Origin of the sequence: Peribacillus sp. FSL H8-0477, assembly GCF_038002765.1 — a bacterium.
Taxonomy (GTDB): domain Bacteria; phylum Bacillota; class Bacilli; order Bacillales; family DSM-1321; genus Peribacillus.
Genome location: NZ_JBBODE010000001.1, coordinates 1,323,963 through 1,381,633 on the forward strand (window position 1 = coordinate 1,323,963; position 57,671 = coordinate 1,381,633).

General features: G+C 41.7%; 55 protein-coding genes, 1 other RNA gene and 2 other annotated features (2 of these 58 cut by a window edge). Of the genes, 4 read left to right on the forward strand and 52 right to left on the reverse strand.

Translation table 11 applies throughout. The annotated features are described in order from the left end of the window. The 9 genes from MHI18_RS06810 to MHI18_RS06850 form a co-directional block, all read right to left on the reverse strand. A protein-coding gene (locus tag MHI18_RS06810; protein ID WP_340846630.1) for a DUF6270 domain-containing protein crosses the window boundary here: on the reverse strand, window positions 1-1,334 show its 5' portion. 118 nt of this gene lie to the left of the window's left edge; 1,334 of the gene's 1,452 nt are visible here — the first part of the coding sequence; the start codon lies at window positions 1,332-1,334; its stop codon lies beyond the left edge, outside the window. Continuing rightward, on the reverse strand, window positions 1,288-3,228 hold the full coding sequence (locus MHI18_RS06815) for a DUF6270 domain-containing protein (protein ID WP_340846631.1): 1,941 nt from the start codon (window positions 3,226-3,228) through the stop codon (window positions 1,288-1,290). Before MHI18_RS06815 ends, MHI18_RS06810 begins: the two co-directional genes overlap by 47 nt. Next, on the reverse strand, window positions 3,225-5,270 hold the full coding sequence (locus tag MHI18_RS06820; RefSeq protein ID WP_340846632.1) for a CDP-glycerol glycerophosphotransferase family protein: 2,046 nt from the start codon (window positions 5,268-5,270) through the stop codon (window positions 3,225-3,227). The genes MHI18_RS06815 and MHI18_RS06820 overlap by 4 nt, the downstream gene beginning before the upstream one ends. A 98-nt stretch (window positions 5,271-5,368) precedes the next feature. Next, window positions 5,369-6,505, reverse strand: a complete 1,137-nt coding sequence (locus tag MHI18_RS06825; RefSeq protein WP_340846633.1) for a glycosyltransferase family 2 protein — start codon at window positions 6,503-6,505, stop codon at window positions 5,369-5,371. A gap of 31 nt (window positions 6,506-6,536) precedes the next feature. Beyond that, window positions 6,537-7,421, reverse strand: coding sequence for a UTP--glucose-1-phosphate uridylyltransferase GalU (gene galU, locus MHI18_RS06830; RefSeq protein WP_340846634.1), 885 nt, complete (start codon window positions 7,419-7,421; stop codon window positions 6,537-6,539). A 632-nt stretch (window positions 7,422-8,053) separates the two neighbouring features. Further along, a non-coding RNA gene (ssrS, locus tag MHI18_RS06835) (6S RNA) lies at window positions 8,054-8,236 on the reverse strand. Window positions 8,237-8,297: 61 nt separating this feature from the next. Then, entirely contained in the window at window positions 8,298-10,073 is a 1,776-nt protein-coding gene (gene aspS, locus MHI18_RS06840; protein ID WP_340846635.1) for an aspartate--tRNA ligase, read from the reverse strand. Window position 10,074: 1 nt separating this feature from the next. Further along, complete coding sequence (gene hisS, locus MHI18_RS06845) at window positions 10,075-11,367, reverse strand: histidine--tRNA ligase (protein WP_340846636.1); 1,293 nt, start codon at window positions 11,365-11,367, stop codon at window positions 10,075-10,077. Window positions 11,368-11,423: 56 nt separating this feature from the next. Next, window positions 11,424-11,661 (reverse strand) — a binding site (T-box leader). 65 nt (window positions 11,662-11,726) lie between these two features. Further along, a complete protein-coding gene (locus MHI18_RS06850; RefSeq protein WP_340846637.1) occupies window positions 11,727-11,906 on the reverse strand; it encodes a hypothetical protein in 180 nt (59 codons plus the stop codon). Window positions 11,907-12,024: 118 nt separating this feature from the next. On the opposite strand from MHI18_RS06850, the gene MHI18_RS06855 reads away from it, so the two are divergent. Further along, a complete protein-coding gene (locus MHI18_RS06855; RefSeq protein WP_340846638.1) occupies window positions 12,025-13,686 on the forward strand; it encodes an N-acetylmuramoyl-L-alanine amidase in 1,662 nt (553 codons plus the stop codon). A 185-nt stretch (window positions 13,687-13,871) separates the two neighbouring features. Here MHI18_RS06855 and dtd read toward each other — a convergent pair whose 3' ends face one another. From dtd to MHI18_RS06890, 7 genes are all read right to left on the reverse strand, one after another. Beyond that, window positions 13,872-14,321, reverse strand: a complete 450-nt coding sequence (gene dtd / locus MHI18_RS06860) for a D-aminoacyl-tRNA deacylase (protein ID WP_340846639.1) — start codon at window positions 14,319-14,321, stop codon at window positions 13,872-13,874. Window positions 14,322-14,337: 16 nt separating this feature from the next. Next, complete coding sequence (locus MHI18_RS06865) at window positions 14,338-16,530, reverse strand: RelA/SpoT family protein (RefSeq protein WP_340846640.1); 2,193 nt, start codon at window positions 16,528-16,530, stop codon at window positions 14,338-14,340. Between the two features lie 368 nt (window positions 16,531-16,898). Further along, window positions 16,899-17,411, reverse strand: coding sequence for an adenine phosphoribosyltransferase (locus tag MHI18_RS06870; RefSeq protein WP_340846641.1), 513 nt, complete (start codon window positions 17,409-17,411; stop codon window positions 16,899-16,901). Beyond that, window positions 17,402-19,771, reverse strand: a complete 2,370-nt coding sequence (gene recJ / locus MHI18_RS06875; RefSeq protein WP_340846642.1) for a single-stranded-DNA-specific exonuclease RecJ — start codon at window positions 19,769-19,771, stop codon at window positions 17,402-17,404. The genes MHI18_RS06870 and recJ overlap by 10 nt, the downstream gene beginning before the upstream one ends. 74 nt (window positions 19,772-19,845) lie before the next feature. Next, entirely contained in the window at window positions 19,846-20,118 is a 273-nt protein-coding gene (locus MHI18_RS06880; RefSeq protein ID WP_340846643.1) for a LapA family protein, read from the reverse strand. Between the two features lie 171 nt (window positions 20,119-20,289). After that, window positions 20,290-22,551: a protein translocase subunit SecDF gene (secDF, locus tag MHI18_RS06885; RefSeq protein ID WP_340846644.1), complete on the reverse strand. Its 2,262-nt coding sequence runs from the start codon at window positions 22,549-22,551 to the stop codon at window positions 20,290-20,292. 272 nt (window positions 22,552-22,823) lie between these two features. Beyond that, a complete protein-coding gene (locus MHI18_RS06890; protein ID WP_340846645.1) occupies window positions 22,824-23,108 on the reverse strand; it encodes a post-transcriptional regulator in 285 nt (94 codons plus the stop codon). 136 nt (window positions 23,109-23,244) lie between these two features. Here MHI18_RS06890 and spoVB point away from each other — a divergent pair, with 136 nt between their 5' ends. Further along, window positions 23,245-24,807, forward strand: coding sequence for a stage V sporulation protein B (spoVB, locus tag MHI18_RS06895; protein WP_340846646.1), 1,563 nt, complete (start codon window positions 23,245-23,247; stop codon window positions 24,805-24,807). Window position 24,808: 1 nt separating this feature from the next. Here the strand turns inward: spoVB and MHI18_RS06900 are convergent, their stop codons facing one another. Next, window positions 24,809-25,450, reverse strand: a complete 642-nt coding sequence (locus MHI18_RS06900; RefSeq protein WP_340846647.1) for a DUF421 domain-containing protein — start codon at window positions 25,448-25,450, stop codon at window positions 24,809-24,811. 145 nt (window positions 25,451-25,595) lie between these two features. Here MHI18_RS06900 and MHI18_RS06905 point away from each other — a divergent pair, with 145 nt between their 5' ends. Then, window positions 25,596-25,964: a TIGR04086 family membrane protein gene (locus MHI18_RS06905; protein ID WP_340846648.1), complete on the forward strand. Its 369-nt coding sequence runs from the start codon at window positions 25,596-25,598 to the stop codon at window positions 25,962-25,964. A gap of 156 nt (window positions 25,965-26,120) precedes the next feature. Here MHI18_RS06905 and yajC read toward each other — a convergent pair whose 3' ends face one another. The 9 genes from yajC to safA all read right to left on the reverse strand — a co-directional run bounded on the left by yajC (window position 26,121) and on the right by safA (window position 35,245). Beyond that, complete coding sequence (yajC, locus tag MHI18_RS06910; RefSeq protein WP_040373104.1) at window positions 26,121-26,402, reverse strand: preprotein translocase subunit YajC; 282 nt, start codon at window positions 26,400-26,402, stop codon at window positions 26,121-26,123. Window positions 26,403-26,437: 35 nt separating this feature from the next. Continuing rightward, a complete protein-coding gene (gene tgt, locus MHI18_RS06915; RefSeq protein WP_340846649.1) occupies window positions 26,438-27,577 on the reverse strand; it encodes a tRNA guanosine(34) transglycosylase Tgt in 1,140 nt (379 codons plus the stop codon). Between the two features lie 24 nt (window positions 27,578-27,601). Beyond that, window positions 27,602-28,630, reverse strand: a complete 1,029-nt coding sequence (queA, locus tag MHI18_RS06920; RefSeq protein ID WP_340846650.1) for a tRNA preQ1(34) S-adenosylmethionine ribosyltransferase-isomerase QueA — start codon at window positions 28,628-28,630, stop codon at window positions 27,602-27,604. A 76-nt stretch (window positions 28,631-28,706) separates the two neighbouring features. Next, window positions 28,707-29,708, reverse strand: a complete 1,002-nt coding sequence (ruvB, locus tag MHI18_RS06925) for a Holliday junction branch migration DNA helicase RuvB (RefSeq protein WP_340846651.1) — start codon at window positions 29,706-29,708, stop codon at window positions 28,707-28,709. Between the two features lie 13 nt (window positions 29,709-29,721). Then, window positions 29,722-30,336, reverse strand: a complete 615-nt coding sequence (gene ruvA / locus MHI18_RS06930; RefSeq protein WP_340846652.1) for a Holliday junction branch migration protein RuvA — start codon at window positions 30,334-30,336, stop codon at window positions 29,722-29,724. A gap of 114 nt (window positions 30,337-30,450) precedes the next feature. Further along, window positions 30,451-30,936: an intercompartmental signaling factor BofC gene (locus MHI18_RS06935; protein ID WP_340846653.1), complete on the reverse strand. Its 486-nt coding sequence runs from the start codon at window positions 30,934-30,936 to the stop codon at window positions 30,451-30,453. 700 nt (window positions 30,937-31,636) lie between these two features. Continuing rightward, complete coding sequence (locus tag MHI18_RS06940) at window positions 31,637-32,275, reverse strand: YhcN/YlaJ family sporulation lipoprotein (protein WP_340846654.1); 639 nt, start codon at window positions 32,273-32,275, stop codon at window positions 31,637-31,639. A gap of 92 nt (window positions 32,276-32,367) precedes the next feature. After that, on the reverse strand, window positions 32,368-33,402 hold the full coding sequence (locus tag MHI18_RS06945; RefSeq protein ID WP_340846655.1) for an aminoglycoside phosphotransferase family protein: 1,035 nt from the start codon (window positions 33,400-33,402) through the stop codon (window positions 32,368-32,370). Next, complete coding sequence (gene safA / locus MHI18_RS06950; protein ID WP_340846656.1) at window positions 33,323-35,245, reverse strand: SafA/ExsA family spore coat assembly protein; 1,923 nt, start codon at window positions 35,243-35,245, stop codon at window positions 33,323-33,325. Before safA ends, MHI18_RS06945 begins: the two co-directional genes overlap by 80 nt. A 478-nt stretch (window positions 35,246-35,723) precedes the next feature. Here safA and MHI18_RS06955 point away from each other — a divergent pair, with 478 nt between their 5' ends. Next, window positions 35,724-36,266: a transcription repressor NadR gene (locus tag MHI18_RS06955; protein ID WP_340846658.1), complete on the forward strand. Its 543-nt coding sequence runs from the start codon at window positions 35,724-35,726 to the stop codon at window positions 36,264-36,266. A gap of 46 nt (window positions 36,267-36,312) precedes the next feature. Here the strand turns inward: MHI18_RS06955 and pheA are convergent, their stop codons facing one another. The 26 genes from pheA to MHI18_RS07085 form a co-directional block, all read right to left on the reverse strand. Beyond that, a complete protein-coding gene (gene pheA / locus MHI18_RS06960) occupies window positions 36,313-37,185 on the reverse strand; it encodes a prephenate dehydratase (RefSeq protein WP_340846659.1) in 873 nt (290 codons plus the stop codon). Window positions 37,186-37,333: 148 nt separating this feature from the next. After that, window positions 37,334-37,783, reverse strand: coding sequence for an ACT domain-containing protein (locus MHI18_RS06965; RefSeq protein ID WP_340846660.1), 450 nt, complete (start codon window positions 37,781-37,783; stop codon window positions 37,334-37,336). 50 nt (window positions 37,784-37,833) lie between these two features. Continuing rightward, window positions 37,834-39,126 (reverse strand): GTPase ObgE, encoded by a 1,293-nt coding sequence (gene obgE / locus MHI18_RS06970; RefSeq protein ID WP_340846661.1) that lies wholly within the window; start codon window positions 39,124-39,126, stop codon window positions 37,834-37,836. Between the two features lie 59 nt (window positions 39,127-39,185). Continuing rightward, the gene (locus MHI18_RS06975; RefSeq protein WP_340846662.1) at window positions 39,186-39,722 is read right to left on the reverse strand and encodes a Spo0B C-terminal domain-containing protein; all 537 of its coding nucleotides are present in this window, start codon (window positions 39,720-39,722) and stop codon (window positions 39,186-39,188) included. A gap of 366 nt (window positions 39,723-40,088) precedes the next feature. Beyond that, window positions 40,089-40,379: a 50S ribosomal protein L27 gene (rpmA, locus tag MHI18_RS06980; RefSeq protein WP_040376206.1), complete on the reverse strand. Its 291-nt coding sequence runs from the start codon at window positions 40,377-40,379 to the stop codon at window positions 40,089-40,091. Window positions 40,380-40,391: 12 nt separating this feature from the next. Beyond that, window positions 40,392-40,724, reverse strand: coding sequence for a ribosomal-processing cysteine protease Prp (locus MHI18_RS06985; RefSeq protein WP_340846664.1), 333 nt, complete (start codon window positions 40,722-40,724; stop codon window positions 40,392-40,394). A gap of 8 nt (window positions 40,725-40,732) precedes the next feature. Then, window positions 40,733-41,041: a 50S ribosomal protein L21 gene (gene rplU / locus MHI18_RS06990; protein WP_201647640.1), complete on the reverse strand. Its 309-nt coding sequence runs from the start codon at window positions 41,039-41,041 to the stop codon at window positions 40,733-40,735. A 13-nt stretch (window positions 41,042-41,054) separates the two neighbouring features. After that, window positions 41,055-41,137: a sequence feature (ribosomal protein L21 leader region), on the reverse strand. Window positions 41,138-41,203: 66 nt separating this feature from the next. Beyond that, complete coding sequence (locus MHI18_RS06995) at window positions 41,204-42,688, reverse strand: Rne/Rng family ribonuclease (protein WP_340846665.1); 1,485 nt, start codon at window positions 42,686-42,688, stop codon at window positions 41,204-41,206. A gap of 81 nt (window positions 42,689-42,769) precedes the next feature. After that, complete coding sequence (locus MHI18_RS07000; protein WP_340846666.1) at window positions 42,770-43,636, reverse strand: M50 family metallopeptidase; 867 nt, start codon at window positions 43,634-43,636, stop codon at window positions 42,770-42,772. Beyond that, the gene (locus MHI18_RS07005; protein WP_340846667.1) at window positions 43,629-44,405 is read right to left on the reverse strand and encodes a peptidoglycan DD-metalloendopeptidase family protein; all 777 of its coding nucleotides are present in this window, start codon (window positions 44,403-44,405) and stop codon (window positions 43,629-43,631) included. The genes MHI18_RS07000 and MHI18_RS07005 overlap by 8 nt, the downstream gene beginning before the upstream one ends. 316 nt (window positions 44,406-44,721) lie before the next feature. Next, window positions 44,722-45,525: a septum site-determining protein MinD gene (minD, locus tag MHI18_RS07010; RefSeq protein ID WP_340846668.1), complete on the reverse strand. Its 804-nt coding sequence runs from the start codon at window positions 45,523-45,525 to the stop codon at window positions 44,722-44,724. Window positions 45,526-45,527: 2 nt separating this feature from the next. Next, window positions 45,528-46,211 (reverse strand): septum site-determining protein MinC, encoded by a 684-nt coding sequence (gene minC, locus MHI18_RS07015; protein WP_340846669.1) that lies wholly within the window; start codon window positions 46,209-46,211, stop codon window positions 45,528-45,530. Between the two features lie 86 nt (window positions 46,212-46,297). After that, window positions 46,298-46,816, reverse strand: coding sequence for a rod shape-determining protein MreD (gene mreD, locus MHI18_RS07020; RefSeq protein ID WP_340846671.1), 519 nt, complete (start codon window positions 46,814-46,816; stop codon window positions 46,298-46,300). After that, window positions 46,816-47,691, reverse strand: a complete 876-nt coding sequence (gene mreC, locus MHI18_RS07025; protein WP_340846672.1) for a rod shape-determining protein MreC — start codon at window positions 47,689-47,691, stop codon at window positions 46,816-46,818. Before mreC ends, mreD begins: the two co-directional genes overlap by 1 nt. Before the next feature lie 225 nt (window positions 47,692-47,916). Continuing rightward, window positions 47,917-48,939 (reverse strand): rod shape-determining protein, encoded by a 1,023-nt coding sequence (locus MHI18_RS07030; protein ID WP_340846673.1) that lies wholly within the window; start codon window positions 48,937-48,939, stop codon window positions 47,917-47,919. 152 nt (window positions 48,940-49,091) lie between these two features. Then, complete coding sequence (gene radC, locus MHI18_RS07035) at window positions 49,092-49,778, reverse strand: RadC family protein (RefSeq protein ID WP_040376216.1); 687 nt, start codon at window positions 49,776-49,778, stop codon at window positions 49,092-49,094. Window positions 49,779-49,824: 46 nt separating this feature from the next. Then, the gene (locus MHI18_RS07040) at window positions 49,825-50,397 is read right to left on the reverse strand and encodes a Maf family protein (protein ID WP_340846674.1); all 573 of its coding nucleotides are present in this window, start codon (window positions 50,395-50,397) and stop codon (window positions 49,825-49,827) included. A gap of 199 nt (window positions 50,398-50,596) precedes the next feature. Continuing rightward, window positions 50,597-51,583: a hypothetical protein gene (locus MHI18_RS07045; protein WP_340846675.1), complete on the reverse strand. Its 987-nt coding sequence runs from the start codon at window positions 51,581-51,583 to the stop codon at window positions 50,597-50,599. 100 nt (window positions 51,584-51,683) lie between these two features. After that, window positions 51,684-52,148: a type II secretion system protein gene (locus MHI18_RS07050; RefSeq protein ID WP_340846676.1), complete on the reverse strand. Its 465-nt coding sequence runs from the start codon at window positions 52,146-52,148 to the stop codon at window positions 51,684-51,686. Next, window positions 52,138-52,980 (reverse strand): GspMb/PilO family protein, encoded by an 843-nt coding sequence (locus MHI18_RS07055; protein WP_340846677.1) that lies wholly within the window; start codon window positions 52,978-52,980, stop codon window positions 52,138-52,140. The genes MHI18_RS07050 and MHI18_RS07055 overlap by 11 nt, the downstream gene beginning before the upstream one ends. Beyond that, window positions 52,977-53,651: a PilN domain-containing protein gene (locus tag MHI18_RS07060; protein ID WP_340846678.1), complete on the reverse strand. Its 675-nt coding sequence runs from the start codon at window positions 53,649-53,651 to the stop codon at window positions 52,977-52,979. Before MHI18_RS07060 ends, MHI18_RS07055 begins: the two co-directional genes overlap by 4 nt. Next, complete coding sequence (pilM, locus tag MHI18_RS07065; RefSeq protein WP_340846680.1) at window positions 53,651-54,649, reverse strand: type IV pilus biogenesis protein PilM; 999 nt, start codon at window positions 54,647-54,649, stop codon at window positions 53,651-53,653. Before pilM ends, MHI18_RS07060 begins: the two co-directional genes overlap by 1 nt. 25 nt (window positions 54,650-54,674) lie before the next feature. Next, on the reverse strand, window positions 54,675-55,424 hold the full coding sequence (locus MHI18_RS07070; RefSeq protein ID WP_340847606.1) for a prepilin peptidase: 750 nt from the start codon (window positions 55,422-55,424) through the stop codon (window positions 54,675-54,677). A gap of 32 nt (window positions 55,425-55,456) precedes the next feature. Continuing rightward, a complete protein-coding gene (locus tag MHI18_RS07075) occupies window positions 55,457-55,885 on the reverse strand; it encodes a type II secretion system protein (protein WP_340846682.1) in 429 nt (142 codons plus the stop codon). Between the two features lie 114 nt (window positions 55,886-55,999). Beyond that, window positions 56,000-57,211: a type II secretion system F family protein gene (locus MHI18_RS07080; protein ID WP_340846683.1), complete on the reverse strand. Its 1,212-nt coding sequence runs from the start codon at window positions 57,209-57,211 to the stop codon at window positions 56,000-56,002. Beyond that, window positions 57,212-57,671 carry the end of a type IV pilus twitching motility protein PilT gene (locus tag MHI18_RS07085; RefSeq protein ID WP_340846684.1) on the reverse strand. Its footprint extends 581 nt past the window's final position, so only the last 460 of its 1,041 coding nucleotides appear in the window; the start codon falls outside the window, past its right edge; its stop codon occupies window positions 57,212-57,214.

Below are 57,671 nucleotides of genomic sequence, written 5' to 3' on the forward strand. Positions count from 1 at the left end.
TCTTGGCTGACACTGATTGAAATGACCTCAAAGTTCTTCTCAACATATTGGTCAAACCGATCCCACCATTCATTCAATTGCTCCACCATTTCAGCATTTTCAAAGTACGCAACGCTGCCATCTTCTTTTAAATAGCGATCCGTAAATCGTGCCTTATGAAGGACCACTTTTGTGAAAGGCATCGTAATACTCAGTTTTTCAAATAGTTGATGAATGGCTTGTTTCCACCTATCAAAATAAGCTTCATCATCTTCAGCTAGTGTACAGATCGTTAAGTCATCTTGGTAAACATCCGTTTTATGAAGCACCCAGTGATTATTGGTAAGTGCCGAATCCCTAAGCAGGCACACCCCGAAATAGACATCGGAGAAAAAATCTAGAATGAGATAATCTGTGTCAGCTAAATCAGAGGTTGTGAAAAAATCCTTCCTGCATTCGGCTAACAGATTAGTTTGCTCCCAGGTTCCGAGTTGAGTGATTTCTTCCTTATTGATGACCAATGGATCTGCAACCGCACTGATAATGGATACCTGATTTTGCAGCCGAAGAAATTGAAAGTCCTGCTTGTATCCCGAATTGAAATGAGAATTAAAATTGTCTCGAGAAACGCATGAACCAATAACCGAAACCGTTTTTCTTGGTTTTTTCAGCTGCAGCATACCGTTATCGACGGTAACCTCTATTTCTCCATGTGTTTTGATAGTCCCAGTACTTTTTGCCATCAGCCATTTTTCGTCTTTCGTTACAGCTACCGTCAATGGCATCACGGTACAGCCCTCCTGGTCAAACGAGAAAGTCTCGATTGGCAGGACAAAATACGCGGTAGATTGATCGGTATAGGTTGGCTGTACCATTGTATCTCCTTGTACGAGAACACAATCATCCAGTTTCAGCCAAAGTCGGTCTCTCGTCGCATAAACATCTTTTACCTCTACTGCCTCAACAGCCGTATGATATCGTGCATAAAAGGCGAGCTGCTCATCTTTTGTCCAATAAGGCTTCCAGGTAAAACCCTGCCACTTTTCTTCAAGATAGTGCGTCTTTTCCGACAATGAGTTTCCTTTTTTAACCGGAATCTCTTTCTTTTCGGTGGATACCCGTAAATCCCATACTTCCTCTGGATGGAAGAGTGTACGGCCGACAAAATCATCGGCAGTCATGCTGACGATTCCCACATGTGTACCAAACACTTGCTTATGATTATAGATTTCTACATTTGCTTGGCGTTTGACTATTCGAAACGAAAGCTCCGTTCCGATTAACTCCTCAGGTATGTCCAGAAATAAATCAATGGCGTTTTTCAGATACTTGATGTTCTTGATCAAGACTTCCATATTCCACCCTGCTTCTGAATGTGACTTGTTTATGCAATACAACGGCATTTAACTGTTGAACAAACTCTTGATCAGAACTCCCTTGCGTTAAATCTAGTACATTGGTTTCTGGGAGTTTTGAAACGAAATAGGACTCAAGCATGGCTAGTACTGCATTATTCCGTTTAACCGTTTGTTCCTCACCATCGTTCACTCTCGCGGATGCTAGGATAATCCGTTCTGCTGGCATCACAGCCATCAGTGAGTTAATGAACGTATCCATCGCGTTCATCTTCATGTGCACGGAAGATTCCATTATACTTTCTTCATTGACCCCATAGCCTGATCTTACTAATGCACTACTCAAGGTAAGCATTTGTGCGTCCATAAGTTGAATGAAAGGACTAGCCACATCATTCACTAAATCGATGACTAGATAATCCGGTGCTGCTAGTTCCAAATCTGTAAAGAAAGTCTTTTCAAATTCTTGTTTCAGCATAGCTCGGTCACTTTTGGTAACCGATTTCAAATCTGTATCATCCATGCGGACAGGTTTCGCCGCCATAGTTGTCATAGAAGAAAGATTTTGCTGTAATACGACTTGATAAACAGCCTCAGTACGGTTCGTGAATAAAAATGGCTTGGTAATCAGTTGACTGCCGAAGAGAGCCACTTTTATTTTCTCTGTTGTCTGGTTAGCTGCTGTATAGAGGGCGATTCCACGGGCACCCGTCAAGTAGGGTTTAATTTTTTTTGAAGTGCTGCTTTCAGGGGATACATAATAGTTATAATTCTTACTTATATACCCATCAACCACTTTGACCGGATAATCTGCCACACTGTCATTGGCAGCTTGAAGCCTGATAAAAACATCCCAAATCCCGCCCTCATACGAATGATGAATTGGAAGGCTTTCTAACGGATACGCTCCGGCAAAAATTTCACCGCTTACCTCTAGTGATTTTGCTGTTTCAAAAGAATACTGCTCATTGCCCAGCTTGTCCCGCAGTTTAAGTACGACTTTACTCGCATGCGCTTGAACCGGTACCGGACCATTGTCAACTAAGCCTTCAATCGAAAATTGACCATTTGTTTTATTAAAAATAACATCGACAATCGATACAGCCATCTCTTCTTGCTTAATATACAGGGAAAGCAATTGTTCATTATTCTTATAGGGTTTAATCAGGTAAAAAGAATTTTTTTCACTGCGTGCATAGTTCGCTTTAAAATTCTTTGGTGTGGCTATTTTCTCAGTTCGTACTAACTTCCCGCTCTTATAAATCACATACAAATCATAAATGAGTCCATCCTCAAACTCTTTTAGGTCAACAGCAATCGGCAGTTCGAAGCCTACTTTCCTTTGGTTCACGTTGACAGGGTAACGAAGGGTAAACTCTTTCGTTAGATCATTCCTATCTTTGATACCAATTTCAACAGAAATAGCCGGGGAGAGTTCTTTAAACGTCATTTCGCCGCTCAGCATGCCTTTTTTGAAACTCATTTTCTCAGCTATGACAGGCAATTCAATGGTTTTGAAATATAAACCAACCGTGCCATGCGTCGTGAGATATGGCTTACATTCATATAGACCATTGTTGAAGGAATAGTAGTCGAACGATTGAGAATCGATGATACATTGATAGTCTTTCCTGCCGGATGTATAGATTAATTGACAAGCTCCCTCTATCCGCTCACCCGCAAAGAGTTCTTCAAAATCCACTTCAACCGACGCTATCCTTTTTGCTTTTGCCTTAAAGGGAATTGTCCATTTAACCGGCGGCAATAATCCAGGACGTTTTTTAAGTAAATAAAAGGAACTTTCCTCATTAACCTGTTCTGGAAGGTCGACCAAAAAGGTTACGCGTCCGGCTTCCTTTTGATAGCTAAAATTGGTACTAGTCAATGTCCTCATTTTCTTGCCCCTTTCAGGTCGTTAATCGCCTTGAATATTCGTGCACTGTTCTGTTGGTCTTTATGTGCAAAGAATGTATTTGATTTTGCTTGATACTCAGGACTAATTTTGAAATCTGCATTGATACTTTGCGTAATGGCTTCTACTAATCTAGCTTCATCATCAAAAACTTCTCCAAAATCATCATAGCTGATCTGTTGAACTGGACCATGATGGTTATCATACGGATCGAATTGGTACAGAAGAACCGACTTATCCATGTAAAGGAAATCAGCCATTACAGATGAATAATCGGTGACTAGCAGCGAGCTTTCCTTCAGCAGCTCGGACACAATGGCATCCTGCTTGGTCAAAAATTGAACATTTGGATGTTCAAACGCAAATTCTGGTAAGAACTTTTGCATTTGGCTGTGTACATAGAATTTCAGAACGATTTGTTTTTCCTCAAGAACCTTTAACAACTGCTCGTTCCGGACGAGTTGGTAATAACGGTTAAAATACAGTGATCTAAGAAACTGACTTTTGTTGAGATTAAAGATGGAGCGTCTCCAAGTCGGCATAATTAGAATTTGTTTTTTGACCGAAAGATTATGAAGATTATCAAAGCGGCTCAACCCTGTAACGACAACGTCTTGATCCTCATAGCCTAACGTCTGTTTAATGACTTCCTTCTCCGCTTCAGAACTGGCAATGAAAAGCTGTTGATTATATTGTGCTTTGCTCAGATAGGGAGCAATATTATGAATAATCACTCCATGCTGTAAGGTAATTTGCGGAGTCTTCTCATATACCGATGCAAATAGTTCCTTAAAGTCTGCAGATCCCTTTGGCAGGGAAAACTCATCAAATACCCAGGCACTGATATATTTTTTCGCAGTCAGCATGTACAGCCAATGCTTAAGGCTTGAGTGGATAATCACGTTGCCGAGTGTTTGAACCTTATCCATATGTGGTGAGTCCTTGTCGATTAGATAAAAGACTTTTTTATTCGGATGCTTTTCACGGCAATACTTGAAAAAAGCATACCCATTATCTTCAGCCTGATCAGGCCGTTCACTGACAAGCCAGGCATCTTGGCCAGCATAACGCAGTTTAACCGGCAGACTTAGCAGGCTGAGTCCTATTTTCATACATGTATTACGAATGTTTTTACAGATGTTTTTACCTTTACGCAAAGGAGCTGATACCTTCCAAGAGGTTGAGTCTGCAATTGGGTATCGTTTAACCTTTTTATTCAGCTTTTTGCTTCGGTTGAACCAGTACCGTTTTCCTCGCATTAATCGCAGGTAATAAATCCCCTCCGTGTAGTATTCAGCACGAATCATTTGAACAAACGGAATATATCCATCTAAGTCCATCTGCGTTAAGGTAGGATCATCAATATCAAGAAGAACTTCCCTAAACAGCCTAAGCACGTCTTCTTGCTCCGAATACGGGATCAGCTCTGCGAATGCTTTTGTATCAGCCAGTTTGAATAGCCTTTTAATCAATGCTCGTTTATATAAAACGAGGAACTTTCTTCGATCCGCACTGGTTTTTTCGAAGAGAAGATGGGTAATCAATTCCACTTCCTGCTGAACGGATTCTACATCCACTTTGTTTAGAAATTGATAACCGCTCTCGATGGTATTGAATGTAAGAGGTTCTTGAAATAAATCAAAATATAAGTCTGTCAGCATAGGACGATCAAGCGTGCCAATGTCAAAATAATCAAGCTTTGACAGTACCGACTTTTTAATCACTTTCAGTGCAGTAATGTTTTCATAACTTGCCAGGAATACATCTTCCCGTTTAAGAATACTGCCTTTTGCTTGTTTAGGGGTTAGTTGTAAGAAGTCAACATCACTTGAGAGGTTAGACAGGATGGGCGTAAGAAATCCTTCATCTATTTGGACATCTTGATCCACAAATAACAGATAATCCGCTTTGATATCCTCTAATGTAATCTGTTCAGAACTTAGGGTTATTGTCTGAACATCAGCAAATAGCTTACGTTTTGCTAACTCCTCACCTTTTGATAAAAATAGTACACACAGATTCATTAGTAATCTCCTTCTTTATATGCAGGGCGAAACTCCCCTGCTTTGAACTGAAAAAAGGAAAGGAAGATTCTTCTACAAAACCTTCCAATCCCTCTATTTTATCTATGAAGTAGGTTGTTCAGCTTTCTTAATGGTTTCGTCAACTTCCAAGAAATACTGGAAAGCATTTTATCCTGCGTATTTTTAATCTCAAGTAATTGCTTGCCTTCTAGGTACCACGTCTTACGAGAAATTTGAAGTTTAATATATTCGATGGCCAAATCATATTCACGCTTTGATATCAGGCTGACAACGGGATACTCAAACTTATAATATTTCTGAATAATATTCGGATTGTACCCCTCAATAACTGGAGTCATCTTTTCAAGAAGAAAGACCTTCTTTTCATAAGGAAGTGAATTAAATCCAGGATTTATCAATTTCCAAAACAGGGATCGAAGCGCATTGATCTGGAAGGTTTGGTATTGTTCTTTTGTTAACAAGGACTTTACGAGCATCGCTGCCTTACAGTCATTAAGCATCGTTGGCTCCATGTCTTGCTGAGTCATCGATGGATTCGTTTCATCATCCCGGGTCCTGTAAAGATAGATGGTTTCGGGAATGTAGCTGAACTTCTTCGCGAGTGTGAACAGCTGCATATCATAGTATTTATCTTCCCCATTCTTCATGCCTTCCACAAACTTCAGCTGATTTTTCTTCATGAAGTCGCTTCGGACGAGCTTCAAATACACGGCGGTTTTAACCTGAAGGAAAAAAGGCACTTCGTCAATCTTTACATTGAAGTAGCTTTTTTTCATCAAGTAATCTCGGAACGTGATATGAAACCATTGATGTCCAATTGGGTTGCTGTCATTAAAGCTGATCATCCGGCCCATCACGAAGTCTGATTCCCATTCCTCCGCAACACGATATAACTTTTCATACGCATCAAATGGAATATAATCATCCGGATCAAGGAAAATAGTATATTTACCCGTGGTGTGCTGCATGCCGACATTTCGAGGCGTACCAGGTGCACCTGAGTTTTTGGGAAGTGTCATTAATTTAACATTTTCATAATCCCGCTCATAACGTTCAAGAATTGCAAGCGTCCCATCCGTTGAACGATCATTGACTAAGATAATTTCGAGATTCGTAAATCCAATGGTTTGATTTAATAACGAGTTAAAGGCTTCATCAATATACTTTTCTACGTTGTAAATCGGCAGAATAACCGATATATAGGGCTGGCTCATGGTGCAGGTGTCCTCCTTGTCATGCATATTCTTAAGCGTAAACAGGCTCTTTCTTCAAAAGCTCTTCTAAGAACAGGCGGACATCTTCACCAATTTCTTCGTTTTGGAGCGCAAACTCTATAGTGGTCTTCACAAAGCCGAGCTTTTCCCCGACATCAAATCGTCTGCCTTCAAATTCATAAGCATATACTTTTTCGTGTTCGTTCAAAGCTTGAATAGCATCCGTAAGTTGAATCTCTCCACCGGTACCTGCTTCTTGTTTAGCCAGGTATGCAAAGATTTCTGGAGCCAGCACATATCTTCCCATAATCGCTAAATTCGATGGAGCCGTTCCTTGCTTAGGCTTTTCAACAAATTTAGTTACCTCATAGCTTCGTCCATTTTGAGTTGCTGGGTCAATGATTCCATAACGATCGGTCTCATCAGCTGGTACTTGTTTTACACCAATCACAGAAGAACCAACCTCGTCGTATTGATCCATCAGTTGACCAATCCCAGGTTTCTCACTCTGTACGATATCATCCCCAAGAAGGACGGCAAACGGCTCATCACCAATGAATGTCTGTGCACTTAACACAGCATGTCCAAGTCCTTTTGCTTCCTGTTGGCGAATGTAGTGGATGTTAGCTAGATTAGAAGAGAATTGTACTCTCTCAAGTAACTTGTCTTTTCCTTTTTTATCTAATTCCATTTCAAGCACAGGGGCACAATCAAAATGATCTTCAATTGCACGCTTATTCTTACCTGTGACAATAATGATATCCTCGATGCCGGCTGCGACCGCTTCTTCAACAATATATTGAATCGTAGGCTTATCTACGATTGGCAGCATTTCTTTTGGCATGGCCTTTGTCGCGGGTAAAAATCTCGTACCGAGTCCAGCCGCGGGTATGATTGCTTTTTTTACTTTTTTCAAATGTCATTCCTCCAACGATTCTCTATTATATGTATGGTCTATTTTCGACCCTTATTATTATTCCTAAATACTAAGAACAGGTTTATTCACTATAATTTTTCAAGATAAATTCAAGTATAAACTCTAGCTGAACCTAAAAAAAACAGACTATATCTCTGTTTATTTTCAAATAACTAGAAACTAATATTTCCCACGAGCCAAATTCACTACGGACCACAAAACATTATTTTGATATATAAATTTACCTATTGAATTAGTAATTATTGCAACCTTGTGATTGAATGGAAAGCTGGTAAACCCTTAGTAAACAGCAAATCAAGCGCTTACTCAGTAATGATCTTTCAAACGATGCATGAAGGGAATAAAGTAGGAGAAATGTGTTCAGGACAATTGGTATTATCCTTAAATATTGGGGATATGTAAGTTAAAAGAGCCTAGGTATATCAGCCTTTTTGCCAACAAAAATTATACACATTGAGGAGTTTTAAAGAGAATTGCTTAAAGTTGAGCAGGAAAGGCAACGATATTTGGCTATGTTTGGTTTTTCGGTGATTCATTTGGCATGACGAGGCATACAACACATAAAAAAACCCTGCATTCCCATGCAGGGTTCTGACTGTCAATACTTTTGTAAAAGTCCCAATTGTGCCGTTTTGCCTTCGTTTTGAACCCGCTCTCCGCAGGTGGGTGCTCGGTTCTCGGCTTTTGTAAGTCCTCTCGAAGGAGGCTTTTACGCGGCCTTGAAACATTGGCTCCCGTAACTATAAGTGTTCGGTCAAAACTTATAGGTTAAAGAACGAACACATCAGGACTTTTACTGTTACAAGTAGTTTATCATATTGCACTCCACTCTTTCAAGAGTGAGATACTAGTAAATTAATCTTGTTTTTTCGTCAAAACTGACAAACTTAAGTCTCTTAACTGGGCCTTACTTACCTGACTTGGTGCGTCTGTAAGCGGGTCGCTTGCACTTGCTGTTTTCGGGAAGGCAATGGTGTCACGTAGATTTGTACGGCCGGCAAGCAGCATAACAAGTCTATCTAACCCAAGCGCAATTCCACCATGCGGCGGTGTACCGTATTCAAAGGCATCCATCAAGAAGCCAAACTGGTCTGCTGCTTCTTCTTTTGTGAATCCAAGTACTTCGAACATTTTTTCTTGAATCGGACGTTCAAAGATACGTAATGATCCTCCGCCAAGCTCGTACCCATTAAGAACCAAATCATACGCTTGTGCGCGGACATTAGCTGGGTCAGTTGACAACATTTCGATATCTTCACGGAAAGGCATTGTGAATGGATGATGTGCTGCAGAATAGGTTCCCGCTTCGTCATCATAATCGAACAACGGCCAATCTGTTACCCAAAGGAAATTGAATTTGCTTTCGTCAATAAGGTTGCGTTCTTTACCAAGCTTGATACGAAGCGCACCAAGAGCATCGGCAACAATACTTTTCTTATCAGCCACAAATACAATAATATCGCCTACTTCAGCATCAACGATTTGTGCCATTTGTTTTTGATTTTCTTCTGTGAAGAATTTAGCAATTGGACCTTTCATGCCGTCTTCTTCAATCTTCAGCCAAGCAAGACCTTTTGCACCATAAATGGCAGCAAATGCACCTAATCCATCCATATCTTTACGAGAATAATCAGCTGCAGCACCTTTGATGTTCAATGCTTTTACTTGTCCGCCTTTTGCTACTGCTCCAGAAAAGACTTTGAAATCACAGCCTTGAGAGAACTCAGTAAGGTCGATTAACTCTAAACCGAAACGAGTGTCTGGCTTATCTGAACCAAAACGGCCCATTGCTTCATCATACTTCATACGCGGCAGTGGAAGTGTAATATCGATTCCCTTCACTTCACGCATAACTTTTGCCATCATTTCTTCTGTCATCGCAATGATATCATCTTGACTCATGAAGCTTGTTTCAATATCAATTTGCGTGAATTCTGGCTGTCTGTCAGCACGTAAATCTTCATCACGGAAACAACGAGCGATTTGGTAATAGCGTTCAATACCTGAAACCATCAGCATTTGCTTGAATAACTGCGGTGATTGCGGCAATGCATAAAATTCACCTTCATGCACACGGCTAGGTACTAGATAGTCACGTGCGCCTTCTGGCGTGCTCTTTGTTAAAATTGGCGTTTCAACATCAAGGAATCCAGCACCGTCAAGGTATTCACGAACTGCTTTTGTTGTTTGGTGACGCATCTTCAATGTTTCAAACATCATCGGACGACGAAGATCTAAATAACGGTATTTCAAACGAATATCCTCAGATACCTCTGTACGGTCTTCAATGGCAAAAGGAGGTGTTTTTGCTTCGTTTAAAATCGTAACTTGCGTTGTATCTACTTCAATAACACCGGTTGGGATGTTTGGATTAATGTTTTCTTTATCACGTGCACGCACAACGCCTTCAATAGAAAGAACATATTCACTACGAATTCTTTCGGCAATAGCCAGTGCTTCGCTTGATGTATTTAAATCAAACACGACTTGAACGATACCTGAACGGTCGCGTAAATCAACAAAGATAACTCCACCAAGATCGCGGCGTTTTGATACCCATCCTTTTAATGTTACTTTTTCTCCAATTGCTTGTTCTGTGACTTCTCCACAGAAATACGTTCTGCCATACATATTAATTTCCTCCTAAGGACTGCTGTGATTTAAATTGCTCTATAAAGGTGGCAAGTTCCATTTCAACCTGTTCACCGGTAGTCATGTTTTTCAGGTTAATGATTTGTTTCTCAAGCTCATCGTCACCAAGTACAGCCACAAATTTTGCCTTTAAGCGGTCTGCGGATTTAAACTGAGCTTTCACTTTACGGTCTTGGTAATCTTTCTCGACCACAAATCCTGCTTTACGAAGCTGATAGGCAAGCTTGACGGTATAATCTTTCGCCGCTTCACCCATGGAAACTAAGTAACAATCAATGCCTTCTTCAATTGGAAGCTCGACATTTTCTGCTGCAAGCGCCGAAATTAAACGCTCAATACTCAATGCAAACCCTATTCCCGGAGTTCCCGGTGCATCGCTGCCGCCGATTTGCTCAGCCAAACCATTGTAACGTCCGCCGCCGCAAAGAGTCGTAATCGAGCCGAAACCTTCTGCCTCACTCATGATCTCAAATGCCGTGTGATTATAATAATCCAGTCCGCGTACAAGCGTTGGGTCAATGACAAAATCAATATCAAGATCAGTCAAATGCTTTTGTACTTTTTCAAAATACACACGGGACTCTTCGTTTAAGAATTCAATGATTGATGGTGCGCTGGCCATCAATTCGTGATTGTGATCTTTCTTACAATCCAGAATTCGAAGTGGATTTTTTTCAAGACGGTTTTGACAATCTCCGCAAAACTCATTAATCCGTGGTTTAAAGTGTTCCACTAATGCATTGCGGTGAGCTGTACGGCTATCGCTGTCACCAAGGCTGTTGATCACAAGCTTTAGCTTCTTCAAGCCCAGCTCCTTGTAGATCCCCATTGCTAGTGAAAGAACTTCTGCATCAATCGCAGGATCCTTGCTGCCGAGTGCTTCAATCCCAAACTGAACGAACTGACGGAAACGGCCTGCCTGCGGACGCTCATAACGGAACATAGGTCCAATATAGTATAATTTGACCGGCTGATTCGCATTGCCGAACATTTTGTTTTCAAGATAAGAACGGACAACAGAGGCTGTACCTTCTGGGCGAAGCGTTAAATCACGATCCCCGCGGTCCTTGAATGAATACATCTCTTTTTGAACGATATCCGTTGTGTCACCGACACCGCGCAGAAATAATTCTGTGTGCTCAAAAATCGGAGTACGAATTTCTTTGTATTGATAACGACGGCAAATTTCGCGTGCCGTTTGTTCAATATACTGCCAAACTTCAGTTGTACCTGGAAGCAGATCCTGAGTACCTCTTGGAATTTGAATAGACATGTGTATTACCCTCCTTATAAAAACAAAAAACTCCCGTCCCTTGTAACGAATACGCTACAAGGGACGAGAGTTTGAATATCCCGTGGTGCCACCCTAATTGAAGCCAAATACAGCTTCCTCTTAAAAGCAGTTAACGCCTGCCTACGTCCATCTCCTACTAAAATCATTTTTCAGAGTGGAGCCTACTGAGTGTTCGTTCATCAAGACAGCATGTAGATACGCTTTCAGCAAAAGCCGCATATCTTCTCTTTACACGTGTATTCCTTGACTACTCTTCTCGATCATGGGCTAAATGTTTTCATTTAGATACTTTTATAATCATACGGAGTGAACGGCAACTTGTCAAGCGTTTAAAAAGGTCAGCGCCCGCCAATTTTTTTCTTCATTTTGTTAACTTCGCGGATTGACAGGCCAAATTCTGACGCAAGCTCAACTGTGCTCGAATCTCCCTGTTCACGTTGAATAAAGTCATGGAAATCCACTCCAAGAATCTGATTAACACCCTTTACGCTGGTCTGGTTTTTTTCACTGAATTTCATTCCTAGTCCCCCTTATGTTATCTTAGTTTTAGTTTGTCCCGTTTTTGGTGATTATTTTCAGACTAAGAAGGGAATTTTTTTATAATGGAGAATTAATCCTAACAAAGGAGGTGTTTGTTTGAGAAAATCGGTACTCATTTTGGTTTTGATGTTTATGTGTTTTTCTCAAATAACGCCTGTTAAAGCGGAACTTGAGGCAGAAGTTACCATCAATGCCGATTATATAAATGTTCGAGGGGGACCCGGCTTAGAGTTTCAGCTGGTAAAGAAAATTTATCGTGGAGAAGTATATCCAGTTATCTCAGAGTCCAACCAGTGGATAGAAATTATGCTTGGTTCTGGTATGACGGGCTGGGTTGCCGAATGGCTGATAACGAGAGGGGCTGAACCCACCGATACGAAAGCCCTGAGCATGATTAGCGGCAATGGTGTACAAATTCGTTCCGGCCCCGGCAAAGACCAACAGCCGGTCGGTACGCTTGCCAATGGCACAGCTGTTGAAGTGATTGGTCAAAAAGACGAATGGCTGGAGATAAAAGCAGAAGGCCTGACGGGCTGGATATCCTCGGTCTATGTTGCACAGCCAGCAGCTGCTCAAGAAACAGGTCAAATCGTTGATAACAATACGACCGTCTATTCCGATTCCTCAACTAGCAGTCCCGTGCTTGGCAAGGTTCATAGACGCGGGGTTACCATTGTAAGCAAGACAAAAAAATGGGTAGAAATTTCTTATCAAAGCGGTAGCGGGTGGGTTGAATCCCGCCATATCTTATCTACTAGCAGTCCCTTGGCAGAAGTGACGGCTTCGAGTCTTATTGTTCATAAAAAAGCAAAGCTGGATTCAAAAAAGGTCGGTACGGTGAAGAAAGGCCAACTGTTTGCTGTGATTGCTGAAGAAAATAACATGGTAAAGATTCAGCTGTCATCTAAGAAGACCGGCTGGATTCCGCTTTGGTTTGTAAAACGTAATCAGGTCTCCGTTAAAAAAGAAGGCGTCGAAAAAGTGAAGCATAGCCAAATTGTTATTTTACATACAGGCACAGCAATACGGAATGCAGCGAATGTGGACGCGAAGGTAGTCCTTCGACCAAAGCAAGGCGAACAATTTCCAGTGCTGTCAGTGAAAAATAATTGGTATCAAGTAAAACTGCCCAACGGGAAGAAAGCCTATGCGGCGGGATGGATTGTCGGAATCACTGGTGAGGTGAAGCAAATCAAACAGACTGGGTATGAAGCGTACTTGCAGAATAAGCTCATTGTGCTGGATCCTGGGCATGGCGGGAAGGATCAAGGGAGTGCTGGTCTTCACGGGACACTTGAGAAAGATGTAACGCTTCGAACCGTGCGGCTTGTTGCCGAGAAGCTTGAGGCTTCTGGGGCAAAGGTGATCTTGACACGAAATTCGGATACCCATCTAGATCTCAATGACCGTGTTCGGATTTCTCACCTTCATGCCGCCGATGCGTTTATTAGTTTTCATTACGATAGCACGATTGACCAAGTAACAAGCGGCATTACCACCTACTATTATCATGACTTTCAAGAACCACTCGCAGCCAATATTCAAGAGGCGCTGAGCCAGGACACGCAAGCAAAAAACCGCGGCTCGCGTTTTGGGGACTACCATGTCCTCCGTGAAAACCGCCGAATGGCTGTCCTGCTCGAGCTCGGGTACATGAGCAACCCAACCGAAGAACGAACCATCAACAACAACCACTACCAAGAAACCATCGCCAACGCCATCTACACCGGCCTAGCCAAATACTTCAAAGAACACTGAAAAACCAGCTGGATGGGCTGGTTTTTTTGTTTGGGTTGAGAGAAGATACCCTAAAACCGCAATTAGCTGAGTTAAATAGCCTAGTTTGAATATCTTGAAACCTCTATTCTCCCCTAAGGCTGACTAATTCTTCCCCCTTTCCTCACGTAAAAAAAGCAAACCCGTGATATGGGTTTGCTTTGTCTTTAGTTCTTTTCTTTGCTTTCTAGTATGAGGGTGACGGGGCCGTCGTTGGTTAGTTGGACTTGCATCATGGCTCCGAATTGGCCAGTTTCGACGGTTAGGCCTTTTTGGCGGAGTTCGTCGTTAAACTGTTCGTAGATGATGGTTGCTTCTTCTGGACGAGCGGCGTCCATGAAGTTCGGGCGGCGGCCTTTGCGGCAGTCTCCATATAACGTGAATTGTGATATGGACAGCACCGATCCGCCGACATCAAGCAATGAAAAATTCATCTTTTCATTTTCATCTTCAAAGATTCGCAGGTTTGCGATCTTTTCAGCCAAGTATGCTGCATCTTCACTCGTATCGCCATGTGTAACGCCGACTAGTACGACAAGTCCACTGTCAATTGCGCCAATAATTTGTTCATCGACAGTGACGCTTGCTGCCTTGGAACGTTGAATTACTACTCGCATGTCTGTTCAAAACTCCTTAGTTCATGTTCCGTCTTACCGAATAAATATCAGGAATTTGCTTGATCTTATCGACAACCTTCTGGAGGTGGCTGATATTCGTAATGGATATGACCATGTTAATCGTCGCCATCTTGTTGCGATCAGACTTTCCAGAAACGGCAGACATATTCGTTTTGGCTTCAGCAACCGTCTGTAAGACTTCATTTAGCAATCCGCGGCGGTCATAGCCGGTAATCTCAATTTCCACATTATATTCTTTATTTGAATTCAAATCTGTTTCCCATTCAACAGGAATCAAGCGATCTTCTTCGCCGCTTTCAAGATTCGTACAGTCCGTCCGGTGTATGGATACACCACGGCCTTTCGTGATAAAGCCGACAATTTCGTCTCCGGGAACCGGGTTACAGCACTTCGACAAACGAATCAGCAGATTATCAATGCCTTGTACACGGACGCCGGATTCACGTTTCTTCGTATGACTGACCGTCTTAACTTCAGATACTGCTTCTTTCAAATCTGTCAGCTGGTCTTGTTCTTTTTGTTTGCGTAATCGCTCAGTCAAGCGATTGGCGATCTGTAATGCAGTAATGCCATTGTAGCCGACTGCGGCATACATATCGTCTTCATTAGAGAAATTAAATTTCTCTGCTACACGTTTTAGGTTTTCTGGGGTCAGGACTTCTTTCAGATCGAATTCCATCTCTCTGATTTCGGAAGCAACCATTTCGCGGCCTTTTTCAATATTCTCTTCACGGCGCTGTTTCTTAAAGAATTGACGGATTTTATTCTTCGCCTGTGAAGTCTGGGTCATCTTCAGCCAGTCTGGACTTGGTCCATACGAATGCTTAGATGTCAGAACCTCCATGATATCACCGGTTTTCAGCTTATAATCAAGTGGCACAATCTTACCATTCACCTTCGCACCAATCGTTTTGTTCCCAATTTCAGAGTGAATTCGGTACGCAAAATCAATTGGGTTCGATCCAGCGGGCAGCTCAATAACATCGCCCTTCGGTGTGAAAATAAATACCATATCAGAGAATAGATCAATTTTTAATGACTCCATAAACTCTTCTGCATTGGTCGCATCATCTTGGAACTCAAGAATTTCACGGAACCATGTCAGCTTATCTTCAAGAGACGCTTGTTCGTTGATTTCCTTGCCTTCTTTATACGCCCAGTGAGCGGCAACCCCGTACTCAGCAATTTGGTGCATTTCCGAAGTCCGAATTTGTACTTCAAGCGGATCCCCTTTAGGCCCAATCACTGTGGTATGCAGCGATTGGTACATATTCGGCTTTGGCATCGCGATATAATCCTTAAATCGGCCCGGCATTGGCTTCCAGCATGTATGAATAATTCCAAGAACCGCATAGCAATCCTTAATGCTATTCACCACAATCCTTACTGCCAGCAAATCATAAATCTCAGTGAATTGCTTATTTTGCACGACCATTTTACGGTAAATGCTGTAAATATGTTTCGGACGGCCGGATATATCCGCCTTGATATTTACATCCGTCACCTCTTGGCGAACTTCATCGATGACACCGCTTAGGTATTCCTCACGCTCGGCACGTTTTTTCTTCATCAAATTAACAATCCGGTAGTATTGCTGAGGATTCAAATAACGTAACGCTGTATCCTCAAGCTCCCAACGGATCGCACTGATTCCGAGACGATGTGCAAGCGGAGCAAAAATTTCAAGCGTTTCATTTGAAATTCGGCGCTGTTTCTCCTGTGGAAGATGCTTTAACGTCCGCATATTATGAAGACGGTCAGCCAGTTTAATCAGAATGACACGAATATCCTGTGCCATGGCAACGAACATTTTCCGGTGATTTTCAGCTTGCTGTTCTTCCTGCGATTTATATTTAATTTTCCCGAGCTTTGTTACCCCGTCAACCAGCATAGCTACTTCTTCGCTGAAGTTTTCGGCAATATCTTTTAGGGAAACATCTGTGTCCTCAACTACATCATGTAAAAAACCACCAGCTATCGTAGCGGGGTCCATTTCTAGGTCAGCAAGGATTCCAGCAACCTGGATGGGGTGGATAATATACGGTTCGCCTGATTTGCGAAACTGCTCACGATGGGCATATTCCGCATATTTATAGGCCCGGTATATGAAATCCGCTTCATCCTGGTCTAAATATTGCTTTGCCCGTTCCACAACCTGATCGGCTGTTTTTATTTGATCATTAGCCATACAATTATCACCTTTACCCCACTTTAAACGGTTATCCGTTTAAGGTTGATTGGTTACACCATTTGCAAACAGAAAAGAAACGTAAAAAAAGCCACTTGCAAGCTGCCATTTTCAGCAAAACGTGACAATTTTTGCAAACTTCCTATGCAATTTCCTTTAGATGTCGATCATCTATCTATCCATAAATCATTAGCAGCATCAAGTTCTTCTGAAAATACATTATTGTTACTATTATCAAGAAAATACGGCCATATGTAAAGTGATAAACAGGGATTTTCTCTATTATAAAGCTATTTTTTTCTGGAAATTAGAAAAAATTCTTTTTTTATATTAAAAAAGGCACCTAAAAATCAGGTACCTCGCGTTTATTAGTAAGTCATTAAACTACGAACGTCGTAACCAGTAAGTTTGTCTTTTCCATCAAGGTAAGATAACTCAATTAAGAAAGCAATTCCGGCAACAATGCCGCCTAGTTCTTCAACCAGCTGAATGGTAGCTTCGATGGTTCCGCCTGTAGCAAGAAGATCATCTGTAATTAGTACGCGTTGTCCTGGTTTAATTGCATCCTTATGGATCGTTAAGACGTCTTTACCGTACTCAAGACCGTATTCAACTTTTACGGTTTCACGTGGTAATTTTCCTTCTTTACGAACAGGTGCAAAACCTACTCCAAGTGCATAAGCAACTGGACATCCGATGATGAATCCGCGTGCTTCCGGTCCAACAACGATATCAATGGCTTTATCTTTTGCGTATTCGACGATTTGATCTGTCGCATAACGATAAGCTTCACCATTTTCCATAAGACTTGAAATATCTTTAAAGCTAATGCCCGGCTTCGGCCAATCAGGCACAATTGTAATAAAATTCTTTAAATCCATTCTGTTGCTTCCTCCTCAGGTCTGCTAGAAACAGATACCTTTTTGTTAAGCCATTCGAATAATTGCTGATAAGAAGAATATACAAGCTCTTGTTCAAGCTCAAATTGCTCATTCTTACGTCTATATGAATCTGATTCACTTAAGTCGCGTTTGTTCGTTTGGCTGCTTAGTTCAATAAGCCCATTCACTATTGTAACAAAATCTAGTTCAAAAAACACCTGTGAGATAAAATCAATCGTATGACGTGACCAGCCACGGTATTTTGCCAGTTCGTCCCCACGCTTTTTAATATCGAATGGTCCTTTTTTTGAAAGGAACGCGTAAAACCATTTAAAATGATCTCTCGTTGGCATTGTCGCTAAGAAATTATCCTGTTGATGGTAAAAATGAGCGTATATCCGTTCAGGATGTTTATCCGTTAGCAGATTGTCAATATGCGCTCGTTCTGGAGGCATATCCATTAATATAATACTGCTTCCATCAATATCCACATTTTCAGCCATAACCGCATTAGGGATATATAAAACATCTTCAGTGGTTTCTAAGAATGGGTACTGCTTGAATGTTGACTCGTTAAAGACGATGACTTTTCGATCTTTGACTGGTGTTTCAGTCAGCCATTTATTCACCTGACTACTTCCACGATGGTCAAAGAGCTGCCAATGATCCACGCTTATATCTTTTAAGAAAATCTGCGGTTTACGATTATTGTTCCATTCATTAATGGAAAGTTCCCCAATAACAGAAACAGCCGAGATTGGTGAGATATGGTCGGCGGTATCACCCAGACCAAAACCAATACCATCTAACACATTTGGCGTTTCCTCAAGAACTAATTTCAAATGGTTATGGTTGGAACCTATTTTCCGTACCGATGATAAATGAACCTGTTCAATCAAAATCCGCGGTTTAGGGTTTCCCATCCCGAATGGAGCTAATAAATTCATTTCTTCAATCGATTGGATGGAAATATCAGCAAGGGTCGTCTTGCCGTCTAATTTAGTAACCGGTGTCCACTGCTCTTCAGTCAGCTGCTCATCTGCAAGGGCACAAAGACGGCTGCGGAGTTCTTGTACATCGTCTATTTTCAGCGTCATACCAGCTGCCATCGGATGTCCGCCAAAATGCGGAAGCATTTCACGACAGGTTGATAGATTCTTAAACAGATCAAAGCCTTCAATACTCCGAGCTGATCCTTTCGCTAGACCTGTTTCGGGATCAAAGCTAAGGACGATGACCGGACGATAAAAGCGGTCGACCAAACGCGAGGCAACGATGCCGACAATACCAGCATTCCAGCCTTCGCCGCCGATCACTAACACACTGTTTGATTCAATCGGAAAGTTCGTTTCCACTTCTTGTATCGCCTGTTCGGTAATATCTGCTACAATCGCCTGACGTTGTTTATTAATCTCGTCAATTTCATCAGCTGCAGCATTTGCCAAGCTTTGATCTTTCTCCATTAATAAATCAACCGCTGGATCGGCATCTCCCAGACGACCAACAGCATTGATCCGCGGTGCGAGACCGAAACCAATTGACTCTTCCGTTAGGGCTTGCTGCTGAATACTCGCTTTTTTCATCAGCGCAATCAAACCTGGACGTTTTGTCTGGCGAAGCATTTCGATTCCCCGCGCAGCAATAAGCCTGTTCTCACCAAATAGAGGAACAAGGTCAGCAATCGTACCGATGGCGGCGATTTCCAATAAGTCCTCAGGAAGCTCGCCAAGAAGAGCATGTGCAAGTTTAAGCGCTACACCCACTCCAGCTAAATCCTTAAACGGATAAGGATTCTCTTCAAGTTTTGGATGAATAATGGCGAGTGCATCAGGAAGGACTGGGCTCGGTTCATGGTGATCTGTGACAATATAATCTATGCCCAGCTCTTTCGCAATATCGGCTTCCTCAATGGCTGAAATGCCTGTATCAACCGTAATCATCAGCTTAACACCCTGTTCAGCGGCAAGTCTGAAGGCCATTTCATTTGGTCCATATCCTTCACTAAAACGGTTTGGTATATAAAAATCGACATTGGCACCAAGCTTAGTCAGTGTTTCCATCATGACGGTTGTACTGCTGACACCATCTGCATCGTAATCACCGAAAATCCTGATTTTTTCTTGGCTTTCTATCGCTCTGTGAATGCGTCCTACTGCTATGTCCATATCCTTTAATAGATACGGATCATGGAATTCTTGTTTTTTTATAAATAGAAATGAACGCGCTGCTTCAACTGTATCCAAACCGCGGTTCACTAATAATGTTGCAACCAAAGGTGTGATATGAAGCTCTTGAGCTAATACTTCGACTATATTTTGATCAGCGGTCTGTAAATTCCACCGCGATTTTGATTTCAACAAAAAAAATCACCCCTCAAGCATACAATTATATAAAAATTGCTGAAGGGTTTCAAATAAATTCTTTTTTAGTTGGATTATTGTTCCTTAACTTCGACAGGCAGTACATCTTCTGGATGTTCTTTTTCTAGATGCTTAACTCTCCGTTTCAATGTAAAAATCTTCACGCTTCCGATTGAGCCAACAATAATTCCACCCATTAAAACCGAGCCTAATATCACTAGTATCAATGGAAAATCCGTCTCACCGAACATATAGTTAACCGATACAGGATCTACATTAATCACGGCAAAAATCGACACTAAAATGGCAAAAACGATTCCCAGTAAAAACATCCACTGCATCTTCATCGACATCATTCCCCCTTATCTCTTTTTCCTCCATTCCCAAATATGGGAATGGAATAAACATACTAACTATAGCATATTGCAAAATGGGCGGTATGATACATCCGTGATTCGGGGAAAGCACAAATAAAAAACAGCCCGCAGAAATTACTCTGCGAACTGTTTTTCTAGTTATTAAACTTGGCCTTCTAAGCTTTGCTTCTCATCCGGCACAGTTTTAAGGGTACCTTTTTGTTTGAGTTCTTTGTTTTTCAGGTCAAGCCAGAATTGAGCGGCAATGTAGATAGAAGAATAGACACCGCAAAGCATTCCGATTAACAACGCAATGGAGAAGTTTCGAATTGATTCACTTCCGAAAATCATCAAGGCAGTAACAGCAATTAATACAGTTAACACGGTATTAATAGAACGTGTTAAGGTTTGGCGAATACTGACGTTGACGATGTCGACAAGTTCTTCGGTTGTCTTAATCTTCTTCTTAGAGCGCATATTTTCTCTGATTCGGTCAAAGGTAACAATCGTATCATTGATGGAATACCCGACGATGGTCAGAATCGCAGCAATGAAGGTAATATCTACTTCCAGTCCAAGTACACTGAAAATCGTAATAACAAAGAATGCATCATGCAGCAGTGAAACAACAGCCGGCAGTGCCATTCTCCATTCAAAACGGATGGACACGTATAAGATGATTCCCAATGAGGCAATCGCTACGGCTTTCATCGCATTTTTGGCTAATTCTTTCCCAACAGCTGAAGAGACGGTGCTGATATTGGGCTCAGTGTTATAAAGAGCGGTAAACTCTTTCTTCAGTTCTGAGATTTCCTCTTTATTAAGTTCTTTACTCAGACGAACAATTCCGCCTTCATTATTAGTTCCTGACAGAACAATATTCTCTGTTTCAAAGCCTAGCTTATCAAAGTCTGCTTTGATTTGTTCTTGAGTCAGCGTTTTCTCTGAAGTGAAATCAACCCGAGTACCGCTGGTAAAATCAATGCCTAAATTTAATTTAAAGACAAACAAGAAGATAATACCAATTACCGTTAGTCCGATTGAGAAGGCGTAGAATTTTTTTCTATGCTTCACGAAATCGAATTTATCAAAATGTGTCGGTAGGGTATACAGGGTTTTCTTCTCAGCTAGAGAATGAATATCTTTTTTCCGAGTACCGAACCAGCCTGGATGGTTGTTGAAAATATTGCTATTCACCCAAAGCCCCATGAAGAAACGTGTTCCATAGACTGCTGTAATGAAACTCATCAAAATACTGATGATCAGCGTGGTCGCAAATCCTTTGACCGAGCTTGTTCCATAAACAAACAATACGCCTGCTGCCAGTAATGTGGTTAAGTTGGCATCCGTAATGGTGGCTAATGAATTTTTATTACCTTCTTTAAAAGCAGCTTTCACGGAACGGCCAAGCTTAAGCTCATCCTTAATCCGTTCATAGGTAATAATATTCGCATCGACTGCCATCCCGACTCCGAGAATTAATGCAGCGATCCCTGGGAGTGTCAGCACGGCATTCATCCAATCAAAGACGAGCAGTGTAAGGAAAATATAAATAGAAAGCGTTACGACGGCAATAAAGCCTGGGAAACGGTAATAAACGAGCATGAATAGGAAGATTGCCGCAATCCCGATCACTCCGGCAAGAACGGTATCTTGGAGTGCTTTTTCACCGAATTGTGCACCGACAGACGTCGAGTACTTTTCTGTAAGTTCAACAGGCAGTGAGCCGGCATTTAACAAATCAGCCAGTTCTTTTGCTTCTTTAACGGTAAAGCTGCCCGTAATATTTACTTTATTCGTCGTAAATACTTCTTTCACCGTTGGAGAGGAAATCATGTTATCCGTTGTTTCTGGTTTTTGAATAGAATCCTTGCCTTCTTCAAAATCCAGCCAGATTGCTAATACATTCGTTACAACAGGAGTTTCTGGCATAGCAGAAATTTGTTCAGAAATTTTCTTGAACTTATCCGGATTCTTCAAGGTGACTTCAACGACAGGTTGATTGTCCAAGTAACCTTGCTTCGCTCCTCCTTCTGCCAAATCGTTACCAGTCATCATTTCTTTGTCATTATAATCACGGAAAGATAATTTCGCTTGAGTTGAGAGAATTTTCCGCGCGTTGTCTTGGTCTTTTACACCAGCCAGCTGCACACGGATTCGATCTTTTCCTTCTACTTGGATCGACGGTTCACTTACACCGAGAACATCGATACGTTTGCTTAAGGCTTGAGCGGTACTGGTAAGGACCTCTTCATCCACCTTCGAGCCATCAAGTGTATCTACCTCATACAAGACTTCAAAACCGCCTTGTAAATCCAGGCCAAGCTTAATTTCGTTAAGAATGCCCTTTGAAGTCGTTCCAATTGCTGCAAAAATGACAATTGCAATCAAAAAGAACGCAAGTATCCTACTTCTTTTTACCATTATGTAATTGGCCCCTTTCTTTCTCACACGCCATATCCTGGATGCAATAAACGTCATCTAAGAACGTAAAACAACGGTTCTTTCAAGGAACTGAATGAGCGAGCTAATTGGTTATATCCGTAGTTTATTCATGCAAAAATTTACAAAATTCGCTAAAAGAATTGCAACATCACTATTATGAGACAATTTGAAACAACTGTCAATTTAAGAATAGGAGTTTTTCCTTTTTTAGACAAAAAAATCCCCGCTGCCTTGGCGGGTTAATCGACGACTTACTTTTTCAGCACTTCTTCTAAATCTTCAGAAGAAATGGACCGGTATGCTTGGACGGTCTTATACGTCATATACTGACTGCTGGTTAAAGAGATAATATCAGCTGCCACTTCATAGAGATGGGTGGATTCTTTTGGCTTTTTCCATTTCTTCTTAATCAGACACAACCAAATATCTTCTATACTCACTTCGTTTATGCCGTACATCCTAAATTCTTCGTACTTACTTTTTAAAAAGGGCCTGACGCTAGCATAGTAATGCTCATACGGATGGTTCGTTTCCACACTTAACCCTCCATTCAAATTAACTTCCCTTACGCTTATTTATGCAAATTTCGGGAAGCCTGTCATGCTTTGTCCAACTCTTCATATAGTTAATTGTATATGAAAACAGTTTTTTTGAGAAGGCGGGGATGACTGAATGTCCAAATTTTTCAAGGGAACTCTGATTTTATTGCTGGCAAGTTTAATCGTACGTATTCTCGGGTTCATCAATCGAATTGTTGTGGCCCGTTTTATTGGCGGTGAAGGCGTCGGGCTCTATATGATGGCCCTTCCGACCTTATTTCTTGTTATCAATATTACGCAAATCGGTCTTCCAGTAGCAATCTCTAAGTACGTGGCCGAGGCAAATGCCAAAGGCGATGAACAAAAAATTAAAAAAATACTCGTGGTCTCTTTAGTATGTACCTTTTCACTTTCCTTGATATTCACACCATTATTAATCCTTTTTGCGCCATGGCTTTCAGAAACGCTATTTACAGACTCCCGAGTTGTCTGGCCATTGCGGGCAATTGCCCCCATTGTTCCCATTATAGCGATTTCATCTGTTCTGCGCGGGTATTTTCAAGGAAAACAAAACATGCAGCCTTTTGCATTTTCTCAAGTCATTGAGCAAGTGGCACGAATTACCTTCATTGCTGTCTTAACCAAAGCCTTTCTTCCATATGGGATTGAATATGCAGCGGCTGGTGCCATGCTAGCTTCCATCATTGGAGAACTTGTCTCTTTGGTTTATTTACTGACAAGCTTCAAACTGAAAAAACACTTTAAATTTCGAAAAAAATTCTTTTCTTCAATAAGATCAGGAAGAGACACCCTTCGAGAATTAATGGGAATCGCCATGCCCGCAACCGGTAGTCGATTAATTGGTTCGGTTGCTTGGTTTCTAGAACCCATTGTCGTCGCACAAAGCTTGGCCGCGGCTGGCATTGCAACATCGATCGCGACGATGCAATACGGGGAGTTAACAGGATATGCCTTACCACTGCTCATGCTGCCTTCATTTGTCACCTCATCACTCGCGACCTCCCTTATCCCAGCCATTAGTGAAGCAAATGCCAGAGGAGATATGGCGTTAGTCGAACGGCGGATGCAGCAGACGCTTTGGATTGCTTTTGTCACCGGTGCCCTCGCTGTTGTTACATTATTTGTATTAGCTGAGCCGCTGTTAATTCTAATGTACGGTTCATCAAGTGCTGCGGTCTTCATCAAGTTTCTCGCACCCTTTTTCATTTTGTATTATTATCAGTTCCCGCTTCAATCCATTATGCAGGCGCTCAACCTCGCCAAAGCAGCGATGTTCAACAGTATGGCCGGTAATATCTTGAAAATAGCCGTCATTTGGGTGCTTGCTTCAAAAGAAAGTATGGGCATTATGGGCGCAGCCATTGGGATCGGTACAGGCGCCGTTTTGGTTACCTTGCTCCATTTCTCTACACTGTTAAAAGTTGTTCCGTTTACTTTACGAGTAAAGCCATATTTAACAGTCACCTGTATCGCTTTGTTTTCCGGCTTTGCGGGGCATTACGCCTACCATACAGTATTAGCTGGTCAACAGCTGACAATCACTACCCTGCTGTCTCTGACCGTTATATGCACCTTGTTTTTATTCTTGATGGTGCTTACAGGGCAAATCAGAAAATCTGCTATGGTTCGCATCCCGGTAATTGGACATTTCCTAGCTCGGTTTACGTTCCGGTAAGTTACTTTTCATCAACAAATAGGGTGCCGTCCACGTACGAGGCGAGTGAGATGCGTTTTTCAGTATGGTACCCTTTCTTTTTTAATTCCTGACGCAGCCATTTCTCGTCTTTATTTATTTCCTTTAATACTTTTTGTTGAATAACACCATCCATAATTAAAGGGAAGGGGGATAGCCCTTTTCTCTTTATTTCTTTCTTCTCGAGTATGGACAGATCACCAGATGTCTCAAGAATAGCGTACTCAACATCACTCACATTAAAAACACCTTGTCCACGAAGCTGCGCCATTAAATCGTCGAGGTTATACCGCTGCTTCCGCATCACACTTTCATCAATTATCCCCTTATTGATGATGATGACCGGGTCACCGTCAACTAGACTACGAAACTTTTTACTTTTAATGGAAAGGTACGCGAAAATTATCTGGATTACCATTAAGAATCCCATAGGCAAAATCGAATTTAAACTGGTTTCATCATGATTTTCGATAGCACCCACGGCCAAATCTCCAATCATGACGAAGACAACTAAATCTAAGATACTTAGCTCGCCGACCTCTCGTTTTCCCATCACCCGAAAAATAATTAAAATGGCCAGATACATCAGAAGTGTTCTTGAGCCCATTAAAACAAAATCATTCACACAGGACCCTCCTTAAATGCTAACAATCTGCTTAGTATGCAATGAACTGGTTCTAAATATTCGATTAGCATCATATGCTTGTACAAAGGCAGCACTGGCATGCCATATAGTATGAAGGGAGTCGAAAACCATCGAAACTAAACAAATGGGTACTGCGATTATGTACGGGCTTGCCGTTATCTTTGTTATCGCCATTGTCACAAGCTTTATCTTTGCCACCTTGCTGCGTTTTACAAACATCCAAGAAAGCTCGCTCACATACATTATTATGGCCATTTCGTTTTTAGCACTTTTCATCGGCGGATTCATCTCTGGCGGCAAAGGAAAAAAACAAGGCTTGATACTTGGCGGCGGGACTGGGATCCTATACTTTCTCATCATCTTTATTTTTCAATACCTTGGTTATGATACGCTCTTCACGTTTAAACAATGGGTCTACTACGCCTGTTTCATCATTACAGCTATGATGGGCGGTGTCCTTGGCGTAAACGTCAGCTCCAACCGCACATCATAAAATTAACCCCGAACTGGTTACCAGTTCGGGGTTTTGTTTTTTTAAAATGTGTCTAAATATCGAATTATATAAAAAAACCGAAATAAAACCGAAATTAGCGCATAAAAAAACGGTTCCCCCGGAGGAACCGTTTTGCTGGTACTGGTTTTAGAAGAGTTAGACTAATTCTTTTTCCGGTGCGCTTTCCGTTACTTCACGGATTGCAGAACGGTCGTATGTAAGTCTGCTTCCATCACCACATTTTAAAACGATTTTCGTATCATCAATTGAATCGATGAAACCATGTAAACCGCCGATAGTAACGATTTTGTCACCCTTTTTCAAGCTTGACTGCATAGAAGTAACAGCCTTTTGACGTTTTTGTTGCGGGCGGATTAACAGGAAATAAAAGATTACGAACATCAAAACTAATGATATTATTGAACCATATTGACCCATCTATCTCACTCCTTTCTTTGTGTAATATTTATTAGTTAAAAGTTTTTCGCGTTCGGTTTATTGAAACCGTACTTTTCGAAAAACTCCTCTCTAAAGTCTCCAAGACGATCTTCACGAATAGCTTGTCTCACTTGCTCCATTAAGTTTAACAGAAAATGAAGGTTATGGTAAGTCGTCAGACGAATTCCAAACGTTTCTTCACATTTAATTAAATGACGGATATATGCCCGGCTGTAATTTTTACACACATGGCAATCACAATTTTCATCGATTGGTCCGAAATCACGCGCATACTTTGCGTTTTTCACAACTAAACGACCGGTTGACGTCATTAATGTACCATTACGAGCAATTCTCGTTGGCAGTACACAATCAAACATATCCACACCGCGAATAGCGCCGTCAATCAATGAATCCGGTGAACCTACGCCCATCAAATAACGTGGTTTATCAGTTGGAAGCAGCGGAGTCGTGAACTCAAGCACTCGGTTCATAATATCCTTTGGTTCCCCAACAGAAAGTCCGCCGATTGCGTACCCAGGGAAATCTAACGAAACAAGATCTTTTGCGCTTTGTCTACGCAAATTCTCAAATTCTCCACCTTGAACAATTCCGAATAACCCTTGATCATTTGGACGTTCGTGAGCATTTAAACAACGTTCTGCCCAGCGTGATGTACGCTCCACTGATTTCAACATATATTCTTCAGTAGCAGGGAATGGCGGACATTCATCAAAAGCCATCATAATATCTGAACCAAGCGCATTTTGAATCTGCATCGCTTTTTCCGGAGATAAAAACAGCTTATCGCCATTAATATGATTACGGAAATGAACGCCTTCTTCTTCAATATTGCGGAACTTACTTAAAGAAAACACCTGAAAACCGCCGGAATCCGTTAAGATTGGACGATCCCAGTTCATAAACTTATGCAGTCCGCCTGCTTCTTGGACAATATCATGACCTGGACGAAGCCACAGATGATACGTGTTGCTCAAAATAATTCCAGCACCCATTTGCTTAAGGTCCTCTGGTGACATCGTCTTAACTGTCGCCATCGTTCCTACTGGCATAAATGCAGGTGTATCAAACGAACCGTGCGGTGTATGGACGCGTCCAAGTCTCGCACCAGTTTGCTTACATGTTTTAATAAATTCATAACGAATTGCTGACAAAGCATTCACTCCCTAGCCTCTATATTACTTGATTAGCATTGCATCTCCAAAACTAAAGAACCGGTATTTTTCTTTCACAGCTGTTTCATAGGCATGTAACACATGTTCACGGCCCGCAAGTGCACTAATCAGCATGATCAGCGTCGATTTTGGCAGATGAAAATTCGTAATCATGCAGTCAATTCCTTTAAATTCGTAGCCTGGGAAAATAAAAATACTTGTCCAGCCGTTTTCTTCCTTAAACACACCATCATTCTGCGCAGCAATTGTTTCAAGCGTACGCGTAGACGTCGTTCCAACCGCGACAATTCTGCCGCCATTTTCCTTCGTCTTGTTCAACAGTTCTGCTGTCTCAGCCGTCATTTGATAAAATTCTGCATGCATATCATGATTATCTATATCGTCAACACTCACCGGGCGGAATGTTCCAAGTCCAACGTGAAGCGTAATAAACGTTACATTTACACCCATATTACGAATCTCATCTAATAAATGCTGCGTGAAATGAAGACCCGCTGTCGGTGCTGCGGCTGAACCACGTTCCTTCGCATATACCGTCTGATAACGATCCTGATCGTCCAACTGCTCTTTAATATATGGAGGAAGCGGCATCGTACCCAGTTCATCAAGAATTTCATAAAAAATTCCTTCGTACTGGAAATCGAAAATACGACCGCCATGTTCAAGTTCCTCTGTACAAACAGCTGTTAGTTTTCCGTCACCAAAAATCACTTTCGTACCTACTCTAATCCGTTTTGCTGGTTTGACAAGCGTCTCCCACGAATCATCACGTACCTGCTTCAGCAAGAGAACCTCAATCTTCCCGCCGGTACCATCCTTACTGCCAAAAAGCCGCGCAGGAAGAACTCTGGTATCATTTAAAACCAGGCAATCGCCCGGTTTTAAATAGGACTTCACGTCGCTAAATATACCCTGTTCAATTTCACCTGTTTTCTTATCCAACACAAGTAAACGACTTGACTCTCGATCTTCAAGCGGCACCTGTGCAATCAATTCCTCTGGTAAATCAAAATCAAACAAATCTACTTTCAACAGTTACAACTCCCATTCATGATGTTAATTTTAACGAAATCGGTTCATAACATACAAGGCGGCCGATGTTCCTCAGTTATTCATTTGGGATTTCAAGTCCAAAGTGAGAATAGACAAGAGCTGTAGCCATCCTGCCCCTCGGCGTACGCTGTAAAAATCCAATTTGCAACAAATACGGTTCGTACACATCTTCAATCGTATGTGACTCTTCACCGATTGTTGCGGCAATCGTTTCTAATCCAACAGGTCCACCGCGGAATTTTTCGATAATATTCTTAAGTAATTTATGGTCAATATGATCGAGGCCTAAACGGTCAACCTGCATTAATTCAAGGGCATAGTCAGCCAGTTTAAGGGTAATCGTTCCATCACCGCGTACCTGGGCAAAATCCCGCACCCGGCGCAGCAGACGGTTCGCAATCCTCGGTGTTCCCCGCGAGCGTCGTGCTACTTCGTTTGCCGCTTGTGGGTCCATGGTTGTTTCCATAATTTCAGCTGTCCGAACAACGATATCTGTCAACTGGGCTTCTGTATAATACTCAAGTCGGCTCAGCACTCCAAAACGGTCTCGCAACGGGGCTGATAAGGAACCTGCTCGTGTAGTAGCGCCTACGAGTGTAAATGGCGGCAAGTCAATCCGAACGGAACGGGCAGTCGGACCTTTCCCAATTACGATATCCAAACAGAAGTCCTCCATTGCTGGATACAATACTTCCTCAACCGTTCGCGGCAGCCGGTGAATTTCATCTATAAATAGAACATCACCTGGCTCAAGCGCGCTCAAAATAGCCGCAAGATCCCCTGGCCGCTCAATAGCAGGCCCGGATGTCGTACGGATATTCACACCCATTTCATTGGCAATAATCACCGCAAGCGTCGTCTTTCCGAGTCCAGGCGGACCATATAAAAGAACGTGATCAAGTGTCTCTTCCCGCATCCTAGCTGCTTCGATAAACACACTCAAATTTTCCTTCACTTTATCCTGGCCGATATACTGCTTTAAGTTTTGCGGCCTCAGGCTTTGCTCAAAGGACAGTTCGTTTGCATCCGCTTCCTGGTTGACAACTCTCTCCTCCATCACGCCACCCCTTTTATTTTAACATCAATTGCAATGCTTTTTTAATATACTGTTCAGTCGACATTTCTTCATCATCCAGCTTTTTCGCGACTTTCTGAATTTCTTTATCAGAATAGCCAAGAGCTTTCAGTGCAAGGGCTGCTTCCTCAAGCGCTTCATTGAATCCAGTCGCTTTGCCGGCACTCGACGATCCATCATTAAATAGATTTGGGAAGTAATCCGGTACTACATTTTCAAGCTTGCCTTTTAAATCAAGAATCATCTGGCGGGCCGTCTTTTTCCCAACACCCGGGAATTTAACGAGGAAGGCTTCATCTTCGTTTTCGATTGCCTGCACAACCTGATCAACCTGACCAGACCCTAAGACTGCAAGTGCGCCCTTTGGACCAATCCCTGTAACATTTAATAATTTCGTAAATAACGCTTTTTCAATGCGCGTCGAAAAGCCAAAAAGTGACTCTGCATCTTCGCGGACATGATGATAGATAAATATTTGGACCATTTGCTGTACATTGGACGAATAACTAAACGGATTCGGCGTCACAATTTGATACCCAATTCCATTATTCTCGACTACTATGTACTCGGGTCCTACATAATCGACAGTTCCTTTTATAAAATCATACAAATCGCTTCGCTCCCTGATTTTGCTGTACCTCTCATTGTACCACAAATCATACTAGAGTTAAGCCCAAAACGGAAAAAAGACGATGCCAGTTTTATGCACCGCCTTATCTATATGTTATTTTCCACTGATCGGAATACTATACGCCTTATACGCTGTAATCACCTGTTCATACTGCTCTTTTGTTTTAATCGGAATCCCTTTAAGCAGTTCAGCATGTTGATATACTTCAAGCTTTCCAACATCCAGCTGGAAGAAGGAATGAATGATTTGATCTTGATCAGGTTTGCCATAATAGATCGACAGCTTGCCATCAACCGTCACGCCAAAGAAACCATTTGCTTTCAAAAGCGGAGACAAGTCATTTTCCTGCTTACGCAGTATGATTTCCTCTTCACTCTGCTCAACCAGTTCCCATCCGGCATATTTCCGCCAAAAGTCGTCCATAGCCCTAATCGTTTCGACTGTGCTTTCCTCACTTATTTCTCCATCTACATAGACCCGCTGCAGAATAACCCTCTTATCCACTGCAGCCGCCTCAACCTGTATTTGTGTCAGCATCATCCCAAAGAGGAGCGATACCCCAATCAACTTCCTTTTCATATCCCTCACCTCTCCCGAAGAAGTGCACTGCCTATCCTTCATAGTTTCACCAATTACCAGATAAATAACCCGGGAATTAAGAAAAATATCAAAAACAGATTAGAAGACAAGGATGAAGGCTGGTTTGCACACTAACAGCCCACCTAGTTCGGCATGTTTGATGAAAATGAGTATCTTGCTTTTGTTCCTGCTTTGATCTAAATTAATGACCCTTTTTAACAACCCCGGCTTACCTTGCCTTCACTATGCTCCAAATTGGCTTTGCACAGTAAATAGCCGGCTATGCACACTTTTTGTTTAGTTCTGCACAGATTTACACTTCATCTGCACAGTAATCCGTCTGTTTTGCACACTTATTCTGAATTTTTGCACACTAACAGCTCACCTAGTTCGGCATGTTTGATGAAAATGAGTATCTTGCTTTTAATCTCTTTGATCTAAATTAATGACTCTATTTTAACAACCCCGGCTTACCTTGCCTTCACTGTGCTCCAAATTGGCTTTGCACAGTAAATAGCCGGCTATGCACACTTTTTGATTAGTTCTGCACAGATTTACACTTCATCTGCACAGTAAACCGTCGGCTTTGCACACTTATTCCATTTTTTCGCACACTAAAAGCAACCAATTCGGCATGTTCAATAACTCTTCACACAAAAAAGATTGTAGAGAAAAAGCAGCTTTTTCTCTACAATCCTTTTTACTCTCTATTTTGCGGGGTATGATTCATTCTGTAGAAGTCTTCCACTTTTAAATGGCTCATATCGATTGGGAGTCCGCTGCGCAGGCGATTATCGACATTGATGGTACTGTGGTAATTATTGTTGTTAGCTACAATATGCAGCGTTCTATTTCCGATTAATGTTTGCACTTCATCTCTTACATTTTCTGCTACTTGTTCGGCTTGGGTGTAATCATCCAGACTGAGTGCGAGAAAGATTCCATTACTCGTACTAACAGCACGGGAATCCTCTACATGCCTGACTCTATTTGCTTTTTGTCTAATGTTTTCAACGAGTCTGCCATCATAGGCTGTGTAATACATTGATCTAGCTTTTATTGGTTCCCCGTCATGCTTGTGATAATTTCGATCGTTCCTGCTGTAGTCGTTATCGTGATAGAACATCCCTCTTTGATCTGTTGATTGTTCACCCAATCTCGATATCGGTGCATCATGACTAATTCTCCGCACCAAGTTATCTTTTTCAGTCGAATGGTACCCCGACTCAAGTGTGTTGGTGTTTTCGTTTTCCCCAGCCTGATTATCACTTGCTGAACACCCAGTCAAGGTTACTGCAAACACTGTGCATATCGGTAATAAGAAGCTTTTACTCCGCATCAATAAACCCCCTTCGCTTAGAGGCAGGTTTCGCACCTGCCTTTTTAGCATCTTAAGAAAAGGGAGTTTTTACTCTGACAGTTCAAACCATTTTAGGAAAGCAGCTTTGCGATGCTTCGATTGAATTTCATACGTTTTGAATAATTTTCTACTGACAATTTCCAAACAGAATGCAGCCGTTTGGAATGAAGATATCCTTCTTCTTTCACGAGTCGGTTCCACTCTCGAAAAATATCAGCTGGATAAATCAGCGCATATAAAAATGCACGATTATGGCGGTATTTCTTTAATTCCGGATAACTCCAAAGCGTTTCTTCTGGATTATTCAGATGAGGCAGAATTCGATTAGCATATTGTAAAAAATCGATAATCGGCGGTGCTTCACTAATTAAATCGAAATCAATTAAGGTCAATTCCCCGTTCTGCTTCCGTAAAAAATTATGATGTGCACAGTCCCCATGAATGACCACACTATTTTCGCTGTATAACAAACGTTCGTATGCCTGCAGCCCTGATAGCGACCACTCTGCCCACCGAATCCAATTGTCTAAAATCGATTCTTCTACATATTCACGAATGACGGGCAAGTGTTCTTTAAATAAAAGCAGACGTTCACGCCACTTTATATGCTGATCAAACAAAGGAATACCGCTTTTTAAATTTGGTAGTGCATGAACTGATGCTTGATGGAATTGATTGAGTACCTCTAAACCGTTTTGACGGTTTTTATCATTGCGATAATTAAAGGACGTCTTAGCTGGTGGTAAATACTCAATACCTGCGTATACCTTGTTTTCATAATCAAATGGTCGTTCCTCAGCTAACATCCGATACGTACTGTTAAAACCATTTTTTTTAATAACCGACGTTAAAATCTCCTGGCTTTCCCATTTCCGGTAATTAGAAAAGCCTTTAATGATCAAAGATTTATTTTCACTGCGAATTAGATGAACATCCCCGTTTACATGCTGAATTTTTTCTGGCCGAAACCCGCTGTTTTTTAAATAAGAAAGGAGACGAGTGTAGAAAACACTGTCCCCTCGTTGATTAGTAGCCATCGCTTTCATCAGCGTAGGTTGGATACCCAGAATGCAGCGGTGCTTGAACACCAGGAATTCGCTGATCAAAATCCCGTCCTCCATAAGGCAGCTCACCAAACGGAATTCCGCCTCCCTGCCCTTGTTCACCATTCATCATCTGTTGCTGGCCTCCAAAAGGTTGACCATACGGATTTCTTTGTTGAGGATTCCCAAATGGCTGACCGTACGGACCCGGCGGACCTCCGAACGGCTGACCATATGGATTCCTCTGCTGGCCTCCGAATGGTTGTTGGCCAAATGGATTTCCTTGCTGACCTCCAAATGGTTGCTGACCAAATGGATTTCCTTGCTGACCTCCGAATGGTTGCTGACCAAATGGATTTCCTTGCTGGCCTCCGAATGGTTGTTGGCCAAATTGCATTCCTTGTTGTGGTCCTGCTTGTTGGCCAAATTGCATCCCTTGTTGTGGTCCTGCTTGCTGGCCGTATTGCATTCCTTGCTGTGGTGCTGCCTGTTGCCCAAATTGCATTCCTTGCTGTGGTCCTGCTTGCTGGCCGTATTGCATCCCTTGCTGAGGCCCTGCTTGCTGGCCATATTGCGCGCCTTGCTGACCATACCCTGGCTGACCTTGACCTCCATATACTGGAGCTTGAGTTACAATGTCTACACTCTCATATTCAACTTCTGTGAAATTCCCATGAAGATTTCCTTGCTGTGGATAATAAGACTGATTGCCCGGTTTCATCTTCATGGCATAACTAGGTTGTGGGCCCTTTGGCGTTTTTTTACCACAACCACAATCTGAGCTTTCTTGTTGTGGCTGCTGCCCATAATAACCTTGGGTAAGGGGCTGTTCTGCCATTGCTTGCTGATAATAGTGCTTTCCTAGACCTGACGACTCATTGGATGACTCCGCTTGACCATACTGCCCTTGTGGCATCTGAGCTTGTTGATAATAACCTGGCATTTGCTGCTGACCCGCCTGACTGTATAATCCATAATTTTTTCCCGATGATGACGAGGAAGATGAAGATTCATCCATCTGATATTGTGCAGTACTCTGCATCGGTTGATAAGATGGCGCTTGCTGATAGGACTGTTCAGGCTGATAATACTGAGGCTGCTGGTATTGCTGGCCCTGTTGGTATGTTTGAGCTTGCTGATATGGATTAAATTCATTTTCGCACGGCACTTCCTGCATGGCTGGCGTTGGCCAAACTGACTGTGGACTAACTCCTGCACTCTGAACATGCCCAAATGCCCAAGGAGGAATTGGTTCACAATATCCGGACCCTGCCATGATTGGTGTAATCGGCACACACTCTTGCTCTGGTGCGATATATTCAGGTACAATAATTTCTTGCTCTTGTTCTTGTATAATTGTAATTTCTTCCTCAGGACTTTCCTCTAAAACTGGAATTGGCGGAATCTTAGGCATCGGTGGTGGAATAATCGGTTTTTGAACCGGCTTCGGTGCCTCTTTTACTGGCTTTTGTATATTCATATTCTTCGTCATATTTACCATATAATAATTATTTATATCAATTTCAGGAGCAACTGGCTTTGGCATTGGCATTTCTTTCACAATTGGTTTTTCTTTTACGATGATTTGTTCTTTTACGATTGGCTGCTCTTTTACTGGCTGTTGTTGAAAAATCGGCGCTTCTTTGACCAGCTGCTGCATGGGTTGCTGCATCGGCTGTTGCATCGGCGCCTCCTTCACACCGTAGTTAATAACTGCACCTTGGTTTGCAACCGATTCTTTTTTCACATTACCCGATGTACCTGGGATCTTTATTTTCATCCCCGGCATCATCATGTCCGGGTTACTTAACTGTGAATTTAATTGCTTCAGCTCCTCAAAGCTAACGCCGTACTTTTTCGATACTTTCCAAAGCGTATCGCCTTTTTGGACTATATGAATCTTCACGTTGACGATCCCTCCTATGCATATGTCCATACATACTATGAAGAACTAGGCAAAGTGCTAACATTTTTCATGAAAACTTATGCCAAAACTAAACCATTTATGCTAAAACGCCCTTAAACAGCCTTTGAAGAATAAAAGAAATTTCATGGAAAGCTATTTACAAAAGGGTTACGTATTAAAGGAATAAGCCTCCAATCGAGGTATGTGCGGAATTGGCAAGTTTTTGTGCGCTTCAGGACATTTTGTGTGCGGAAACCAGTTATTCTGTGCGCTTCTGACTAGTTTTTGTGCGCTTCGGGCCTATTCCTGTGCGGAGCAACCTTTCTGAATATGATGGAGGTATTACGGATAAGCTTCCAATCAGCGTTTGTACGGAATTGACTAGTTTATGTACACTTCACCTTAAAAATTACTCCATGTCTGAAGATTCCAGCTCGCTATGGTAAAATGAGGGCAATGAGTTGAAGGAGAGATATTTATGACTGAACAGAGGAAGCTGTATGGTGAAGAGCGGCGGAATAAGCTGCTTGAGATTTTGAGGGAGAGCGCGGAGCCTGTGACGGGTAGTGAGTTGTCACGGATGACGCATGTGAGCCGCCAGGTGATTGTTAGTGATGTTACCTTGCTGAAAGCTAAAAATGAGCCGATTATCGCGACCAGTCAGGGCTATATTTACATGTCTCCGACCAATTCGAAGCAGTATGAACGGATTATTACTTGCTCACATTCTCCGGAACAGACGGAGCAGGAATTGAATTTACTTGTTGATCTTGGCATTACGATTAAAGATGTAAAAATAGAGCATCCTGTGTATGGGGATTTGACTGCTTCCATCATGGTCAGCAGCCGTAGAGAGGTGCGTCAGTTCATTCAGCGGATTACTGACAGTAATGCCTCGTATCTATCCGTTTTGGCAAACGGCGTCCATCTACATACCTTATCCGCGGACTCTGAGCAACATCTTGACGAAGCTGAAGCTGCTTTAAAAGAGGCAGGATTTCTAATCGACTACATAAGTTGACTTAACCTAAAAGGCCTGTCCCCAAGTTGGAGACAGGCCTTTTAGGTTAAACCATTTGTGGCTTTCCCACTTTAAAACTTGGATAGCTGCCTAGAACATTGACTTTACAGCCGAGTGCCTCCATTTCGGACATAGCACCAGGAATAAGAATATCATCCATTTTCCTATCAATATCGATAATGAAAAAGTAATTGCCTAGACCGGTTTTCAATGGTCTTGATTCAATTTTCGTTAAATTGAGGCCACGCCAAGCAAAGGCGGACAACACTTTATGGAGTGCCCCGGAACTGTCGACAGGGAGTGTCACCATGAGCGTCGTTTTGTAGCCTTGTTCACTTGTTAAATGGTCATCAAAGCTGACTTCTTGTTTCGAGACCACGATAAATTTTGTATGGTTATGGCTGTAATCATGGATTTGTCTCTTAGCGATTTTTAAGCCATACACGTCTGCTGCCATTTCATTAGCAATGGCGGCAATCTTTCTATCCGGATTTTCGCTGACCATTTTAGCAGCAGCTGCAGTTGATGTTGTGCTTTCATAGGGTATGCCCTTCAGCTCTTTATGGAGAAACTTATGACACTGAGCGATGGCATGTGAATGAGAATACACAATCTCTGGTTTGAAAGACGGTGTATCATTGTCCGGATGAATCATATAATGCTGTTCAATAGGAGCGGTAATATCTCCACGAATGGGCAGCTTTGCTTCGTGGTATAAATAATCGATGGTTATATTCACAGAACCTTCAAGTGCGTTTTCAATGGGAACGACCGCTACTTCTACTTCCCCGTCATTTACGGCATCCAGGCAATCCGGGATGGTCGACAGGGGCACTTTATAATCATTAGGAAATAGACGGCTTACGGCTATATCCGTGAATGTTGCTTTAGGACCCAGAAATGCAATTTGTTTATACATGTATGACGCTTCCTCTCACGGAAAATTTACTGTTTATCTTATGCTATTTTTAGGACTTTTACAATAAATAAGTTTGAAAATTCACGAAAAATAGATAATTGTACTCTATAAAAAAATGCCCCGCACCATAAGTGGTGGGGGCATTAATTTAAGCTCCTGTGCCAAGTACTTCAACTTTTTCAACAAATTCCATTTGACGAAGGCGTGTCATTAACTCATCTATCGGCATACTCATGCTGCCGGTATTTAATGAGAGCGTAACGTTTGCACGCCCCTGTAAAGGGATCGTCTGGTGGATGGTCAGGACATTACATCCTGATGAGGCCACTACATGTAAAAGTTCCGAAAGCGTGCCTGATCGGTCCTCCAGATAGAAAAACAGGGTAACGAGCTGTTCTTTAACGATTGTATGAAACGGAAAAACTGTATCACGGTATTTATAGAAAGCACTTCTGCTAAGATCCACTTTCTGAACGGCGTCCCAGATCGACTCTGCTCTTCCCCGTTCTATCAGTTCCTTCGCATCTAGTGTTTTCTTCATCGCTTCTGGCAGCACATCTTCTCGAACCAGGTAAAACTTTTTATCGGTCTTATCCATGCAGCGCACTCCAATCCCTCACCTTGGCACCTAACGCCATTATCTATTCATCAATCTACAAATTCAAACTCATACTCAAGAATGCGGACGATATCGCCGTCTATCGCTCCACGTTGACGAAGAACCTCATCGACTCCAAACGAACGGATCTGACGAGCGAAACGTTTAACGGATTCATCACGAGTGAAATCAGTCATCTTGAAGAGACGTTCAATCTTGAAGCCAGAGACTACGAAACAGCCATCCGGGTCACGTGTAACATCGAATTCATCCTTTTGTGATACATGCTTGTAAAGAACACGGTGAATTCCGTTATCTTCTGCTTCATCATGATCAAGCGGGAATTCTGGTGTTTCTTCAATTTTATCTACAATCGCATAAACAAGTTCACGTAGTCCTGAACGATTTACAGAAGAAATCGGGAAAATTGGATAGTCTTCCGTTAACTTTTCACGGAATGTCTGCAAGTTTTCTTCCGAATCAGGCATATCCATTTTACTAGCTACGATGATCTGCGGACGCTCAAGTAAACGTAAATTATATTCATTTAATTCATTGTTAATGGTCAGGTAATCTTCATAAGGGTCGCGTCCTTCAAGTCCTGACATATCGATTACATGGACAATTGCCCGTGTCCGTTCGATATGACGAAGGAATTGATGTCCTAGGCCTACGCCTTGTGATGCACCTTCAATTAGTCCTGGTAAATCAGCTAAAACAAAACTACGATGATCTTCCGTTTCAACCATTCCTAAATTAGGAACGATTGTGGTGAAATGATAATCCGCAATCTTAGGTCTTGCTGCAGAAACTACAGAAAGAAGCGTTGATTTACCGACACTTGGGAAGCCGACAAGTCCCGCATCCGCAAGCAATTTAAGCTCCATAGTAATTTCACGTTCTTGTCCAGGTTCACCATTTTCAGCGATTTCCGGAGCTGGATTAGAAGGAGAGGAGAAACGAGAGTTTCCGCGTCCACCGCGTCCGCCCTTAGCAACAACAGCCCGTTGGCCATGTTCAATAAGATCGGCAAGTACTTCGCCGGTATTTGCATCTGTAACCACCGTACCCGGTGGAACTTTAACAATCATATCACTCGCATTTTTACCGTGCATGTTTTTAGACATACCGTGTTCTCCGCGTGGTGCTTTGAAATGCCGTTGGTAACGGAAATCCATTAGCGTACGCAGTCCTTCTTCTACTTCAAAAATTACATTCGCTCCATTACCGCCGTCTCCGCCAGCTGGACCGCCCATTGGTACATATTTTTCGCGGCGGTAGGCAACGACACCGTTCCCACCGTCTCCGCCTTTTACTAATACTTTGACCTGATCAATAAACATGCAATCACTTCCTTGTTTTCTGTATGTAACCTTGATGCATTACATATATTTTTACCACTTTAAATCTTCATATCCAACGTAAATACAACACATGTTTCAGTAAATTCCGATGACACATGCTCTAGTTTATCCAGCGGCTGGGAAAGCAAACGCATAAGTGAATCATCTTCTTTGCGGCTTCCCTCTAAGTCAAAGGAAAAACGAATATTCTTTGCATTTGTTTCAAAGATAGAAACGGTAAGCACATTTTCACTATACCCATCCAGCGATTCGTTCAAGATAGCAAATAATTTACGTGTCCAGGCTGTTATTGTTTCATCGAGATTTGAACAGCCTTTTATGGTATCAATGACCTCGAACTCACAGCGGAAAGCACAGGGCTGCCAATTTGCCGTCATAAGAAGTTCACCGAATTGCGGCATTTTCAAATTGGACAGCCTTGCTTCATGCTGAGATTCAATAATGATTTCTTCAATAATGGCCCGTGCACGATCACTTCTCTCGAGTTCCAGGTTCCCTTTAATTAACTGAATCTTATTGAGCCAATCATGTCGTGAGTGGCGTAGAATTTCTACGGTCGTCCATTCATTATCCATTTCATTAACTCCTACCATTCAATAGAACATTCCATACGCTCTATCATGTCAGATGATTTCTTTAGTATATCAAAAAAAGCTAGAAGGTAGAATAGAGTAATCTCCCTCTAAAACATGAAAGCCATCGTCCAAAGGACCCGTTTCGGCACAAGAGTGCTTTGGACGATGGCAGAGCAAAGTCATCTAGGATGTAAAAAATTAAAATAGGAGCATAGACGTTTTTGGGAGACAATAAAAAAGAAAAGCCCTGACTCCTTCCTTTTCACACATATGTAGCAAAACATTCATACGAACGAGCTGCCGCAATATATTGTGTTCAATAGAAGGAGCCGGACCCTATAAACCAGCTTCTAAAAGAAAGCTGTATTATGCTTCTTGTGCTGCTGGATAAACGCTGACTTTTTTACGGTCACGACCGTAACGTTCGAATTTAACAACACCATCCACTTTCGCGTATAGTGTGTCATCTCCGCCGCGTCCTACGTTTTCACCAGGATAGATTTTAGTACCGCGTTGACGGTAAAGGATAGAACCACCAGATACGAATTGACCATCCGCACGCTTAGCGCCTAAACGCTTCGATTGGGAGTCACGTCCGTTTCTTGTAGAACCTACTCCCTTTTTGGAAGCAAAGAACTGAAGATCTAATCTTAACATATGTTCCACCTCCTATTGTCTGAGGATAATTTTCATGTATTTTCCATAATCACGTTCGATAGTCTGTAATGATACAAGCATCCCGTCCAACAACAGCTGAACCTTTTCCCGTGATGATTCTGAAATATCTTCCGGAATCACACAGTTCAGGTAGCCGCCTTGTCCGCTCTGCTTAATCTCAGGTTTTACATCCGTTAAGGACATAACTGCATTAACAGCCCCGAAGGTAACTGCCGATACACCTGCACATACAATATCAGAACCTTTTTTAGCAAAATCAGCATGTCCACTTAAGGTGAAGGAATGAATCCGTCCTTGAGCGACATCGAAAGTTATCTTTATCATATTCAGCCTTATGCGTTAATTTCGCCGATAACGACTTTAGTATAAGGTTGACGATGACCTAGCTTTCTATGATAGTTCTTCTTCGCTTTGTAACGGAATACAGTGATTTTCTTTTGCTTCCCTTGTTTTTCAACAGTACCTGTTACAGTAGCGCCTTCAACTAGAGGAGCTCCAACTTTCACGTCTTCACCGCCTACGAATAAAACTTTGTCAAATGTAACAGTTTCGCCTGCTTCAAGGTTTAATTTTTCAATATAAACCGTTTCGCCAGCTGCTACTTTAATTTGTTTACCGCCAGTTTCAATAATTGCGTACATACTTGCACCTCCTTGGATCTCTCAGACTCGCCAAGCACAGGCGTTTTACGAAGCCGTAAAAACTTTGGAACCTGATTTGAGCGGTTGTAGCACGGGTGCTACAAACATAACAGTAAAATTTTATCACATATAAAAACCTCTGTCAATCTCATTCCTAGATTTTTATTCGTACATCGATTTCGCTTGTTTAAGTTCTTTGTAGGAACCAAAACGTTTGATTGTATAACTGTTTAGCTGTCCCTCTATATAGGTAACAAGTAATTTCTTCCCAATTAATGCTTCAATCCATTCTCGTCCTGAATCTTTAACTCCAAGTAAAACGTCAGCTACAGCTTGATTCATCTCAACCCAGACCGCCTCATCTACGCTTCTTCGATGTTCGAACAGTTCACGTTCCAAGCGGAAAGCAACCGTTTCCGGGCTATCCACTCTTCCAGTCCCTTGGCAGACGGTACACTGATTAGTCAGCTTATCTTGCAGCGACGGGGCTGTACGCTTCCTTGTAAGCTGAAGAATCCCCAGTTCAGTAAACCCGACAATTTGGACATGTCGGTTATCTTGTTTCATTTCTTTTGTCATGGCTGCAACAATTGCTTTTCGATGCTTCTCTTCCGTCATATTAATAAAGTCTACTAGAATGATACCTGCTAGATTACGCAATATGATTTGGTGAACCACTTCACTCGCAGCTTCGAGATTCGTTTCAAACAATGTCTGCTCTTTTTGTGCTTTGCCGATAAATTTCCCTGTGTTGACATCAATAATCGTAAAGGCTTCCGTTTCTTCTATGATTAATGAACCGCCATTTGGTAACGGTACCTGTTTTTTCAGTGATTCACTCACTTCCGTTTGGATATGATACTTAGCAAAAAGATCACCAGGACCGGAATCATATGTAACCGTCCATTCACTATTCTGTTCACCCAGACGCTTTTTCAATTCTTGGCAGCTTTCAAAGTCATCTAAAATAATTTCACCGAACTGTGTAGAAGCAATTTTAACTGTTAACATGTCTAAGAATGAATCCCGCGCATAAACCAGCCCTGGTTTCTTAGCCAAATCGGCACGCTTAACCAAATTTTGATAGGCAGCACGTAAGGCATGGAGCTGTTTTAAAAAATCCTCTTCACTTTGATTTTCCATAGAGGTCCTGACGATTAATCCTTCAAGTTCCTCTTTATGCTCAGATGCCGCTTTTCTCCAATAACTTTGTAAACGGTGATTCGTAAATTTCTTGGATACGCCAAGATAATCATTGCCATATATGTAGACGAGTGACGGACTGGAAAGCTCGATCATGGCACTTAATTTCGCGCCCTTTGTTCCCGATTCATCACGGCTGACTTGAACAAGCAGCTTTTGCCCTTGATGGATATACGAACTAATTCCCTTAATGGGCAGGTTCTTACTCTTATCTTGTTGAAAGACAGGAATTTCATCCCGATGTAACAAACCATTTTTATCCGCGCCATATTCAACAAATACAGCCTCCATACCCGGCATCACCTTGGTTACTTTACCTATGTAAATATTTCCGACTGTACTTTCTTGTTGCGGCTGCACAATTTCCAGCCTGACAACTCGTTCATTTTCCAGTACCGCATATCGTTTTTCTCGTGTAACTAGACTGGCAATTATTTTTTTCATGACAAAAAACCCCTTCTTCATGTGGGGACAGCAGACTTGTGTTAGTCCATCCTGCAACCATTTGAAGAAAGGATATCATATCTAATAGGAATATAACAATTCACCGATACTAGCGGAAGTTAATTTGTCGGAAAAATAGGCATGAAGAATCTCATTTTCATCTAAAGCCCCACTTTCCCGCCCATCTTTTAATACAATTACAGGATGCTTACACCCCCTTTGAAAACGTTCAAGCACCTCAATAATTTTTTCACTTTGATCGACCTTAATCGGTTTAAGCATCTCCAATGTACTATTACGTCCATAATGACGTTCGAGCAAAAATCGAATAAACGCAAAGTATCGCTGCTTCCATTCCATCACCAGTGTAAAAATAATAAATCCAGCAATAATCCATGCATTCAAATTCAATGGTTCAGTCAGCAAGATATAGAAAAAACCTAAAACCGCAATCGCCGATGACAACAGAATCGTTAACCGATGAGCATCAATAAAGGAGCGTTTTAGCGAAAGACCTAAAAAGAGTAGTTTCCCCCCGTCGAGCGGCCAGATTGGCAGCAAATTGAAGAGCATGACGGCTGAATTCATATAGAAAAATTGCTGATATAATTCAAAAGAAACCAGGGAAAATGTATACATCAAATAAGCGACACCAACGAGCCAAAGATGCTGGATGGGTCCAGCTAAAATGACGAGAAGTTCCTCCCTCATAGATTTATTTCCATATTCCTCCGTTTCAACAGAACCACCGAACGGGAGAATCTGAATGGCTTTAATCCGCCAATTAAAGTGATTAGCTGTCACCGCATGTCCCATTTCATGGACAAAAACAATGCAAAAAAGCATTAATAGTTGTGTGAAATGAGCAGTGACAACCGCAATCCCCATAACAACCCAAAGCGTCGGATGGATATTGATTTTCTGAAGAAGCTTAATACTTTCATTCAAAGGAAATCACCTTTTTAGGATCAATAAATGCATCATCCTTCTTGATTGCAAGATAAAAGGATCCTTTAGATCCATCTTGACTTGCCGTTACTTGTCCAATTTCCGCTCCCTTTTTCACCGTTTCAAAGAGGGTTACGTTGATGTTTTCGAGTTCGCCATACCACGATTCTGATTTATCAACATGTTGAATTACAACCGTTTTCCCAAGTCCCTCTTTCGTTCCGGCAAAGATAATTAATCCGCCATTCAGCGCCTCTACCTTTGAGTTACTGCCGGTTTCAAGAATAATTCCCTCTCCATTTGTTTCAAAACTTTCGGTAATCTTACCAGACACAGGTTGAGCAAATTGACCATCACTTTCAGCCACATTCGTATTCGTGTTATCAGTTGGTAAAAAAGCGATAGGCTTCCCGAACGTATCTTCATACCAGGATGACACAGCCGCAAATTGGAATTCCTGTTTCATTGCCGTAGAAACAGCATTCCGCGCTGGATCAAACTGTGGAGAAGGATGCCTAAACAGCACAGCCACAATTAAGAATAAGCATGCTGCACCTAACATTTTAAAAAGAAAGTATTCCTTCTTAAACAGCGGATGATCCTTTTCTCGATTACCTGTTTCAAAGGAGACACTTTCGTACCCATACTGCTCCTGATTATCCACTTTCATCTCTGACCACGGAATATCAGTCCGCTTACTCTCAAGCTTACTCTCAAGCCTTCTCCGCTTAGCAATCCGATCTTGTATCTCCTTCCTGCGGTCTCCCAACAAGCATCACCCTTCCCCAAGCCTTTGTAATCAGCATATGACACCCTTGTCCAGACTATGACTTTGAAATTTGCAAGGGGTGGGAAACTCGAACAGCAATTAATGCTCGAACACATTTATCGGTCTACCAAAGTTTTATCAGTCTAACTGGCGCTGGTATCGGTCTACCAGCTAAGTTTATCGGTCTAACTCGTTGATGTATCGGTCTAGCAAAGATTTATCAGTCTAACTGCACTGGTATCGGTCTGCCAGTCTGTCACCTACATGCCCAACGCAAAAAAAACACCTCCAGCATAACTGGAGGTGTTTAAATTTCTTATTGACCGGCAAAAATTTTCTTGAGTTTGGCCATAAAACCTTTTGGCTGGTCCTCAAGCGGGTTGAGCGGCACAGACTCACCAAGGATTCGACGAGCTATATTTCGGTACGCAATGGACGCCCGGTTGTTCGGATCGAGGGCAATCGGCTCTCCCTGATTGGAGGCTTTGATAACTTGATCATCATCGACAACGATTCCGAGCAAGTCAATGGAAAGATGAGTGGTAATTTCGTCAATATCCAGCATCTCTCCGCTTTTTAGCATATGATTACGAATTCTGTTGATCACGAGTTTAGGAGATTCGATATGATCTTCTTTCTCAATCAACCCAATAATACGATCGGCATCACGGACTGCTGATGTTTCAGGTGTGGTTACGACAACCGCCTTGTCAGCTCCTGCAATCGCATTTTGAAAGCCTTGCTCGATCCCTGCAGGGCAATCAATGATCACATAATCATAGTCCTGCTTTAGTTCACCGATTAATTTCTTCATCTGCTCCGGATTAACGGCCGTTTTATCACTCGTTTGTGCTGCTGGAAGCAGATATAACAAGTCATCAAACCGCTTGTCCTTCACAAGTGCTTGGTGAATTTTACAGCGTCCATTAATGACATCGACTAGATCATAAATGATTCTGTTTTCAAGACCCATAACGACATCTAAATTACGAAGTCCGATATCTGTATCAACCAAGCAAACTCTTTTACCGAGAATTGCCAATGATGTACCTAAGTTAGCGGATGTTGTGGTTTTTCCCACACCGCCCTTTCCCGACGTAATGACTATGGCCTCTCCCACGATTAGAGTCCTCCTTCTAATCTATTTAAATTCGGTCTTTGTTTCTTTAAAACATGGAGTTTTTCAACAACGATATGTTCATCATTATCGATAAATGCACATTCCATGCCGTGACCTTCTTCGGTGTATGCTTCCGGTGCGTGACAAACAAGCTCTGAAATTCGAAGCTGCGATGGTTTCATAACAGAAGCCGCAATGACAGCTCTCGAATTTCCGTGTGCTCCTGCATGTGCAATGCCCTTCAGCGTTCCCATGATATAGACGTTTCCGCCGGCCACCACTTTCCCGCCAGGATTGACATCACCTATTAGTAATAAATCACCCGGAACCTCAAAAACCTGTCCTGATCTGATTACTTTCGCTACAGTTTCAATTTGATTTTCATCTTTCCACTGCTTTGCTTCATCATACGTCATCACATTCGATACAATCTCATCGACGACTAGCTTTTTCTTCTTACGAATTAATTCTTTAATGTTTTCCTTCTGTGCATCTGTTAAATAACGATTGCCTATATGTACCTTTACGGCAAGCAGAGGGTCATTTTCCTGAAATCTATAATTTAAGGAAAGCTTTGTTTCAAGTTCCCTTATTAATTCTGAAAACGAACACGCATCATCAAGATGCAGTGTGAGCCCATCTTTCGTACCCTTAATTAAAACATTTTGCTGACTTCTTTTATTCATGGCGCCTGTTTCACCTCAATGAAAGTATAATTCGACACAGACAGCGAATTTTCCTTTTTATCCGAAAGAAAACACGTAGATTACGTTTATTCCCCTTCTGATTCGACCCTTAAACTTTCTATTGTCCGTCTTAAAGGATAGGCAGTGATCACAATGAACACCAAATTCAAGAGCAGTGTCGGTACAAGACGTAGCATGGAAAAATCACGATAATCCACTGATGTGAAACCAAGAAGTATGTTTAACTGATAAACCGCCGTTTCAATTATGGCGATGAAAAGGACTGTAATTAATCCACTAATCAATAAATTAGATTGTAGAATTTTCATAATCTTTGATATTAAGTAGGCAGCGACAGGAAACGCAAACGTGTAAACGCCAAGAATCTCTGTATATGCTACATCATACAACAAACCAAGAACAAAGGCATACATAAACGCCGTCTTTCTCGAACCATAAATGGTCAAAAAGGCAATAAAAATAACAGTCATTCTCGGAATAAGGAAACTGGTTCCCCCGTATAGGTATCCAGAAAAAACATTAGCCAATACGCTTTCTCCAATAAAAATAATCAAAGCGAGCAGAGGAATAATAAGTTTTCTCATTACTCCTGACCCTCATCTTGAATTTCTGCTTCTTTCCCTGCCACTTTACGTTCAAGAACCATTACATTATTAATATCATAGAAATCGGTTGAAGGCTGTACATAGGCTGTTTGATTCAACCCATTCTGATCAATCTTAACATCGACGACTTTCCCAATCGGCAGACCTCTTGGGAAAATTCCGCCGTAACCAGATGTAATTACAAACGAATTCTTCTTAATCTTCTTATCATAGGGAATTCGTTTCAGCATTAGTAACCCTTTTTCCTCATCATATCCTTCAATAATGCCATATGCCTTGTCATCACCTTGAACAATCGCAGAAACACGGTTTGTCGTATCAACTGATGTCAACAATTCGACAGTTGAAGAAAACTGACCAGGTGTTTTTACTTTCCCAATCAACCCATCTGCCGTAATAACCGCCATATTTTTCTCGACGCCTTGAAGCTTGCCTTTATTAATTCGAATTAATTCATGCCACATTTGATCGGGGTCACGCCCGATGACCGTAGCCTGAATCGACTCATATTCACGAAGACTATCTTTTTTATCAAGCGTTTTCCGCAGATCCTCATTTTCTTCGGATAACTCTTGCACTTCCGTTTTCAACTGAACATATTCATCTAAACGTGCTTTCAGCTTCTTGTTTTCATCATATGTATGCTGAAGGTCACCCAAGTTCTCAACGAAACGAGTGACGGCTGACACCGGTTTATTAAATACATTTTGAGCCCAGCCTGTCGTATCCTGTATAAACTGCTCCGGCCAAGTCAATTTATCTCGATCTCTCATCGAAAATCCAATTAATGCCACGAGAAGAATGATACTAACCAGTAAAAGAATAAGCTTTTTATTGAAAAAAAACTGTGGCATGGCGATTTTCACCTCTATCATTTCCAACTTTGTCTCATACATGCAGTCAAAGACGCAGATACGTAATAAATAAGGATTGGGCTTTTTCGGATTGGATACGTCCCAGCCCGGAAAGTCCAATCCCCGTAATGTTATCCCTAGCAGTGTAAACTGCTTACTGAAAAAAGGGACGAATGCCAGGCAAAAAACCAGCGATTACGTTCCGTCCCATCTTAAAACATATATTTATCTAGAATAATCTTTTGTTCTAGTTTTAAATAATTGGATATGGTCAAGTGCTTTACCTGTTCCAATCGCTACACAGTCAAGTGGATTTTCGGCAATTAATACCGGCATACTTGTCTCTTCACTGATGACTTTATCAAGATTGCGAAGTAATGCTCCGCCGCCAGTGAGTACAATTCCTCTATCCATAATATCCGCTGCAAGTTCAGGCGGAGTTTTTTCCAACGTATTTTTCACTGAATCTACGATAGCATAGACGGTATCTCTAAGAGCTGTAGAAATTTCTTTCGCTGTGATTTCAATTGTTTTTGGTAATCCAGTCAGAAGATCGCGTCCACGAATTTCCATGTTGTCAATGCCTTCTGTGTCGCCAGCAGAACCAATTTCCATTTTGATGGCTTCAGAAGTTCGTTCACCAATCATCAAGTTATAATTTTTACGGATGTAAATAACAATGGCTTCATCCATTTCGTCGCCAGCAATACGAATTGATTGGCTTGTTACAATACCACCTAAGGAAATAATAGCCACTTCAGTTGTACCGCCGCCAATATCAACAACCATACTGCCAGTTGGTTCCCAAACAGGTAGATTCGCACCAATTGCCGCTGCAAAAGGCTCTTCAATCGGGTATGCATCTCGTGCCCCTGCTTGTCTTGTTGCGTCAATAACAGCACGCTGCTCAACAGCTGTAATTCCAGAAGGAACACAAACCATTACATAAGGCTTACTACCGAACACGCCTTTTTTCTGTGCTTCTTGCATGTAATATTTCATCATTGTCGCTGTTGTTTCATAATCAGCAATGACTCCATCTTTCATCGGACGAAGCGCAACAACATTCCCCGGAGTACGTCCAATCATATTTCTCGCGTCATTACCAACCGCTACAATTTGCTTCGTATCTGTCTGTAAAGCAACAACGGAAGGTTCGCGTACAACGATTCCTTTTCCTTTAACATAAACGAGCGTATTTGCTGTTCCTAAGTCAATCCCCAAATCTCTAGTACCTATTCCAAACATTGCGGTATCTCCCTTTCATGGACAATCTGCTTTTTATAATAAGGTCTTTGTTTGCATCATCATTTTCAATAAGAAAAAACTCGGAATTTCAAAGCAATCCCTTCAAAAATCATAAACAATATTATACAGCATCGTCAAATATTTTGGTAGTGTCATAAATAACCTTTTTCCTTTAAACTGATAAATTTCTGATCTCCAATGATGACATGGTCAAGCAGTTCAATGCCGATAATTTTCCCGCATTCAACCAGACGCTTGGTTACCTCAATATCTTCACGGCTTGGCTGTGGATCTCCCGAGGGATGGTTATGGAGACAAATGATAGAGGCGGCAGACCTTCGAAATGCTTCTTTGTACACCTCGCGTGGATGGACAATTGAGGCATTAAGGCTGCCGATGAAAATGGTTTGCTTATGAAGAACTTGATTCTTCGTATTGAGATAGAGGCAGACGAAATGCTCCTGTGATAGAAAACGCATTTCATCCATACAATAATTCGCACAGTCTTCCGGCGAACGAATCACGTACCGATCTTGATTATTTAAGCTGTTGATTCTTCGACCGATTTCAATCGCTGCAAGGATTTGAATCGCCTTCGCTTCGCCGATTCCATGAATAGCCGTTATTTCTTCGATTGATGCATCCTTTAGGAGCCGAAGTCCCTCAAATGTGCGAATCAAGCGGCTTGATAGTTGAATAACAGACTCATTCTTTGTTCCTGTTCGTATCAACAGCGCAAGCAATTCTTGGTTGGAAAGACTTTTTGGTCCTTCTTGCAAAAAGCGTTCACGGGGACGCTCTTCTTTAGGAGTATCCCTTATTAACATTTTTTCTTCCATTGTATCCTTCCTTCCCTTTACAGGACGAAAAAGGAGGAATGGCCGCCTACTCTACAGGATTAGGGGTAAACGCTTTTAATTCACGGGCAAGCCGGGAAACAGGTAAACCTACTACGGTAAAATAATCACCGTCTATTTTTTTCACGAACAATGAGCCAAACCCCTGAATGCCGTAGCTGCCCGCCTTATCAAAAGGTTCGCCGCTATCGAGATAAGTCTTCAGTTCTTCTTCCTGCAGGTCCCAAAAAGTAACATGAGTTTTCTCTGCAAACACAGTGAATCGATCGTTCTGTACGAGGGCGACTCCAGTATACACACAATGTGTACGTCCAGACAGAAGCATCAACATCCTGCTGGCATCATTGCGGTCGACAGGTTTTCCAAGAATCTCGTTATCAATGGCTACAACCGTATCCGATCCAATCACACAGGAATCTGGAAAATCAATTGCTGCCGCCTTTGCTTTTCTTAATGCGAGTTCTCTGACTGCCTGTTCTGGGTCTAAGTGAGAGGCAACGCTTTCGTCAACATTGGTGTTGACTGTAGTAAATGGTATTTGAAGGAATTGCAGAAGTTCTTTTCTTCGCGGTGAAGAAGAAGCTAAAATCACTGGATGCATGAAACCACCTTACCTTATTGTCATGATAGAGAGATACTCTCTTATCGTACCAAATAGATGAACAAGTAACAATCTTTGTCATCAATTATGTCGAAAACTATCTATAAAACTACTTGAAAGACAAAGAACCTCACATCGTGAGGACGATTTGCCATTATTCGTGTTTATTCTTTGTATTTCCCGGAAAATAAAAAGTTCATTACTTTTGATAGTTTTGTAAAAACATCAGCAATTTATCTTGTGTTTGGAGCAACTGGGTCTTCTCTTGTGAGCTTTGGTATTGCCGATGCAATTCAGCAGCTGCTGTCAACTGATTATAAGCGTCTGATAAAGTAGCTGAAGAGGCTTTCTTAACTTCCGTTTTAAGTGCTGCGAGCTGTTTATCGATTTTCTCTTGATTCAGCTTAGAGTCGGATCCTAGGAGTTGTGCCGAAGAGTCCTTTGTTAATTGTTGATAAACTGGAACCATATCACCAAGTATTTTTTGTTCCTTTTCTTTTGCACCTGATTTAATGGTTACTTCTTTCCAAAAAACATCTACATCATAGGTTTTTAAAAATACAGCCAGTTTTTTGGTCTCCTCTAATGTACTTGAAGCACCCAAGTACAGCACAAACTGATCTTCTTGCTTAAAAATCTCTGCTGGTACATTCTTTTCAGCCACTTTTTGCTGAATCTCGGCTGCCGCTTCTTTCGTTGTAAAAATTCCGCCTTGAACAAGAAACGTTTTAATTTCTGTTACCGCTGCTACCGCTTTCTTTTTCTTCCCTGTATCTGCCGTTTCGACCGGCTTTTCAGTTGGAACATTTTCCCCTTCGTACGTCTGTGTTCCGCTGGTGGCCGTCCCTGCAATCGTCTTTAAAACGATAAACCCTAAGCTTGTCCCGATAATCACAGCACAAATGATCGGAATTAAATACGTTTGTAAAAATACAATCGGTTTCTTTTTGTTTGGAGAAATCCAGCCATTTCCAAAAGAAAAAAATCCAGGTTTTGGTTTCTTCATTTCCGGAACGTTTCGCTCCGACTCTTCATCCTCTTCTGGCAGAATCCAGTTGAAGCTTTCTTCAGGTTCAGCCGCCGCTGCTGCTTCTGGTTTTGACTCCACAAGCGTTCCATCTTTAAACGTTTTAACCTGGCCATTTATCTTTATCGTAATTTTTTTAGGATTATTCAGGTTGTCCATCCCACAACCTCCTCATCACGGTCATTTTGTTCATCCTATCATAGAGACAAAAAAAAATAACAAGACTTTTGTCGTCTTGTTATCAATAGCTTTCGTCAATTTATTTAGGCGTGACCAGTTCGACATTTAATTCAGAGATGGGCGCAGGTCCATCAATCAACTTCGTATTCTCCATGCGCGAACACAGCTTCCGCTTTTCACCATATAAACAGATGCTTACTACTTTTTCTTTCTCAACCTTTACGTAGGAACCGTTAGTGGTAGTCCAGAGCGTTCCTGTATCAGGGTCTTTGATTTCATCCAAAAATCCCTCTTCAACAAGTAATTTATACGAGATTTGATCACCTACATCATGATCATTTGCCACTTGATCTTTTAAATAATAGGTTGCCGCATCCTTTACTGCATACGAATTAGAGACAAATGACTGAGTCCTAGCTTTCTCAATAAGCCCGCCGACTGCCGGCACTGCAATCGCCGCAATGATTCCGAGAATCACGATTACCGTCAAAAGTTCGATCAACGTTAACCCCTGCTCAGATAAAGTCAGTCGTTTAGCTCTCATCTTCGCCGCTCTCCGCTTTCTCTGTCACAACTGGTGAATTATTAAATGGATCCCGTTTATTACTCGGCTTCGGTGCTTCAATAGTCGGCATTTGATCTTGCAGATCGCTTAGGGTTGGTGCGTAAAAGACAGAGATGGTGAGTTGATATTCCAACTTTTCACTGCTCTGTTCGATGGAATGAATCTCTTCAGAACCGTTAAACGTTAAATTATCTACCTTAAGAATTCGTTTCATCGAATGCAAAGATTCTAGAAAAGCTTCCATTTCAAAAAAAGCAGGGGATTGCACGGTCATGGCAACCGATACTTTTTTCACACCTTGAGGAAGGAGATCCACAACCTCTGCTGCCGGGTCCCCTTCTTCATTGGCAGGCTCTTCTTCTGTTGTTGTTGCTGTTGCTTGTTCATTGGTTTCTCCTGCCGTAGCAGTACTAGATTCCGCAGCTTTTGCATTCGCAGCTGCTAAAGCGGCGGCACTTTCTTCTTCACTTAAGATAACCTCACCATCAACAAAAGCCATGGTTGTAATGGCGCTGCCGGAGATCACTTCTGCTTTTTCTAAATTCAACACCAATTGGTCAACAGCTTCTTTAACCGGCAGCTGCTTCTGCAGTTCAACTGTGGTAGCAAAGCTTGTACTCCCAGTTGATGAAAGTTCCGCATTCAATGCTTCCATCTGTTTTTCCTGATTGGATAGCTCTGTTTCCTTCGTAGTTATCTGTGTATTCAACGGACTGAGTTGCCAAAAGTAAAGACCGGTGAACAAAAGCGAAACAATCAATACGATGGCGAAAAAGACTAGGAACTGCTTCTTATCGATTGCACCTTTCATTCAGGGTTCTCTCCTTCTGCTTCATCTTTTGTGTCCAATTCCTTGTCACTCTCTTTACCTTCCGTATCATCCTTCACAGTTTGTCTGTTTAGGGAAAGTGTATAGAGGGCGAGATAACGAGGCATAAACGGATCATTGATTAACTTCGACTCATTTTCTAGGTTATCTTCTTGATCTTTTAAATCAATTATTTCGGCTGATGTCGTAATCCCAGTTAATTTAGCATCCTTAATCCATTCCGACTCAGTCAGCTTCGTTAAGTAAAAAGCAGCTTCACGCGACGAATCAAATTGAATCGATAAATTAATACTGCCATCATCATTATAAGCAAAGTTCTGAAAGAAGCCTCTCTCTGGCAAAAAAGAGATTAAGTGCTGTAATACCGGTACTGTCTCAATCGGATAATCACGAGCCCACTCAACAATTTTTTCAAGTTCAGCCGCAGAATTAGAGCTTTCAAAAGTAGCAATCTTTTGACTTTGCACAGCAATCGTTTCTTCCATTCGCAGTGTTTGTGATTGAAGAGACGCGAGACTTTCTTGTTTCGCTGCGTATTGCCAGTAAAACAAACCGATTCCTATCGCTGTTAGGACGAGAAAAAAGATAATAAAAACAGGCAGTCCTGCTTTACGCGGTGCTTTTTTCGGTAATAAATTAATATCGACTAGCATCACTTCACCCCTTTCAGAGCGAGTCCGCAAGACAATAGGTACTGATTTGGAAGGATTTCTCCTTTAGTTGGTGTTAGTAATTCCGTATCAATAAAATCGATTGACGGTTCAAAGCGGCGGCCGATTTCTTCTGAAATTTCTTCTAAAAACGGATGATCACCAGTAAGCAGGATTTTTGTTACATCCACAGCTCCGCGGTTTAAGGAATATTTATAGAAATCAATAACACGTTCAATTTCTGTATAGGTATCTTCAAGCATGGTCATATAATCTGTTTTCTCATTTTTTTTCAATACTAACTCATACTGTTCAGTGATAGTTGAAAATTCTTTTTCCCACTCACCCGCTTCATCTGAGATAGAAATCTGTCTCATAAACACTGGCTTATCATCGAAAAAAATACTAGCATTCACTGTTTCAAGGTCAACTTGCAGCAGCATGAGGTGATCTTCCGCACTTGCCTGTCCACTTAAATCATACAGTCGGTATAAAGACAGCGGCGAAATATCAGCGGCAATCGTCTTTAATTTACATTCTTCTAGAAGATCACTATATTCGGAGACAATACTTTCTGGAGCAGCAAATAGCAGTAGTTCTTTTTTATCGTTGGTTTCATCAAGGACAACTGCATCAAAAACAGGGTCTTCGAAGGGAAGATGGATCGTGACCCCAAGTTCTAGATAGAGGTAACCCTCAATTTCATCATCTTTTACCTCTTTGGGAATCATGATTTTCCGAATAATGATAAACGGATCAGGCACTAAAAAGCGAACCTGTTTTTTTGTCAATTTCCATTCATCGATGATTTCATCGAGTATATTTTGCAGTGTCTCATGATCAAGAATCTTTCCGTCGCGAATCACACCAGCAGGCAAATAATGTTCACCATATGATTGAATCACAGGTGGATTAATGGATTTAAGTTCCGTGTGCCGGATGACATGATCTTTAAATACGAGATTGACAATTTTTTTATTCCCGGTAAATGAGAGAGCCATAGAGAGTACCCCTTATCTTAAAAAGTCATGGTGCAGAGAGAAAGTGAAAATACCAGTTTAGTAGTTGTTCACCGTAAAAATAGGCGGTCAGTGTTCCAAACACAATAAATGGACCAAAAGGAATGGGATTTTTGCGTTTAAGCAGACCAAGCATCATGCCAGCAATACCGATTACAGCTCCATACAAAGTGGCAAAGAAAAACGAAAGCAAGACAAGCTTCGTACCAACAATAAAGCCCAAGAGACCAAACAGTTTGATATCGCCGCCGCCCATGCCGCCTTTGCTAATTACTGCAATAAACAACAACAGTCCAAAGCCAACTGCAGCCCCGAGCAATGAATCCCACCATGGACCAAGCGGGAGAAAGAACCGTATAAACAAAAAAACAACTGTAAAAAACAGAAGTATTTTATCTGGTATCAACATATATGTAACATCGGACACAAAAATAATCATACAAAGCGAAATCAATGACCAAGCAACAAATAACTCGCTTGTCCAGCCAAGCACTAATGGCGCAGCTGCAAACAACAGCCCTGTCATCAATTCAACAATTGGATAAAGCGGAGAAATCCGCGACTTACAGCCGCGGCACTTCCAGCCTAAACCTATATACGAAACAACTGGAACTAATTCAAAAGCCGAAAGCTCTTTATCACAAGTCGGACAAGCCGAGCGCCGCGTTGTGAACGACTGCTTTACCGGGACGCTGAGACCGACTACGTTATAGAAAGAGCCTAGGGAAAGGCCGAGTATAATAATTAAAGAGTATATTAATATCACTAAATATCACAACACCTTATCTATTACTTATCTACAACGGCAGATCTTTTAAGCTCACTTTTTCCTTTATCGAGTATATTTCTTTTTCCATTAACTAATGTAACTTTATAAGTATAATTCGTCCCAGTTTTAGTAATTTGCACAAAAGAATCATCAATATTATAGTTTCCGCCATCAGGGTCTTCGAAATCATCAATTTGGTTATCCGCAATCATTTCTTTCAATGTATATGTTTTTGTATCTTCGTTTGAATTAGAAGATACCCAAATCTTAGCTGAGCTGATCATTTGCTGTGCATTAGCTACGTGCGCATCTTTCTTCGTATTATCGATCAATCCGCCGATACTTGGGATAGCAATGGCTGCGATGATTCCGAGAATAACGACTACGGCTAACAGTTCGATAAGTGTCATGCCTCGTTCGTTTTTGAGTGCTTTTTTGACAAAATTCATGTTTATTCCTCCTAATGGTATATGTAGGGCTTTTTACCCTATTTTCTTTGTTAATACATATAATACTATATTTTCCTCGAAGAGTATATACATAGTATGTCATTTTTTTACATGCTACATTTTGTCTACTTGGTTAAATATATCGAACATTGGGACCATAATGGCTAGGACAATGACCCCAACAATTCCTGCTAAAAATACAATCATTAATGGTTCAATGAGAGACTTTAACTGGTCGGTGCTATTGTCTACTTCCTGATCATAAAAGTCGGCTACTTTAGACAGCATGGCATCCAGTGCACCGGTTTGTTCACCAATGCTGATCATTTGCGTAATCAGCGGCGGGAAGGCCCAGTGATCCTTCATTGGTTCGGTAATCGATTGGCCTCGTTCTAATGCATCGCGAGCGTCACGGACGACTCGGGCAATGACTTCATTTTCTACAACTTCTTCTACAATCGTCATGGCATGAAGAATTGGGACTGAACTTGCGAACAGAGAGCTTAGCGTACGCGTTAATTTCGCCAATGCCGCCTTTTGTATCATGGAACCGAATAACGGAATTCGCATAATCGCATAATCATAGTAATATTTCGTTTGTTTATTTTTTTGAATATAGATAATTCCTACTACTAGTAAAATGATAATCAGTACAATAAAGTACCAAGCTTGTTGCATAAAGTCACTAGCATCTAAAACAAATTGGGTGATCGCTGGAAGTTCACCGCCAAAGTCCGAAAACATATCCGCAAATGTCGGCACGACGCTTGTAAGTAAAAAAATCACAACAACAATCGCCATGATTCCGACCACCGCCGGATACGCCATCGCTGATTTGATTTTGGAGCGGGTCACATTTTGTTTTTCAAAAAAATCGGCTAGTCTTTCTAGCGTTTCATCCAAATTACCGCCTGCTTCACCCGCGCGAATCATATTAATGTACATCGGTGAAAAGATTTTCTTATGCTTGGCGGTCGCCATAGACATGGGATTTCCTTCACGCAGGTCTTGTTCCACCTCTATGAGTGCTTTTTTAAGATACTTACTTTCCGTCTGCTCGGCTAATATCCTTGTCGAATCAACCACCGACACCCCCGCTCTAAGCAAAGTGGAGAATTGTCGGATATAAATGACGAAATGCTTTAGTTTTACAGGATTACCAATGGTAATGTCCTTAGTCAGCATCGTTTCTGGCACTAGGGTCATCTCAATTACGCGGATTCCGCTGCTTCGGAGTTTCTTTACGGCATCACTTTTGGTAGGCGCGGTTACGCTGCCAGACTTTTTACCGTTTTTGTCTCTGCCGGTATAGTTGAACTTAGCCATTTACTCCACCCTACCCTGTATAAACGTGTACGCGTTTTCCTTCGAGATAATCCCTGCATCAAGTAATTCTTTAATGCTGCTCTCGAGCGTATGCATTCCTTGAGCACGAGATGTTTGCATCACATTCACAATTTGATGAATTTTTTCATTACGGATTAGATTGGATACCGCTGCATTATTAATCAAAATTTCAGTGGCTGCTTTCCGGCCTTTTTTATCAATCGTTGGGAATAACCGTTGAGATACAATCGCCACTAATACAGAAGCAAGCTGAATTCTTACCTGTGCTTGCTGTCCGGGTTCAAAAACATCGATAATCCGATCGATGGTTGTCGGAGCACTCGATGTATGGAGTGTAGCAAAGACCAAGTGTCCAGTTTCAGCAGCGGTAATAGCTGTTTGAATGGTTTCTAAATCACGCATCTCACCAAGAAGAATCACATCAGGATCCTGACGTAGG

Bases quoted from the DNA above. Each gene is read 5' to 3' on its own strand.
- MHI18_RS06815 (WP_340846631.1), bottom strand. From the start codon at position 3,228: ATGAGGACATTGACTAGTACCAATTTTAGCTATCAAAAGGAAGCCGGA.
- MHI18_RS06820 (WP_340846632.1), bottom strand. From the start codon at position 5,270: ATGAATCTGTGTGTACTATTTTTATCAAAAGGTGAGGAGTTAGCAAAA.
- MHI18_RS06825 (WP_340846633.1), bottom strand. From the start codon at position 6,505: ATGAGCCAGCCCTATATATCGGTTATTCTGCCGATTTACAACGTAGAA.
- aspS (WP_340846635.1), bottom strand. From the start codon at position 10,073: ATGTATGGCAGAACGTATTTCTGTGGAGAAGTCACAGAACAAGCAATT.
- hisS (WP_340846636.1), bottom strand. From the start codon at position 11,367: ATGTCTATTCAAATTCCAAGAGGTACTCAGGATCTGCTTCCAGGTACA.
- MHI18_RS06850 (WP_340846637.1), bottom strand. From the start codon at position 11,906: ATGAAATTCAGTGAAAAAAACCAGACCAGCGTAAAGGGTGTTAATCAG.
- dtd (WP_340846639.1), bottom strand. From the start codon at position 14,321: ATGCGAGTAGTAATTCAACGTTCCAAGGCAGCAAGCGTCACTGTCGAT.
- MHI18_RS06865 (WP_340846640.1), bottom strand. From the start codon at position 16,530: ATGGCTAATGATCAAATAAAAACAGCCGATCAGGTTGTGGAACGGGCA.
- MHI18_RS06870 (WP_340846641.1), bottom strand. From the start codon at position 17,411: ATGGATTTAAAGAATTTTATTACAATTGTGCCTGATTGGCCGAAGCCG.
- MHI18_RS06880 (WP_340846643.1), bottom strand. From the start codon at position 20,118: ATGAAGATGCAGTGGATGTTTTTACTGGGAATCGTTTTTGCCATTTTA.
- secDF (WP_340846644.1), bottom strand. From the start codon at position 22,551: ATGGTAAAAAGAAGTAGGATACTTGCGTTCTTTTTGATTGCAATTGTC.
- spoVB (WP_340846646.1), top strand. From the start codon at position 23,245: ATGTCCAAATTTTTCAAGGGAACTCTGATTTTATTGCTGGCAAGTTTA.
- MHI18_RS06905 (WP_340846648.1), top strand. From the start codon at position 25,596: ATGGGTACTGCGATTATGTACGGGCTTGCCGTTATCTTTGTTATCGCC.
- yajC (WP_040373104.1), bottom strand. From the start codon at position 26,402: ATGGGTCAATATGGTTCAATAATATCATTAGTTTTGATGTTCGTAATC.
- ruvB (WP_340846651.1), bottom strand. From the start codon at position 29,708: ATGGAGGAGAGAGTTGTCAACCAGGAAGCGGATGCAAACGAACTGTCC.
- MHI18_RS06935 (WP_340846653.1), bottom strand. From the start codon at position 30,936: ATGAAAAGGAAGTTGATTGGGGTATCGCTCCTCTTTGGGATGATGCTG.
- MHI18_RS06940 (WP_340846654.1), bottom strand. From the start codon at position 32,275: ATGCGGAGTAAAAGCTTCTTATTACCGATATGCACAGTGTTTGCAGTA.
- MHI18_RS06955 (WP_340846658.1), top strand. From the start codon at position 35,724: ATGACTGAACAGAGGAAGCTGTATGGTGAAGAGCGGCGGAATAAGCTG.
- pheA (WP_340846659.1), bottom strand. From the start codon at position 37,185: ATGTATAAACAAATTGCATTTCTGGGTCCTAAAGCAACATTCACGGAT.
- MHI18_RS06965 (WP_340846660.1), bottom strand. From the start codon at position 37,783: ATGGATAAGACCGATAAAAAGTTTTACCTGGTTCGAGAAGATGTGCTG.
- obgE (WP_340846661.1), bottom strand. From the start codon at position 39,126: ATGTTTATTGATCAGGTCAAAGTATTAGTAAAAGGCGGAGACGGTGGG.
- MHI18_RS06975 (WP_340846662.1), bottom strand. From the start codon at position 39,722: ATGGATAATGAATGGACGACCGTAGAAATTCTACGCCACTCACGACAT.
- rpmA (WP_040376206.1), bottom strand. From the start codon at position 40,379: ATGTTAAGATTAGATCTTCAGTTCTTTGCTTCCAAAAAGGGAGTAGGT.
- MHI18_RS06985 (WP_340846664.1), bottom strand. From the start codon at position 40,724: ATGATAAAGATAACTTTCGATGTCGCTCAAGGACGGATTCATTCCTTC.
- rplU (WP_201647640.1), bottom strand. From the start codon at position 41,041: ATGTACGCAATTATTGAAACTGGCGGTAAACAAATTAAAGTAGCAGCT.
- MHI18_RS06995 (WP_340846665.1), bottom strand. From the start codon at position 42,688: ATGAAAAAAATAATTGCCAGTCTAGTTACACGAGAAAAACGATATGCG.
- minC (WP_340846669.1), bottom strand. From the start codon at position 46,211: ATGAATAAAAGAAGTCAGCAAAATGTTTTAATTAAGGGTACGAAAGAT.
- mreD (WP_340846671.1), bottom strand. From the start codon at position 46,816: ATGAGAAAACTTATTATTCCTCTGCTCGCTTTGATTATTTTTATTGGA.
- mreC (WP_340846672.1), bottom strand. From the start codon at position 47,691: ATGCCACAGTTTTTTTTCAATAAAAAGCTTATTCTTTTACTGGTTAGT.
- MHI18_RS07030 (WP_340846673.1), bottom strand. From the start codon at position 48,939: ATGTTTGGAATAGGTACTAGAGATTTGGGGATTGACTTAGGAACAGCA.
- radC (WP_040376216.1), bottom strand. From the start codon at position 49,778: ATGGAAGAAAAAATGTTAATAAGGGATACTCCTAAAGAAGAGCGTCCC.
- MHI18_RS07040 (WP_340846674.1), bottom strand. From the start codon at position 50,397: ATGCATCCAGTGATTTTAGCTTCTTCTTCACCGCGAAGAAAAGAACTT.
- MHI18_RS07045 (WP_340846675.1), bottom strand. From the start codon at position 51,583: ATGGACAACCTGAATAATCCTAAAAAAATTACGATAAAGATAAATGGC.
- MHI18_RS07050 (WP_340846676.1), bottom strand. From the start codon at position 52,148: ATGAGAGCTAAACGACTGACTTTATCTGAGCAGGGGTTAACGTTGATC.
- MHI18_RS07055 (WP_340846677.1), bottom strand. From the start codon at position 52,980: ATGAAAGGTGCAATCGATAAGAAGCAGTTCCTAGTCTTTTTCGCCATC.
- MHI18_RS07060 (WP_340846678.1), bottom strand. From the start codon at position 53,651: ATGCTAGTCGATATTAATTTATTACCGAAAAAAGCACCGCGTAAAGCA.
- pilM (WP_340846680.1), bottom strand. From the start codon at position 54,649: ATGGCTCTCTCATTTACCGGGAATAAAAAAATTGTCAATCTCGTATTT.
- MHI18_RS07075 (WP_340846682.1), bottom strand. From the start codon at position 55,885: ATGAATTTTGTCAAAAAAGCACTCAAAAACGAACGAGGCATGACACTT.
- MHI18_RS07080 (WP_340846683.1), bottom strand. From the start codon at position 57,211: ATGGCTAAGTTCAACTATACCGGCAGAGACAAAAACGGTAAAAAGTCT.